Genomic DNA, 57,370 nt, shown 5'->3' with positions numbered 1-57,370 from the left:
TATATAAAGATCTTATTGATAAGAATATTTTTTATTAGTACAATCTAATTGTAAAAGTAAAAAAACTAAAAATATAGTTATGTCATTTTTATAAATAACAGTATATATAAATCTTAAAGTATATAAAATTGATAAATAGTTTTTGACTAAAATAAATACCTCTACAAATTATATCTATAATTTTTAGTTTTAAAAATATATTATTTATTGGAGGTAAGTAATGAGAAAGCTAACAAAGGCTATGGCAATTGCAATTTCATCTACGTTTATACTAGGTGCAAGTACTATGAATTATACTGGAAATGCAGGTGGAAATGATGTAGATAGAATACTCTGGGAACATGGTGGTGACTTAGAGGCACAATTTGGACAAGATAAAAATATAGGTACTGCAGGTTTACTTGCGGGTAAAGATGGCGAATATATAATAGCTGGTGGAGGAGCAAATTTCCCAGATAAACCAGTTTTAGATGGAGGGGCTAAAAAGCTTTATCCAGATGTGTATGTACTAAAGGAAGAAGATGGAAGACTGAAGCAAGTTAGCCATGAAAAACTAAATTATGAAATTGGATATGGGAGCTCAATTACTGATAAAGAAGGGGTTTACTATATAGGTGGAAGTAGTAATGAAAAAGAAGCTGATAATGTAACTTTATTTACAGTTAATAAAAAAGGAAAACTTAAAGAAAAGCACATAGGAGATTTACCATTTACACTTAGCGATGGAATAGCAGTTAAAAAAGATAGATATATATATGTTGGTTTAGGAAAGCAAAATGGAACACCTAGTAATAAGATGTATAGATTTGACATAAAAAAAGGTGAGACTAAAGAGTTAGCACCTATGCCAGGAGAAGCAACTAGAAACCAAGCTGTAGCTCAAATATTAGGTGATGATATATATGTATTTAGTGGTGGAGATAAAGTAGCATATACAGATGGATATAAATATAACATAAAAAATAATAAATGGGAAAAGATTTCTGATATTAAAATAAATGATAATAAAATATCTTTATTAGGAGCAAGCTCAGTGAAACTTAATGAAGAAGAAATGTTAGTTATAGGTGGATTTAATAAAGAAATATATGATGATGCAGTTTATAATTTAGATAACTTAAAAGGAGAAGAATTACAAGCCTTTAGACAAAAATATTTTGGTGCAGATCCTCAGGAATTTAATTGGAATGAAAATATATTAATATATAATGCAGAAGAAGATAGCTGGAAAACTGTAGGAGAAATTCCATTTAATGCACCTTGTGGAGCAGGTCTAATACTTAATGGAAATAAGATATATTCAATAAATGGAGAAGTAAAACCAGGTGTTAGAACAGAAAGAACTTTTGTAGGAACAATAATTAATGAGTAGCTATCAAGGTATAAATTTAAGTAAAGACTTTTAAGATAGGGGGAAGATTTATGATATTTGGCAATATAGAGCATATAAAAAATTATCCTAATTTAAGTAAAGACCTACTTAGGTGTTTTGAATATGCTAATGAAAATGATTTAAAAAGCTATGAAAAAGGGACATACACTATAGATGGAAAAGATATATTTGTAAATATAGTAGAATATGAAACTTATGAGAAAGAAGAAAGATTTTGGGAAGCTCATAAAAAGTACATAGATATTCATTTAATGATAGATGGATGCGAAAGAATTGACTTAAATTTCATAGAACAATTAACTCAAAAAGATTATGAAGAAGAATCGGACTTTTTACCTCTAGAAGGTGAAAATAATGGATATGTAGAATTAAGAAAAGGAAATTTCTTGATTTGCTATCCAGAAGATGCTCACATGACAGCTATAAAAGTAAATGAAAAAGAATATGTAAAGAAAGCTATATTTAAAATTATAATAAGATAAATATAAGAGAGGGTATATGCCCTCTCTTATTAAAGTATAAAAATTAAATTTTTATTATTGGTAAATTTAATTATTTAAACTTGTTAAATACATTTTTTTATATGATATAATTTATACAGTAGTATTAATAAAGGAGTGATTTTTATGACACTAATGGCAGAAATGACATGGTATGAGTTTAATGAAAGAAAAGACAAAGATGTAGTAATATTACCTATAGGGTCTGTTGAACAACATGGACCACACTTACCATTATCTACAGATACTATAATATCTGAGGGATTCTCTAAATTATTAGGAGAAAAAACAAATTCTATAGTAATGCCTTCTATAAATTATGGATATAAATCTCAACCGGCATCAGGTGGAGGTCCATTATTTCCAGGTACTATAGATTTAAATGGAACTACTTTAATAGAGTTAGTAAAAGATATTTTAGAAGAGTTAATAAGAGATGGTGTAAGAAAAATAGCTATAGTAAACTCTCATTTTGAAAATCAAGCATTTTTACTAGAAGCCATAGATTTAGTAAGCAAATTTATGCCAAATGATACTAAAATAATAATGATGAGCTGGTGGGACTTAATAAGCCAAGATACTATTGATAAAGTATTTGATGAAATAGAGTTTCCAGGGTGGGCATTAGAACATGCAGCTATAACAGAGACTTCATTAATACTTAAATTTGCTCCACAACTAGTTCATATGGATAGATTAATAGATGAAAAAATAGAAGAAGTACCAACTTATCATGTATATCCAATACCAAAGGATTTAGTTCCAAAATCAGGATTATTAGCCATAGGAAGAACTAGTTCTAAAGAAAAAGGAGAACTAATAGTAAATGAAGCTTTAGACAAAATGGTTAGTATAGTAAACAAAGAATTTATAAAATAAACAAGAATATTTTGCTATAAAAATACATTAAAAACCTATGGCTATAAATAACTAGCAATAGGTTTTTAATGTATTTACTATTATTTTAATTTATTAATATTAAAGTTTTGGAGGAAATTAAAATGAAAATTGCAATAATTGGTTATAGTGGAAGTGGAAAATCTACACTTGCTAGGAAGCTTGCAAAATATTATAAGGCACCTGTTTTATTTCTCGACACAGTTAATTTTTTGCCAAATTGGATTGAACGTGATAGAGATGAGGGGCGTTTAATAGTATGTGACTTTATGAAAAATGATTCTTGGATAATAGATGGAAATTATAGTGATTTTTTTCAAAAAGAAAGATTAGAACAAGCTGATAAAATAATTTTTTTGAAATTTCCACGTAGAATTTGTATTTATAGAGCATTAAAGAGGTATTTTAGATACAAAAACACAACTCGTGAAGATATGGCTAAAGGATGTATAGAGAAAATCGATTTAGAATTTATTTGGTGGATTCTTTATGAAGGTCGCACTAAAAAAATACGCAATCATTATAAACAAATAGAAAAAAATTTTAAGAATAAAATAGTAGTTTTGAAAAAAGCAAAAGAAGTTAATTTGTTTCTACAGAAAATAACAAATTCATAGTATATAGTAAATAAAAAAATTAATTACTATGTACTATGAAATATATAGTTAATATTTTTATTGTCTTGATATGTAATGTAAAATTTATCCTAAGGCAACAAATATAGTACCAATAGCTATAAATAAAACGCCTATTATACCTTTTACACTTATTTGTTCTTTAAATATTAAAATAGAAAAAATTACAGTTAAAACTACAGATAACTTATCAATAGGAGCTACTTGCCAAGTTTTTCCCGTCTTTAGTGCTATATTTAAAAATAACCAAGACAAAGCACCAGATACGCCAGCAAATATTAAGAATAGTAAGTCTTTTTTATGACTTAAAAGAGAAGATAGATTAGAAAAATCCCCTTTTATAAAAGATACTAATACTAAAAATACTCCCATTATAACTGCTCTAACACTAGTAGCTAGTGAAGGAGACAAGTTAGTTACTCCTACCTTAGAAAAAACTGTTACAAAACTTGCACTGATAGCCGCTAAAAGTGCATAAAATAACCAATTACTCATAAAACCTCCTTGCGAGCTAATATTAAATGTTAATTAAAAATAAATGAAAATAAATATCAATCAACTAAAATAATACTTTATAAACCTTATATAGTCAATAAATATTTAAATGTAATAAAAAATAAAAAAATACTATATCTTGTTTGAAAACATACTAATTTAAACTTGTTTGTTGTATAATTTAATAATAAACAATCAACAAAAGGAGAGTCAAAATTTATGAGGGATTTTAAACTGAAAAATCAATTTATACTAGCAACTTATATAATTATATTATCCTTTTTATTATTAAATATAAAAACTGTAGGAAATGTTTTAAACACTACATTATCTATATTAAAACCTTTTATAATAGGATTAGCTATAGCATTTTTACTAAATGTACCTATGAAATCTTTTGAAAATAGATTAATAGGAAAAATTGTTAAAAAATATAATATAAAGAATTCAAAAATTATTATAAGGATAATATCATTAATATTAACACTTATAACAATAGGGCTATTATTAAGTGCATTTATAAACTTAGTAATACCACAATTAGTAAAAAGTACTTCAAGTTTAATAAGTAGTATTCCGCAGGATATAGACTCATTACAGTCTTATATAACAACTTATATGTCTCATATAAATATATCAGATAATTTACATCACAGTTTATTATCAGGAGTTGATAAGATGTCAGACTTTATGATAAAAACTTTAAATTATTTTATATCTAATATAGTTGGAATTACTTTTTCAATAACATCTATAATAACTAACTTATTATTAGGTTTTGTTATAGCCATATATATGTTACTTAGCAAAGATAAGCTTATAGTTCAATTTAAAAAGGTGATATATGGTCTTTTAAGTGAAAATATTGCAGATAAAATAATGAGCATTATTAAATTAGGCGATGTTAAATTTTCAAAATTTATAGTAGGACAATGTACAGATGGTATAGTTATGGGAAGTTTATGTTTTATAGGTATGACCATATTTAATATGCCTTATGCTATATTAATAAGTACATTAATAGGAATTACAGATTTAATACCGATATTTGGTACATTTTTAGGAGCAGCTCTTTCTGCTTTGATATTATTTATGATAAAACCTGTAACAGCACTTTACTTTATAATAATGATAGTTATAATTCAGCAAGTAGAAGGGAATTTTATATATCCATTTATAGTAGGAAATTCCATAGGATTATCATCATTTTGGATATTAGTTCCTATAATAATAGGTTCATCAATGTTTGGAGTATTAGGGATCCTAATAGGAGTACCTCTTTTTAGTATGATATATACTTTATGTGGTGGGTATATAAATAACAGGATAAAATCAAAAAATATAAATATACAAAAATAATTTGATACTTGTATTTATTTTATATAAACAATTAAAATAATATAAAAAGGGACTAAAGTTGGCTTTAGTCCCTTTTTATATTATTAATTAGTCTAATATACTATATAAAACACTATTTACAATAGATAACAATATAGATGCACCTATTGCACTTAAAGTACTATTTATATAAACTCCATTAACAAATGAGAATGCTAGCTTTAAAACTAATCCATTTATAATTAGTGAAAATAACCCTAAAGTTAAAACTGTTATAGGGAATGAAAAGAACTTAAGTATAGGCTTTATAGTTAAATTAAGTAATCCAAATATTAATGTAAGTATTATTAATGACTTAAAAGAACTTATATATACGCTATTTAAAAGTAAAGATACTATATATAAGGATATAGCATTAACGACTATAAATAATGATGCTTTTCTCATAGTAAATCTCCTTTCAAAATATTACAAATTTATACAAATATTAAATCATATATACAATAATATTTCAAGTTAGTATAATATTTAAGATAATTAGATCATATACTTTAAATATGGTTTTGTTTTTAATTTTGTCTATATATTAAATTTATATACACTACACTTATTAAAGTAAAAATATAATTAAATTAATTTACCAAAAAAGGATGATATTATGTATAATTCAAGATATGAAGAATTAAACAATATTATGAAAATTATTACACCTATAGAAAATGAAATAAATAATATTACAAAGTATATATATACCAAAGATAAAACAAAATCAATATATATTATAGATTATATACAAAAAGAGATAAATAAATTAAAAAACAATGTAAAAGAGCTAGAAAATCCATTTGTACTTTGTATAGTGGGTTGTGGGAACTACGGAAAATCAACTCTTATAAACTCATTAATAAAAAGGGAGGTAGTAGCTACAAAAGATATACCAAGTACTTGGAAGGTTGATGTTTTTTTAAAGAGTAATTTAGAAAAAATAGAGATAATATATGACAACGAAGAAAAAATTTTAAAAAGTATACAAGGTGGATATAGATTACTGAAAGATGAAGAAGATAAGTACAAAAAATCTAAAGAAAAAATATATAGATTAGTTCAAGAGCTTAAAAAAGAAAATACAAAAACAAAAAAAGAACTTAAAGAATACAAAAGAGAATTAGAAGAGAAATATTTATATAAACCTCAAATATGTAAGGTTAAATATTACTTAAAAGAAGGAAATTTAATAAATGATTTTACTATAGTAGATACACCGGGACTTAACCAAAGTCTATTAAATACTGATAAAAAAGTAGAGAGATATTATGAGATAGCAGATGGAATTATATGGGTAATAGATGCTCAAAATATAGTATCTAGTGAAAATACAAAGCTTATAAATGAAATTAATGATATAGATAAAAATTACACTAACAAAAATATAATAGCTGTTGTAAATAAGATTGATATAATAAAAGAAAAAGATCTAGATAAAGTTAAAGATAAATGTGAAGAATTATTTAAAGATAAGTTTAAAGACATTGTATACATATCAGCTAAGGATGCTATAAAAGGAATATTAAATGAAGATTATTATTATATACAGAAAAGCAATATAGAAAAATTATATAAAAGTATAGATGTTAATTTTAAAAAACTTTGTGAAAATAAGCAAATAGAATCCAAATACAAAAATTTATATATAACTAAAAGTAATATACTACAATCTATATACTCACATAAGAGAGAATTATACAAAGACTTATCTATATATAATGAAATAGATTATGAATTAAAATACACCTTAGATAATATAAAAAAGGATGCTCTAAGTTATATAAAAGATATAGATATAGAAACAAAGGACCATATAATAAGTTTGCAAAATAAATGCAATAATGATTTTAGTAATATATATGATATAATTTATAAAAAATCAAATTTCAATAAAGACTCCATTTATCAAAAAATAGATACTAATATAAATTTAGATAAAATCCAGGTACCAATTCAAAAACAATTAAAAGATAAAGCAAAAGAAGATAAACTAGAAAATTTATTTAATAAATTTTTAGTTAAAGCATTTAATGAAGACGTAAATTATAAACCAAATTACCTATCTATAAATAAAGAACTCATAACAAAAGACATAGAAAAAATATTAAAAGATAATATAAATACTATAATTTCAAACATAGAATATATAAAAAATCATAGTTTTGAAAAAGTATATATAGACTATAAGTATATAAATATTTATATAGACTTCCTAAACAATATAGAAAGAATTTTAAATACTTTGGGGTGATATTTTGGAAAATAATAAAGGTATATGTATAGTTAAAGAAGAAATATTAAATTCACCAATAAGAAAAAAGTTAATTGAAGATTTAAATTTACCATATAAAAATACAATAAAAGAACCATTACAAGAAGTGGTTGAACTTATTAAATCTATAGAAAGTAATAAGGAAGAACCATTAAAAATTGTTGTGTTAGGAGAAGTTAAATCAGGAAAATCAAGCTTAGTAAATTCATTAATAGGAGGGGATATAAGTGAAGTAGATGTACTTGAAGCTACTTCTAGTATAATAGAAATAGTATATAGTAACATGCCATATACTAAAACATATAAAGACATAACAAAGGTGGGTCTTAATATAGATTATTTAAAAAAGATAAATATAGTAGACACACCAGGGTTAAAGAGCATAACTGTAAACAATGAAGAAAAAACTTTAAACTATATAAAAAATGCTGATTTGATATTATTTGTAATAGATGCAACTCACCTAGGACAAGAAGATGTAATAGAAGCGCTTGATTTGATAAGTGAGTATAAAAATAAAATTATAGGTATAGTAAATAAGTGTGATTTATTAAGTTCTGATAAAGAAGAAATTATAGATTATATAAAAGATGAATATGGAATATATATAGATGAATTTTTTATGATATCTTCATATCTTGAATACCAAGAGAAGGTATTACCTAAGGTAAAAACAAAAAGTACTGATTTAGTATTATCAAACTATAATGATTTAAAATACGAATTTAATAGATTAAATGATTATATAAATTATCTAATAAAAAATTCTCAAGAAGAAAAAAATAGTAGTATAAAATCATCTTTAGATAGAATAATACACAAAGATATAGTTTGTCATAATGATTATCTAAAGACTTTATATGTTTTAGATGATGAACTATTAAGATACAATAAATTACTTCAAAACAAAAGAGACTATATAAGTTCAAAGATGGATTTTGAGATAAAGGATTGGGTAGATAGAATATTTTTTAGTGATGAAATACAAAAAATTAAATTAAATATAGATTTAGCTAAGTTATACATAAATGAAGGATATATAAATGAATTAGTAAACAAGAAAAAAATAGAATTGGATAATTTATTTTTTAATGAGTGGAGTCAGTGTTTAAAAGAAATAAGCAATGAAATGGATGATGATATAAAAAGATATATAAATGATATAACATATAAAAATGAATGCATAGATACCCAAAGCTTTAAATTAGAAAAAAACCAAGCAACAGTAAATGAATTATTAGCAGTAGTAGGAACAGGTGCAGTGCTTGGGGCAACTTCGGGTACAGTTGTTTCAATGTATAGTGCAATACTTGGAGCATCGGCAACTTCAACTACTATATCAGCAGCACTAATGACTTATTGTCCACCGCTATTAATAGCAGGGACTATAAGTGGAGCAGTAGGGAAAGTTATATATGATAAAGTACGAGATGATAAAAAGAGCAAGGAATTGCTAAATGATATAGATACTTTTATAGAAAATCTAAAGTATAAAATAAGTGAGAATCTAAAAGATATATATGAAAATTATAGTATAGAGATAAACTATACAACACTAGAAATACTAAAAAATATAAAAGGTATACAAACTAACAAACACGAAATAGAAGATACAATTAAAGAAATAAATATATATATAGATAAATTAAAAACATATATACATTAATGAAAATTCAGTACAATAAACACAAAAAATGTCATTTTATCATACATTGAAGTATAACTTTTAATTAAGGGAGCAAATAGTATGATTACTATAAGTTTATGTATGATAGTAAAAAATGAAGAAAATATTTTAAAAAGATGTTTAGATAGTATTTATGATATAGTAGATGAAATAATAATAGTAGATACAGGGTCAGTAGATAAAACAAAGGAAGTTTGCAGAAATTATACTAACAATATATATGATTTTAAGTGGATTGATGATTTTTCAAAGGCTAGAAATTTTTCCTTTGATAAAGCAACCAAAGATTATATACTTTGGTTAGATGCAGACGAGTATTTAGATGAGAAAAATAGAAAAAGACTTATAAACTTGAAAGAAAATTTAAATGAAAGTATAAGTGTTATATCTACAGAGACTCATATGTGTATAGATGAAAATAATAATCCTAAAATAGTAGCTAGAAGAAATAGAATAATCAAAAGAAATGAAGGTTTTAAGTGGGTAGGATATGTTCATGAATATATATCTATAGAGGGTATAAATGAAAGTAATGTATATGATAGTGATATTTGTATAATACATGATAAGGTAAAAAATATAGATGATAGAAATCTTAAAATATACGAAAAAAAACTAAAAGATGGCAAAATATTAAGCAATAGAGATTTGTATTATTATGGAAGAGAATTATATTGTAATTTAAAATATGAAAAATCTATAGAAATATTAAAAGAATTTATAAAGGTAAGTAAATTTAAGGAAGAAACGGTAGATGCATTATGCAAAATAGGAGAATGTTATATAAAACAAAAAGAATACAAACTAGCAAGGATATATTTATATAAAGCCTTTGAAGAAGATATACCAAGAGCTGATATAATGTATAATATAGCTTATTCATTTGAAGAGGAGGAAAAATATTTACAAGCTATAAGTTGGTATAAAATAATACTTAATACTGATATATCTTGTGATACTAACCAATGCATTAATATGAGTTACTTAAGATTTAAACCTCATTTAAATCTTTGTTGCTGTTATTATGAATTGAAAGATTTACCAAGGGCTTATTATCACCATCAAAAATGTATGGAATTAAATCCAAATGATGAATGTGTAAAATGTAATGAAAAGTACTTTAATTCTATAATAAAAGAAAGATAAGGTGGGGAGACCCACCTTAAATTATATATCATAAAAAAATCATATGTAAAATATACTGTATTAAACAATAGATAAGGAGGATATGATGAGATTAGATAAAATTTTAGAGAATGTAGATACTTTAAATATATATGGAGACACAAATATTGATATAGATAATATATATTATGATTCAAGAGAAGTAACAAAAAACAGCATGTTCATATGTATAAAAGGATATAATACTAATGGACATTTATATATAGAAAATGCTATAAAATCTGGAGCTAAGGCATTTTTAATAGAAGAAGATATAAATATAGATAATATGGAGAAGTATACAATTATAAAAGTAAGTAATACTAAAGAGGCCATGGCAAAAATTGCATCTAATTTTTATAATGAGCCAAGTACAAAATTAGATGTAATAGGAATAACAGGAACAAATGGGAAAACTAGTGTATCAACTCTTTTAAAGGAGATATTAAATAAAGTTAATAAATGTGGTCTTATAGGAACTATCGAAATAGACAACTCAAAGGAAAAAATAATACCTAAAAATACAACTCCAGAAAGTTTAGACCTTCAAAAAAGTTTCAATGATATGTTAAAAAATAACTGTAAATATTGCGCCATGGAAGTATCTTCTCATGCACTTAGCTTAGGTAGAGTGAAAGATACTAGTTTTTTTATGGGATTATTTACAAATTTAACTGAAGAACATTTAGATTTTCATAAAAATATAGAGGATTATAGAAACTCTAAAGAAAAGCTATTTTATATGACAACAAAAGCAAATATAATAAATATAGATGATGAACATGGTAAGATTATATTAAATAATATTAAAAACTTAGATATACCTGTATACACTTATGCTATAAATGAACATGCTGATTTTATGGCAAGTGATATTATATTAGAAAAAGATCATATAGAATATAAAGTAAAAACTCCAACTTATGAAGATTATATCTATGTAAATATACCAGGAAAGTTTAGTGTATATAATACATTAGGAATAATAAGTATTTGCTACATATTAGATATAGATATAAACATAGTTAAAGAAGTATTTAGAAATACTAAAGGTATTAAGGGTAGATTTGAAAGCATAAAAAATAATAAAAAACTAAATGTTATAGTAGACTATGCACATACTCCAGACGCTTTAGAAAATATATTAAAAGCTTCAAAAGAATTTACAAAAGGCAAGGTAATAACAGTGTTTGGATGCGGAGGAGATAGAGATAGACTAAAAAGACCTATAATGGGAAAAATAGCACAAGAATACTCTGATGTAGCTATAATAACATCAGATAATCCAAGATGTGAAGATCCCCATAAAATAATTAATGATATATTAAAAGGTATTAATATAAAAAAGGATAATTATATAATTATAGAAGATAGAAAAGAAGCAATATATAAGGCAATAGATATGGCAAATGATAAAGACTTAGTTATAATAGCGGGAAAAGGACATGAAGATTATCAAATAATAGGTAAGAAAAAGCATCCTTTTGATGATACAAAAGTAGCACTTGAAGCTATAAATTTAAAGTAGGCAACAAATAAACTCATATATATTAATAAAAGGAGCTGTGAATATTCACAGTTTCTTTTATATTATAATAAAGCATGCTTTATTATTTTTTTTAGAAGTATTATAATAGACGGATAAACTAAATAAAAATTAAAAGGTAGGTAATTTGATGAATGAAACTAAAAAGTTAACAGAGTCAGCAATACTATCCGCACTATTTGTTATAAGTACCTTACTATTTGTAGGAATTGGTTTTGGATATGCACTTTACATAGATTTTATAGTTCCTGTATTTTTTTCAATAGTAGTACTTAGATGTGATTTTAAGTATTCAGTACTTTCTGGGATAACATCACTTTTAATAGTATGGTTGATACTTGGGAATATAGGTATAGCTATATGGTGTAGCCAAAGTGTAATACTTGGAATACTTTGTGGCTACTTTATAAGTAAGGATACATCTATTATGGATGATATGGTATATACTTCTTTTATAGGCGTTATACTTATGGTATTTGTAGATATATATGCATCTAAACTAATAGGATACAGCTTTATGAAAGAGTTTCAAGGATATATAAATATGCTAAAATCGGGAGAATATGTACAAGTTATTTATTATATACTTATAGCTGCATTTCCTTTTGGAACTGTATTCTCTATATATATTTTATCCTTATTTATGTGCAAGAAATTAAATATGCTAAAAGGAAATATAAATAAAAAATTTGAAATTATAGCTAACTTTAGAAGACTTTCAAGATTTGTATGTTGTTCTAAAAATGTATTTTATGTATTATCAGTATATATTTTTATAGTAGAAACTTTTAAAGCGTTTAATATAAACATAGATAATGCATATCTAAAAACTATAATAATAAGTATAGAGTATCTATCATTTTACTTTGTGATAAAAGATGGATATACAGCAATACAAAATTATTTATTAGCTAAAAACAAGAGAGTAGCTCATATAAGAATATTATCTATTTTAATGTTAATAGCATTAGTATTAATATTTAAGATAACTACATTTATTATAATCATAATTAATATAATATTAGATATAAAGATAAATATAAGAAATCAACAAATAGGAATATTAAATAATATATTAAGTAGAGGGTGAAAATGTGGTTAAGGATGTAAGTTTTATCAAAAAATGTCCCTTTTCACATAGAGGACTTCATAACAATATATATCCAGAAAACTCTATGGGGGCTTTTATAAATTCTATAAAACATAACTATGGTATAGAATTAGATGTACAACTTACAAAAGATAAAAAGGCAGTAGTATTTCATGATGAGTTTTTAGAAAGAATGACAGGATATAAAGGTACTATAAATAATATGACTTATAATGAAATAAGCAAACTAAGGCTATTAAACACTGATGAAAAGATACCTCTTTTAGTGGACGTATTAGATATTGTAAATAACAGGGTACCAGTCTTAATAGAATTAAAGGCTCTTGGAGATGCTATAGATATGAGTAGTGAGGTTTATAAGATAGTAAAAAATTATGAAGGTAAGTTTGCTATACAGTCTTTTAATCCAAGGGTACTTCTATGGTACAAAGAAAATGCAAATAATATAATAAGAGGGCAAATATCATTTGATTACAAAGATACAATAATAAAATGGTACAAAAAACTATTTTTAAGGGGCATGATACTAAATTTCAAAACAAAGCCAGATTTTGTATCTTATGATATAAAAAGTATTCAAAGTAAAAGGGTTCAGTTAATTAGGAATAAGATGCCAGTTATAACTTGGACTATACTTAATTGTAATCAATATAAAAAAGCATCCAAATATGCAGATAATATAATATTTGAAGGTATAGATCCAAATAAATGTTAAAAAGTATTGACAAAATATAATTTTAAGAATATATTATAGACATAAATGAAAAAATATTAATATAAAGCTATGATAAGAATTAGTAGGATTAATGTATTCTAACAGAGAGTTTCCGGTAGGTGAGAGGAGCAAGAAAAGTTAATTTGAATACATCTTGGAGCAGTTTTCCTGAAAGATAACAACCATTAGGGAAAAACGGAGTAGCATACGTTATAATGCTAGGGTATAATTTTGTACCTAATAAGGTTAATACTGTGAAGTATTAATAAATTAAGGTGGTAACACGTAAGCACAAGCTTTCGTCCTTTTATAAGGATGAAGGCTTTTTTTAATACAAAAAGTTTTATATCCTTAAAAAATGATTTGCTAAAAAATAAGACTTAAGCAAATTTATAAATATAAAATAACAGGAGGGTAAATATGTTTAATTTAGATGAACAAGTAAAAATTATATTAAAAGGTGTAGAAGATTTAATAGATGAAAAGGACTTAAGAGAAAAATTAACTAATGCTCACAAAGAGGGAAGACAGTTAGTTGTTAAGTTAGGTCTTGACCCATCAGCACCAGATATACACTTAGGGCATACTGTTGTTCTTAGAAAAATGAAGCAATTACAAGACTTAGGACACAAGGTAGTAATAATAATAGGAGACTTTACAGGAAAGATAGGAGATCCAACTGGAAAATCTCAAGCTAGAAAGGCATTAACTACAGAGCAAGTTTTAGAAAATGCAAAAACTTACCAAGAACAAATATTTAAAGTTTTAGATAAAGAAAAGACAGAAGTAAGATTTAACAGTGAATGGCTAGGAAAGTTAAACTTTGAAGATGTTGTTAAATTAGCTGCAACTATAACTGTTGCTAGAATGTTAGAAAGAGAAGACTTTAAAAAGAGATATGAAAGCCATACTCCAATATCAGTACACGAATTCTTCTACCCATTAATGCAAGGATATGATTCAGTTGCTATAAAAGCTGATATAGAATTAGGTGGAACTGACCAAAGATTTAACTTACTTATGGGTAGAGCACTACAAAAAGAATTTGGTCAAGATTCTCAAGTAGTTATAATGATGCCTATAATAGAAGGACTAGATGGCGTTAATAAAATGAGTAAGAGTTTAGGAAACTACATAGGAGTAGATGAAGAAGCTGGTGTAATGTATCAAAAAGCTATGGAAATACCAGATTCATTAATAGTTAAATACTACAACTTAGTAACTGATGTTCACCCTGATGTAGTAGCTGAAATAGAAAAAGATTTAAAAGAAGATAGAAAAAATCCAAGAGATATAAAAATGGAACTTGCTAAAGAAATAGTAAGATTATACCACGGAGAAGAAAAAGCAAACTTCGCTGAAGAAAGATTTAAATCAGTATTCCAAAAAGGACAAATACCTGTTGATATATTAACAGTAGAAGCAGATGCTAATGATTTTGATTTAGCTCAAATAATAGTTGATAACAAGTTAACTCCAAGTAAAAGTGAATTAAGAAGATTAGTTAAGCAAGGTGGAGTTAAAGTAAATAGTGAAAAAATAGCTGATTTACAAGAAGTAGTAGCTGAGGGTGAATTAGTAGTTCAAATAGGTAAGAAGAAGTTTATAAAAGTAGTTGTAAAATAATATAATTAAAAGAGATATAAGAAACTAACTTATATCTCTTTTTGGATTAATATCCTAATATACCTCACATTATACTAAATGATAAAATATATTATACTAAAGATTAATAGATGATATAACAAGTACTAATTAGAATAAAGCAGTTGTAAAAAATAATGATAAATGTTATATTTTATCTATTAAAGACGAAAAAGAGATGAGGAGCTATATGTATTTACCAAGTAAAATAACTAAAATATTATCTAATATGAATAGGTCTTATATCATATACTATAGTAAAGGAAAAATAACATCTGTAGTAGTTGACAATAAAAATATAACTATAAGTGCTAGTACAAAAGGATATTTAATAGATATAAAAGGTTCTAAAGTTATATTAAATGATCTAAAATCAATCAAACCTTTACTTATGAAGTTTAGCACAAGTCAAGTTGATAAAAGCAAAAGTTTTAAGATATCAGAGAATTTAGTTGAGTTATTTGCTGAAAATGAAAAGACATTTGCTGTTGAGTATTTAAATGGAAATGTAATATCTATTATAATGGATAAACCAAGTGTAAAGATAGAAAAAACTGCAACTGGATATTTTTTAGAGATAAATTATAAAGAAATAGCAGTAGATAGCTTAACAGATGTTAAAAGGTTTTTATCTAAAATGAATATAATAAATGAAAATCAAAAAGAATCTAACAAAAATCAAGAAGAAGATCTATATAAACAATTAAAGCTAGATATATAAAATAAATTTTTGATATATACAAAAATCATATTTCATATATCTTTAATATGAATATAATATTTTTGGAAGTGGATATGACTAGAAATACACATGTATTCATGAGGAGAAGGGAAATTTTATAAAAATGTTTTCCTGGGAAATTTTTAATACTTAAATTTTATATAGTTTATAAACTATGTAAGAAAGGATATAATTATGGATGATTATAAAAAATCAATATCTAGAGAAAATATTATAATGCTTTTAATGGCAGGTGGAATTATAGTTTTTAATTTTATAGGGTTTATAATATCATACTTTGTATGGAAAGATTATAGTAAAGACTCAGACTTTATAGCTAGAAATGGTAGAAGACTTTTGAATTTTCACATATCATTTTTTATATATGAAATAATATCTGGATTATTAGTATTTTTGCTAGTTGGAATGGTATTATTACCACTAGTATCAATAGCCTATTTAGTACTTAACATAATAGCTATGATAAGATATGGATCATATAGAGATTATGATTTCCCATTTACACTTAACATTATAAAATAAAATAAAAAGAACTACATTTAATATATTATGTAGTTCTTTTTTTATGTACTAATTAAATTATATATAAAAATAAAATTATTTGAAAATTATGAATAAAAGAAATGTTAATGTATTTACAAAATATGTCTAGTATATTAATGTTAATAGTGAGTTATATCAAAAAAAAGGGGGAAAAAGATGAAAAAAACATATATTTCACAAATAGGATTACTAATAGTTGCTATGATTTGGGGAAGTGGATTTGTAGGAACACAATTGGCGCTAGATGGGGGACTTACGCCACTGCAAATAATAACACTTAGATTTTTTATAGGAGCGCTTTTGATAAATTTAATCTTTTTTAAACAGATAAAAGAAAATGTGAGCAAAGATGCAATAAAGTATGGTTGTATATTAGGATTTTTTCTATTTACAGCCTTTGTTGTCCAAACTATAGGGTTAGTTTATACAACACCATCAAAAAATGCATTTATAACTGCTACTAATGTAATTATAGTTCCGTTTATAGGATTTTTAATGTATAAACAAAAACTTGATAAAATGGGTATAATAAGTAGTATATTAACAGTTATAGGAATAGGTATACTATCGCTTGAATCAGATTTTTCTATTAATTTTGGAGACTTTTTAACTTTAGTATGTGCTTTTGGATTTGCATTTCATATATTCTTTACAAGTAAATATGCTGTAAGGTATAATCCAATAGTACTTACAGCTATACAATTTAGTGTGGCATTTATACTTTCATTATTTACACAAATACTTATGGGAGAGGGAAGTATAAATGCTGGTATAGATGGATATCTAGGTGTATTATATCTAGGAGTATTTAGTACTACTGTTTGTTTTTTGGTGCAAACTATATGTCAAAAAAGTGTTGAAGGAAATAAGGCTGCTATAATACTTTCAACAGAAGCAGTATTTGGAACAATTTTCTCTGTAATTATATTAAAAGAACTAGTAACATTAAGAATGATTTTAGGAAGTTTTATAATATTTGTAGCCATCATAATGGCTGAAACTAAACTATCTTTTTTAAAGAAAAAAGACATATACATAGAAGAAGCATGTATAGAATCTAACGAAGATACAAGTAAATCTTAATATACATTATATAAAATTAATAATTTAATATAAAAATGGGAAAATAAGGTTGTAATTATGACTGTATAGATGGTAAACTTATATTTGTAAAAAATTTAAATTTATTGTTTAGGGGATGCTACACCGGGTATATATAAAATATGATCGATAAGATATTAAATATCTTGTTTATAAATAATAAGAATTTATTATTTAGTTAATGTATTTTAGGGTATATAGTATAGTAGTTAAATAATGAATTTAAATTAAATTAATATATAAATTGGAGGAGTATAATCATGAAAAAATTTGTTTGTACAGTATGTGGATACATACATGAAGGAGAAACTGCACCAGAAAAATGTCCAGTATGTGGAGTTGGAGCTGATAAGTTCGAAGAAATGAAGGGTGAAATGGTTTGGGCTGACGAACACAGAATAGGTGTTGCTAAAGGTGTAGACGAAGAAATATTAGAAGGTTTAAGAGCTAACTTTACTGGAGAATGTACAGAAGTTGGAATGTACTTAGCAATGAGTCGTCAAGCTGATAGAGAAGGATACCCAGAAGTTGCAGAAGCTTACAAGAGAATAGCATTTGAAGAAGCAGAACATGCTGCAAAATTTGCTGAATTATTAGGGGAAGTTGTTGTAGCTGATACTAAAGCTAACTTAACTGCAAGAGTAGAAGCTGAATATGGAGCAACTGAAGGAAAATTAAAAATAGCTAAGAGAGCTAAAGAATTAGGATTAGATGCTATACATGATACAGTTCATGAAATGTGTAAAGATGAAGCTAGACATGGTAAAGCATTCTTAGGATTATTAGAAAGACATTTTGGAAAGCAAAACTAATTATAGTTTAAATAAAGGGGTCATCTCATATGAGATGGCCTTTTTTAATTTTTATAATAATATGTGATATACTAATTAAGTAGATAAATAAAACTATAATAAGAGTGAATATGGTGAAGAGATGATAAAAAGCAGTTATATAGATAATATAAATATATTTAAAAATTTAAAAGATGAAACAAAAGAAGAACTTAAGAAATATAGCAACACAATAAAATTAGAAAAAAATGAAGTTTTATTTGAGGAAAAAGAAAAAATAAATAATATATACTTTGTTATAGATGGAAAAGTATCTATATTTAAAATAAATGAAAATGGCGATAGAAAAGTAATATTTATATTAAATGAAGGCGAAATGATTAATGAAATAACTACAGATAAAAAAAGAGAATCATCAGTATTTTGTGAAGTCTTTGAGAACGCCACTATACTAAAATATAATATAAATGATTTTATAAAGGTTATGGAGAAAGATTTTTACTTAACTAAAAATATAATAAATTACATGGAAAGAAGAAATAGAAGATTATATAGACAACTAAAAAATTCAATTTCTATAAAAATGGATAAAAAGTTAGCAGCTAAATTATATAGAATAAGCAAAGAATTTGGAACAAATAAAGGAGAATGGACATTAATAGATGTAAATATAAGCATAACTTATTTATCAGATATGCTAGGATGTAAAAGAGAAACTTTATCAAGGGCAATGAAAACACTTCAAAATGAAGGATTAGTTAAATTAGAAAATAAAAAAATATTTGTTAAAGAAAAAGGATTATCAGAGTACTTTAAGAAATAGTAAAACATTAAAGTTTTGCTATTTCTTTTTATTTTTATAAAAACGTGATATTAATCACGGAAAATAATTATAATAAATGTTAAAATTTTATCAATAGAAAAGGGAAAAGGTGATTGTTGTGAAGATAAAATTAAGCAAAGAAAATTTTAATGAAAAATTGAAAACACTTAGTAATGAATATAAAATATTAGCACCAGTATCATTAGAATATATGGGAACTTTCTCAGATACAGACGTTGTAAGATATAAAGAAGTAAGTTCTTTAGATGAAATGGAACTAAATAGAAAATCAAACTTTTCTGCCAAGGAAATAGTATTTCCTATAACACAAATATTATTTTATTTTACAGAAAATGAATTTAAGGAAAGCGATATTGATGATAAAAAATTATTAATCTTTTTAAGAGCATGTGATATAAATGCAATGAAAAGACTAGATGAGATATATTTAAAAAATGGAATTGATGAAGATTATTATTACAAAAAATTAAGAGAGAAAGTAAAATTTGTTCTTGTTGGATGTAGAGAAAGTTTTAGAAATTGTTTCTGTATAAGTATGGATTCAAATAAAACGGATAATTATTCTATGGGAATTAAAATAGACGATAATGAAGTTTTCCTAGAAATAAAAGATAAGGATTTAAAAATATTTAATGGAGAAAAATGTGAATTTGAAATAGATTTTGTAAAGGAAAACTTATTTAATATAGAAGTGCCACAAATAGATAAAATAAACTCTAAAGAAATATCTAAACATGAAATGTGGCAAGAGTATAACTCAAGATGTATAGCTTGTGGAAGATGCAACTTTGTATGTCCAACATGTTCTTGTTTTACTATGCAAGATGTTTTTTACAAAGAAAATGAAAAAGTAGGTGAAAGAAGAAGAATATGGGCAGGATGTCAAGTTGACGGCTTTACAAGTATGGCTGGAGGGCATGAATTTAGAAAAACTAAGGGTGAAAGAATGAGATTTAAAACAATGCATAAAATATATGATTTCAATAAGAGATTTGGCTACAACATGTGTGTAGGGTGTGGAAGATGTGATGATGCTTGCCCTCAATATATATCATTTTCAAAATGTATAGAAAAAGTAAATGAAATAAGTAAGGAGAGAGAGTAATATGAATTCGTATATTCCAGTAGGAGCTAAGATAATAGATATAGTTAAACATACAGATATAGAGTGGACTTTTAGAGTAGAATGTAGTACTAAAGATGTACTTCCAGGAAAATTTTATGAGATATCAATATCTAAGTATGGAGAAAGTCCAATATCTGTAAGTGGGTATGGTGATAATTATATAGATTTTACAATAAGAAGTGTAGGAAAAGTAACTAATGAAATATTTAATTATAAAATAGGAGATAAATTCTTCATAAGAGGACCATATGGAAATGGTTTTGACATAAGTATATATGAAAATAGAGAAATAATAGTAGTTGCAGGAGGAAGTGGAATTGCACCAGTTAGAGGAATTGTAGAATATTTTTATAATAATCCTCAAAAATTCAAAAGCTTTAAATTAATAGCTGGATTTAGATCACCACAAGATATATTATTTAAAGATGATTTAAAAAGATGGGATGAAAAATTAGATGTAATAGTTACTGTGGATAAAGGTGAAAACGATTATAAAGGTAATGTTGGTTTAGTTACAAAATATATACCAGATTTAGAAATAAAAGATGTAAATAATACATCAGCAATAGTAGTAGGTCCTCCTATGATGATGCATTTTACAGTAGGCGAATTTTTAAAAAGAGATTTGGCAGAAAATAATATATGGGTTTCTTATGAAAGAAAAATGTGTTGTGGAGTAGGTAAGTGTGGTCATTGTAAAATGGATGATACTTATATTTGCATAGATGGGCCTGTATTTGATTATTCTTATGCTAAAAATCTTATAGATTAGGAGGGAATGTTATGATAAGAGATTTAAATACTAAAAAGACAATGAAAAATGCTTATAGAATAACTAAAAATAGATACGAAACAGCATTAAGAGTTAGAATTCCTGGAGGATGTGTTGACTCTGAAAGTTTAATGATAGTATCAAAGATAGCAAATGAGTATGGAAATGGTCAAATACATATGACTACTAGACAAGGGTTTGAAATACTTGGTATAAAAATGGAAGATATGGAAAAGGTCAATAAGCTTGTCCAATCAATTATAGAAAAAATGGAAATAAATCAAGAAGAAAAGGATAAAGGATATTCTGCTGCAGGAACTAGAAATATAGCATCATGTATAGGTAATAAAGTTTGTCCGAAAGCGCAATACAATACAACTGAGTTTGCAAAGAAAATAGAAAAAGCAGTATTTCCAAATGATTTACATGTAAAAATAGCTTTGACAGGATGTCCAAATGACTGTATAAAAGCAAGAACTCATGATTTTGGAATAATAGGAATGACTTTACCGCACTACGAAAGAGATAGATGCGTATCTTGTGGGGCTTGTGTTAAAAAGTGTAAGCAGTTATCAACAGGTGCATTACATGCAGAAAACTATAGGGTAATAAGAGACCACAGTAAATGTATAGGATGTGGAGAATGTGTACTTAATTGTCCTACAAATGCATGGAGTAGAGATCCTAAGAAATATTATAGATTAGCTATAATGGGAAGAAGCGGTAAGAAGAATCCAAGGTTAGCAGAAGATTTTTCAATATGGGCAGATGAAGAAAATATAATTAAGATAATACTAAATACTTATAAGTATGTAGAAAAATATATAGATAAAAGTTTACCAAAAGAACATATTGGATATATTGTTGATAGAACTGGATTTATGGAGTTTAAAAAATGGGCACTAGAAGGTGTTGAATTTGATGATATTACGATTGTTAAGGATAATGTATATTGGAGCGGAATTAAATATTAAATAGACTAATAAAGAGGCTAAAATAAATTAATTACAATATTGTTAATATAGTATAAAATATATCCAGTATTTGTTAGAATATAATAAACTAACAATATAATTGGAGGGGAAGGCATATGATTTCAAGAGCTGAATTAAAAAATAGTGCTAAAATGCAATTAAAGGGTCATTGGGGATTAGCGATATTAACATGTTTAATATATACTATAATAGTAGAAGGAACAAGTGTTGAAATAGGAACAAGTTCATCTTGGCTAAATGAAAATATAGCTATTACCTTGAATATAATAGGATTAATATTTGCAGGTCCAATACAATTAGGATTTAGTAGATTTATATTAAACTTAGCAACAGATAATGAAAAAGCTAAATTTACAGATTTATTCTCTGGATTTAATGTTTTTATAAAATCTTTTGTAATAAATTTAATAATAACTATAGCTTCAGTAATAGGAACATTTTTATTTGTAATACCAGGTATTATAGTGATGTTAATGTTCTCACAAGCATATTATATATTAGCAGAAAATCCAGAGTTATCAATAATGGATTGTTTAAAGAAAAGTGCAAATATGATGAAAGGCTTTAAGTGGGAATTGTTTATATTAGAACTAAGTTTTCTAGGTTGGGCTATATTATGTGTATTTACTTTAGGAATAGGGTTCTTATGGTATACACCATATTATTATACTACATTAGGGAATTTTTATTTAAATTTAAAATCTATTTCTAACGAAGATATCTTGTAAAAATAATACAATATTTATATATAAATAAAAAAATGTATACTTGTCAGAACTGGCAAGTATACATTTTTTTATTAAAAATATTATTATATTAATCTAATATATATTAATAAAAACTATCACCATTTATCCTAAAAATAAATACTATATAATTAGAAAGGGGGATTAGTAAAATGAATTTAAAAAGAATTGACGAAAATAAAGATTTACAAAGTTTAAGAGATAAATGTAAAAGATTTTTAAATTACCACGTTGTATTAATGATGGAAGATGGACAAGTATTTGATGGAATTATTGAGAGTGTAGATGAAGATGGTGTTACTGTATTAGTTGGGGAAGATGTAATTGTAGATGAAGATAATAATCAACTAAGACGTGGCAGACAATTTGGAAGACCTAGAAGATTTAGACGTTTTAGACGTAGAAGATTCCCACTTAATCTTTTACTTGCCCTATCATTATTACAATTTCCTTTTTAAAAATTAATCTTTAACTTAAAATAGGAGCTATCTCCAAGTAGAAATTTGCTCCTATTACTTATTCTTAAAATAAATTTACAATATATATAAATATAATTTTTTAACCTTTTTGGTCACTACTAACTTGAGGAGCAGATGCAAATACTCTAGAAGCAAGTCTACTAAATGGTAAGCTTTGAATCCAAACATATCCAGGACCTGTAAGAGTTGCAAAAAATAACCCTTCACCGCCAAACAAGCTATTTTTTATACCACCTATAAATTCTATATCATATTTTATATCTTTTGTCATAGCTACTAAGCATCCAGTATCAACTTTTAATTTTTCACCAGGCATTAATTCTTTTTTTATAATAGTACCGCCAGCATGAATAAAGCAAAGACCATCTCCTTCTAATTTTTGAAGGATAAATCCCTCACCTCCAAAAAATCCAACACCAAGTTTTTTTCTAAAATCTATTCCAATACTTACTCCCTTAGCAGCGCATAAAAATGAATCTTTTTGACATATTAGCTTACCGTTCATTTCAGATAAGTCAATTGGTATTATTTTACCAGGATATGGTGATGCAAAAGATACTTTTTTTCTATTGTTAGAAGTATTAGTAAATGACGTCATAAAAAGACTTTCACCAGTTAAAACTCTTTTAGCAGCACCAAATAGCTTAGAACCACCTTTTTTACTGCCATCTCCAAATATAGTTTCCATAGAAATGTGTTCATCCATCATCATCATAGAACCAGCTTCAGCTACTACACTTTCACCTTTATCTAACTCAATTTCAACAAATTGCATGTCATGTCCATGTAGTTTATAATCTATTTCATGAGAATTCATAAAATATCCCTCCTTATGTATTTAATTATAATCTAATTATATATAAAGTATTATAAAAATTTAAAAGATATAGTTATTTTATAGAAAACTTTTTATACATTATATAAAAATAATAGCTAAAAATAGGCATAAATATGAGAATTTCAAGAAAGATTTTTTCATTGTGATATAATTATGTAAAGATATAGGATAACAATTTTATCAAGGGGGAAACAAATGGGGAATGTATCAATTAGGGAATGTAATGATTATGGCTATGAAAGTGTAAAACATGCAATAAGTAAAAATTTAGAAGATTTAGGTGGGTTAGAAAAGTATATAAAACCAAATAGCAAAGTACTAATAAAGCCAAATTTGCTAATGAAAAAAAGTCCTAAAGAAGCAACAACTACTCATCCAATGGTAGTTAAAGTTGTGTGTGAAATGTTACTTAATTTAAATTGTAAAATAATAATAGGAGATAGCCCAGGTGGTCCGTATACAGTACCTTCATTAAAAAGTATATATAAGTCAACTGGTATGAAAGATATAGCGGATGAACTAGGTGTAGAACTAAATTATGATATAAGTGAAATTAAGGTAGAAAATAAAAATGCTAAAGCTTTAAAATACATGAATATTATAACTCCAATAACTAAAGTAGATCATATAATAAATATATGTAAATTAAAAACTCATGGAATGGCAACATTTACAGGTGGAGTTAAAAATTTATATGGCTCTATAGCAGGACTTCAAAAAGCAGAAATACATTATAGATTTCCAAATGAAGAAATATTTTGTGAAGATGTATTATTAGATATATGTTCTTATGTAAACCCAAGTTTGACTATTATGGATGGAATTGTAGGCATGGAAGGAGAAGGGCCTTCAGCTGGAACACCAAGAAAAATTGGCATAACATTAGCATCGCCTAGTCCTTATATGATAGATATAGTAGCATGTAAAGTTATAAATCTAGACATAAATAAAGTATCTACTATAAGAGGGAGTATAAAAAGAGAACATATAAAAAAAGACTTAAGTGATATATCTATAGTGGGTGATAACATAGAAAGATTTATAATAAAAGATTTTAAGATACCTAAAACTAGTAAAGATTTTAGGCTGTTATCATCAACTATGCCTAAATTTATACACGAGCCACTTACAAGGATGATAACTCCAAAGCCTTTTATATCACATAAAGATTGTATAAAATGTAAAAAATGTATAGAAGTATGTCCAGCTAAGGTTATTACTTTAAATGATAAGATAGAAATAGATTTAAATAAATGTATAAGATGTTTTTGTTGTCATGAATTATGTCCTAAAAAAGCTATAGATATAAAAAGAAGTATAATATTTAAATTAATAAAGTAGATTATATAAATATTCGTATAATAATTATTATTTAATATTTAATTTAAAATTTTTTACTATAATATATAAGTTTTATAGAAATATATATTTAAAAGTGAACTATAAATAATAATTTTAGTACAAAATTCGCAAAACTGTTTAAAATATACATAACTTAATGTATAATATAGTAAATTTAGTTATACATTAATCAGCTAAAGGGGAGATAAATATGATACTTATAAGAAATGGAAGACTAATAGACCCAAAAACAAAAAGAGATGAAGTAGTAGATATACTTATAAAAGATAATAAAATAGAAAAAATAGGGAATATAGATGAAAATGATGTTGATAGAATAATAGATGCTAAAGGATGTATAGTATCACCTGGGCTTATAGATGTACACGTTCATTTTAGAGATCCAGGATTTACTCATAAAGAAGATATATTAACAGGTTCAGCTTCAGCAGCTAAGGGAGGATTTACAACAGTTGTATGTATGGCAAATACTAATCCTATAGTTGATAATGAAGAAACTTTAGATTATATAAATGAAAAAGCTAAACTATCATCAATAAATGTATTACAAGCAAGTGCAATAACTAAAGGATTTAAAGGTAAAGAAATAGTTGATATGGATAAAATGATTAAAGCTGGTGCTGTAGGCTTTACTGATGATGGACTACCTATAATGGATAGTGATATTATACTTAAGGCTATGAACATGGCGAAGGAGAGAAACGTTCCTCTTAGTTTTCATGAAGAGGACCCATCACTTATAACTTGTGCTGGTATAAATAATGGTAAAATATCTAAACAAATGGGAATATTGGGTGCGCCAAATGTTGCTGAAGATGTTATGGTTAGTCGTGATTGTATGTTAGCTTTAAAAAGTGGGGCAAAAGTTAATATACAACATATAAGTTCTAAAAATTCAGTAGAAATGGTAAGATTTATAAAAAAGTTAGGTGCTAATGTATACGCAGAAGCAACACCACATCATTTTACACTAACTGAAGATGATGTATTAACTTATGGTACTAATGCTAAAATGAATCCACCACTTAGAACATTAGAAGATAAGATGGCAATAATTGAAGGTTTAAAGGACGATACAATTGAAATAATAGCAACAGATCATGCACCTCATACATATGAAGAGAAAAATGTAGAATTTACGAAAGCACCAAGTGGTATAATAGGTCTTGAAACTGCACTTTCTCTTGGTATAACTAGCTTAGTTAAAAACAATCATTTAGATATGATGAAGTTAATAGAGAAAATGACTATAAATCCAGCTAGATTATACAATCTAGAAAGTGGGAGCATAGAAGAAGGGAAAGTTGCTGATATAGTTATATTTTATGAAAACGAAGAGTTTGTAGTAGATAAATTTGTATCAAAATGTGAAAATACTCCATTTAAAGGACATAAATTATTTGGTAAAGTAAAATATACTATATGTGGCGGTAAGGTAGTATTTGAAGATAAAAAATAAAATTATAAAGGGCTATATTAAAATATAGCCCTTTATAATTTTATTAATAAATTTAGTAAATCTTAAATTTTAATATAACTTTAAATAAATCTCCATCTATATCAAGCTTAAGACTACCACCTTGAAGATCCACTAAATTGCTACAAATAGATAATCCTAATCCACTTCCAGAAGTATTTCTAGAAACATCACCACGGACAAATCGCTCTAATAGTTCATCGGAAGAAATATTTAATCTATGATTAGATATATTTTTCATAGTAATAAATATATAGTCATCTTTAACATTAATATCTATATATACACGAGTATTAGCTAAAGAATATTTAGTAATATTAGTTATAAGATTTTCAAAAACCCTAAACATTCTTTTACCATCTATATTGGTAAATACAGGATAATCAGGCGTATCTATTATAAAATCTAGCTTAGAAGACTCTATTTTATCTTCTAATTCAACGATACTTTGAATTAGAAGTTCCTTTATATCAGTTTTTTTTAGATTAATTTCTATATCACCACTACTTATTTTAGATGCTTCAAATATGTCCTCAACTAAATCTTTAAGTCTAGTAGCTTTTTTATCTAGGATATTTATATAATCTTTAGTAGTTTTAGAATCTAATTCGTTATTTTTAAGTATATCTATATAGCTAACTATAGAAGTAAGTGGTGTTTTTAAGTCATGACTTACATTAGTTATAAGCTCTGTTTTCATTTTTTCACTTTTTAGTTGCTCATTAAGAGACTTTTCAAGTCCTAAGCTTATATTATTTATACTGCTTGCAATAGATGATATTTCATCATTACCAATTACCTTTAATTTATGGCTTAAGTCACCATTTTCTATAGTTTTTATATTTTTAGATATATATTCAATATATTTTGTTTTTTTAGTTAATAATTTGTATATATAAGAGTAAGGTATAATACTAAATAGAGAAAATAGCATAGCATAAATCATTGCAAAAATAGAAAAATAGCTTATAACTGATAAAAATATAAACATAATTATAAACTGTATTATTATAGATATTACTAATATACTAGCTATTTTATTGTTTATCGTTTTTTTATTTTGTTTATCTAAAAAATCCTTAATCATAGAAAGTACTATTAATCTAGATAATAAATTATTAGATGATAATTTAAAACTTTTATAAGCTATATAAGTAGTTGTAAGGATTAAAAAATCACATACTATAAGTGAATTATCAAAAAAATCTGGTGCAGATGACCAAGTATGAAATCTTATAAAGAATATAAAACCTATTATAAATAAAAATACTTCAATAGAAACATTTGAAGTTAGATTTATAAAAGAGTCAAATATTTTTATATTAGATTTTTTAGTTATGTTATAAACTACAATACAACCTATAGATATAGCTAAAGAAACTATAGTAACTATCACTTCAATACTTAAAATACTCCGATTATCTAAATGTATTACATTTCCAAAGAATATATATCTTGCTATTGGAGAATATTCATATATGTTATGAAAGCTAAATGCTAGATTAAATAGTGATTCAAAACATATAGACATAGATAAAAATAAAATTAGTAAAGAAGCTACCTTTAATTTTGAGTCTTCTATATTAATAGATTTATTTAATGTCTTCAATTTTATATCCAATTCCCCACACCACCTTTAAATATTTTGGTTCTTTAGGATTTATCTCTATTTTTTCTCTTATCCTTCTAACATGAACAGCAACGGTTTTTTCACAGTTATAAGCTATATCATCCCAAGCATTTTCATATATTTCTGTAGATGAAAATACGATTCCCTTATTTAAAAGTAAAAATTCAAGTATCCTGTACTCAATAGGAGTTACTTTAATAACTTCTCCATCTAAGCTAACTACCTTAGTATCTTTATTTAAACTAAGACCACCACTTTTCAATACGTTAGAATCGTTAATATTCTTATTACTAGAGTTATTATTTAAGTTAATAAATCTTCTTAATTGAGATTTAATACGAGCAATGAGTTCTAGTGGATTAAATGGCTTTGTAACATAATCATCAGCCCCTATATTGAGACCTAAAATTTTATCAATATCTTGATTTTTAGCAGATAAAAGTATTATAGGAATATTATTATTTTCTCTTATTTTTAAAGTCGCTTTAAGACCATCAAGATTTGGCATCATCACATCCATAATAACTAAATCTACATTATTATCTATTAAAGTTTCAATAGCATCAATTCCATCATAAGCTTTTAATACATTAAAACCCTCAGGTTTTAAATAAAATTCTATCGCATCAACTATTTCTTTATCATCATCAACTATTAATATATTTTCATTCATTTTATCACTCCCTTAAAACAATTATATCATACAACTAAAAAACATATTTTAACAATAAATTATAGATTTATTAAGAATTTATAAACCAATGTATTAATTATTACAAAATTATTAAGAAATTTATACTATTAACACAAGCATAGTAAACATATAAATATCTATGATATACTATAATTAGAAAGCATAATGAGGGGGATGTTATGAAAAAAAGGGTTATATTAGGAGTAGTAGCAGGAGTATTAGCACTAACTAGCATAGGATTTGGGAAAAAGGAAAATATTGAGGTAAATGTACTTGGAACAACAGATTTACATGGGATAGTAAGTAAGGATTTAGAAAAATATGTAAATGAACAAAGAAAAAAGGATGAAAATTTGATATTAGTAGATAGTGGAGATTTTTTTGATATGCAAACTCCAGAAATGAACTCATGGTTTAAAAAAAATAGTGTAATAGTTGAAGAAAATGGGTTTCCTATTCTACGATTTAAAGATGGTGAAATAGAAGGAGTTGCTCCAATAGTAACTAATATGGGAAAATTAAAATATGATGCTGTGATTCTTGGAAATCATGAGTTTGTATCCAATAATAAAAGTCGTTTAGATACATTAATAAATGATTTTAAAGATAATAATATGGAAATATTATCTGCAAACACATATAAAAGTAATAATGAAAACTATACAAAGCCATACATAATAAAAAATATTAATACAAAATATGGAGACTTAAAAATAGGAATATTAGGACTAACCATAAAAGAAGTAGGAGAATCAAAAGAATGGGATGGAGAAAAATTGGTTCCTACTAAATCAAGAGAATTAAAAGATCAAGATGGATATGAGGGTAAATTATATATGAATGATTTAGTAGAAGATGCTAAAAAATGGGTACCTAAAATGAAAAAAGATGGGGCTGATATAATAATAAGTGTGGTTCATAGTGGGGAAGAACCTAAAAAGCCCAAAAATCCAGGAAATAAAATAAAAGAATTAGCAAGAGAAACTAGTGATATAGATGTTATATTTGCAGGGCATACTCATAAGACAATAGATGAAAATAAATACACTAACAAAGATGGTAAAGAAGTAATAGTAACTCAAGGTGGAAAACATTCAGAGGCAATAGCTCATTCTAAACTCCAATTAGAGAAAGTAAAAGATGGTTGGAAAGTAATAGAAAAAAGTAGTGAAGTTATATCTTTCAAATAAAAAATAATTTGGATTAATAAGGTTAAGTATTGATTATTTTAATAAACTTAATTTCATATAAAGTAAAAATATATTCAATTTATATAATAAGAAAAACTGTATTGTAATTAAAATATTAAAAGAAGTGAACTATTATAATAATTCACTTCTTTTAATATTTTTATATTTTCAATTTCTTATATTTGGTCTATAAAAAATCTTTTATACCAAACTAAGAAAGTATATATAGTATATATTTTACGAGCATTATTAGTTTTGCCATTAAAGTGGTCATCTAAAAGTTTCACTATTTCATTAGTATCAAAAAATTCATTAGCATAATCACTTGTAAAACTTTCCTTTATTGTATTATAATATCTTTCCTCTTTAAACCAATGTCTTATAGGTACAGGGAATCCTTTTTTCTCTCTTTTAGCCCAAGCATCAGGAAGCTTATTTTTAGCAGCTTCTCTTAAAGCAAGTTTTGTAGTACCATTATTAACTCTATATTTTGGAGGGATAGTTTCTCCTACTTTCATAACTTCAACATCTAAAAATGGAACTCTTAGTTCTAGAGAATGAGCCATACTCATTTTATCAGCTTTAAGTAATATATCTCCTGCTAACCATAATTTTAAGTCAAGATATTGTTTTTTAGTTAAGTCATCCATATGTGAAACTTTATCATATATAGGTTTAGTTATATCTTTTATAGAAGGAGCATTTTTATAGTTTGGCTTTAATATAGAATTAGCCTCTTTTTCTTCAAATATAAAAGCTTGTCCTATAAAGTAATCTTCAACTTTAGAACCACCTCTAATTATTGTTGTTCTACCTTTAAAATAAGGTAGTTTTTTTGCAGTAATTGCTAATGGTTTTCTTATGAAAGAAGGAAGTTTTTTATATTTTTTTAATCTATCATCATCATCATACCATTCATATCCTCCAAAAATTTCATCAGCACCTTCGCCAGATAATACAACAGTAACATGTTCTCTAGCAAGTTTTGATAAGAAGTATAGTGGTATGCATGATGGATTTGATTGAGGTTCATCCATATGATACAAAATAGTTGATAAGTTTTCAAAACATTCTTCTGAAGTTAGTAGCTTTTGTATATTTTTAATTTCTAACATGTCAGATAGATCTTTAGCTAGTCCAGACTCATTAAAATTGTCTTCTTCAAAACCAACAGAGAAAGTTTTAGCAGGCATTAAAGATGCAGTTATATAACTAGAATCAACACCACCAGATAAAAAACTACCAACAGGTACTTCACTGTTTTTATGAATATCAACAGATTCAGCTACAACATTTTCTATTCTTTTAATACTTTCATCAAGTGAAATTTCTTCATTTTTAAATTCTACATCAAAGTACTCTCTTATTTTCAATTCACCATTTTTATAAATCATATAATGTCCTGGCTTTAATTTATAAACTCCTTTAAAGAAAGTTTCATCAAGTACTGAGTATTGAAAAGTTAAATAAGGTTTTAGAGCCTCTTTATTGACTTCTTTTTTGAAATCCTTATAAGCTAAAAAACTTTTAATCTCTGAACCAAATAATAATTTATCATTATCGATTCTAGAGTAGTAAAAAGGTTTTATACCAAAAGGGTCCCTTGCAGCAAAAAGGGTTTTAGCTTTTTTATCCCATATAGAAAAAGCAAACATACCTCTTAGTTTTTTTACCATAAATTTTCCGAACTCTTCATATGCATGTATTAAAACTTCACTATCCGTTTGAGTTTTAAATATATGACCTTTTTCAATTAGTTCATCACGTAATTCTTTATAATTATAAATTTCACCATTAAATACTAATACTAAACTATTATCTTCATTATATAAAGGTTGCAACCCATTATCAACTCCGATTATACTAAGTCTTCTAAATCCAAGGGCTATATCTTCGTTAATAAAAGTTCCCATTTCATCAGGACCCCTGTGAACAATAGCTTCTAGCATATTATTTAATATATTTTCTTTATCTGAATTTTTATCAATAAATCCTACAAATCCGCACATAAACCTTACACCTCTAATTATTATCTATATTAAACTAATTTTTTATATCTTTTTAACATATATAAATTTTACAAAACTTATATAGCAATGGTGTGTCAATGATGTGTCAGTTTTGTGTCAAAATTTATCATTTAAGGTAAAAATAAGTTGTTAAAATATAGTAAGATATATATATACAAAAAATATAACCATAAATCCTATTCATGTTACAAAATTGTTTCATTCATGTAACATACATAATATATAAATAGTTTATAGTTAAATATATAATAGGTAGGTAGAATTATTTAAAAGAAAGAAGTGAAGTATCTATGGAAAAAATACTAATAGTTGAAGATGAAGAAAATATATCAGATTTACTGGCATATTCTTTGGGAAAAGAAGGATACAAAACAGAAGTAGCAGAAAATGGGAAAAAGGCTTTTGAGCTTATAGAAAGTTTTAATCCAGATTTAATAATGCTAGATTTAATGCTTCCAGATATAAGTGGATTAGATATATGTAAAAAAGTTACAACTACATATTCAACGCCTATTATAATGTTGACGGCAAAATCAGATACAATAGATAAAATACTAGGGATAGAATTAGGTGCTGATGATTATATAACAAAGCCCTTCAATGTAAGAGAGGTTATAGCAAGAGTAAAGTCTATATTTAGGAGAATAGATTTGCTATCAAAATCTATTAAAAGCGAAGAAGATAAAATAAAGCTACAAAATGGATTAGAAATAAATAAAAGTGAGATGAGAGTAAAAAATGATAAAGATGAAGCAATTCATTTAACTAGTAAAGAATATGAGTTACTACTTTATTTTATAAATAATAAAAATAAAGTATTGACGAGAAATCAGCTCTTAGAAAATATATGGGGGATAAACTTTGAATGTGAAACAAGAACAGTAGATACTCATGTTCAAAGGCTTAGAAAAAAATTAAAAGAATATAACTGTATTGAAACTGTAATAGGAACAGGATACAAACTAAATGATAAGAGTAGGTAAATATGAAAAAATCTATAACTAATAAAATAATGCTATTTTTCTTAGGAATAATATTTTTTGTAATATATTCCATAGTAACATATAGCAATTCAGTACTCAAAAATAACAATGAATTTATAATTGATAAAGAGATAAAAGAAAAATCTAAAAGCATTGACTTATACCTAAAAGAGTATTTTGAATTTAATAGACTAAACCTTAATAATATATCTTTTAGAGCGGCTTCTAGTAACATATCAAAGGATTTAAGCTACAGACTAGAAAGTATGGTATATATATATGATAGTGAAGGTAAGCTAGTATATCCAAGAACCAAAAATTCTCAAAAGTTAGAGAAAACGCAAGATTTAGATGAGGCTATAGATCAAAAGGTATCTTACACTATAAAGCATAGTAATTCTAAAACCAATGTATATTCATCATATCCAATACTACATGATGATAAGTTAATAGGAATTATAAGGTATAAAAGTGATTACACATATTTATATAATCAAAGTAAATCTTTTATAGAAAAGATAGCTTATTTTTCTATAGGCGTATTTTTTATAAGTATACTAATAGCATACATTATATCTAAAAAGATAACTAAGCCTATAATAACTTTAGCTAATAAAACTAAAGAGATAGCAAGTGGTAATTTTGATATAGATATAGATATTAATTCAGATGATGAATTAGGTCGTTTAAGCTTAGATTTTGAAACCATGGCAAAAAAAATAAAACATCAAATTAAGATAATAGAAAAAGATAGAGATGATTTAATTGAATTATCAAAAAAACAAAAGAGATTTTTTGATAATGTAACCCATGAACTTAAAACACCAATGACCACTATAATAGGATATAGTGAAGTTTTAAAGGATAATCAGTTTACAGATGAAAAATTTTTTAATAAAGGTATAGATAGAATTATATCAGAGGCTAATAGGTTAAATAGAATGATAGTTCAATTAATAGAAATATCTAGAAATTCTAAAAAAGATTTTGACTATGAACTTAAAAAAATAAATGTATCAAAAATCATAATAAGTATTTGTGAGGACATGATACACAAGTCTCAAAAATACAATATGAAAATAGATGTAGATGTTAAGGAAAATTTAAAAATAATTGGAAATGAAGATAAGATAAAGGAAATATTAATAAATCTATTAGATAATGCTATTAAATATGGAAAAATAAATACAACCATATATGTAAAAGCAGAGGTTAATGACGGATATATAAATATAAAAGTAGTTGATAGTGGTGAAGGAATTTGTGAGAGTGAACTAGAAAATATATTATCACCATTTTATAGAGTATCTAAAAGTGATACTAGAGAGATTGGTAGTACAGGTTTAGGTCTTGCTATTGTAAAATCTATAGTTGAAAGTTATAACGGCATTATTGAAATACAAAGCGAAGTAAACAAAGGAACCATGGTTTTAGTTAAATTGCCTGCAATAAGTTAAGGAGGAGACATGAAAAATTTTAATATCTTTAAAAAAGAGAGAAGTAATTTAATAGTTTTGTTTTGTATTGTAGGTATACTTTCTATGATAATATACTTTGGTATAAATAAAGATAAGGAATACACTAAAAATGTAAATTTAAGTTCTAGTAAATATATATATAATGAGAATAAATTAAAAAAAAAGGATGAACCTATAAAGCTTAACTCAGTAATATCTTTAAGTAGAAATGTATTATCCATGAAGATTTTAGATAATAATATATTACTATTTGAATCAGAAAAGGGCAAAACTGATATAGTATCTATAGATATTAAAAGCAAAGAAAAAAAATTAATAAATAGCAGTAGTGCTGGAAAAGTTATGTACTATGGTTATAGAAGTATATCTCCAAATGGAGAAGTACTTCTATGCATACAAGATTATAAAAATAAACCAGTAACTAGTATATTAAACTTAAAAGAAAATAGTTCTAAGATATTAGAAAGTAGGCCTATTACAATATTAAGCTGGGTTTTAGATAGTAGTGGATTTATATATACTATAGATAATAGCTTAATTTATTATGATATAATCAATGGAACTAAAAGAGAGATATATAAATTTAAAGATGATGAGTTTATACATAAAGTCGAATTTTCTAGTGATGGAACAAAGTTATATATGTTTATGGAAAAGCTATTGAAAAATAATCATACAAAAAGTATTTTGCTAGAATATGATTTAAAAATGAATAAGTCAACTATTAAAATAAATAGCAATAATATTATAGATATGGAAGTATTCAATAATGGAAGTATATTAACTTTAGAACATAGAGATGGAATAAATAGAATATATATAAATACTAAAAATAAATCTGAAGAACTAGATATAAAAAATGTAGAATCAATTTATTTAAATAACAATAGAAGTAAACTTGTGATAATAACTACAAATAACAATTATGAGATGGAAATAGGAATATATGATGTTAAAAATAGAAGTGAAAATACTAAATTAAGTAAGGTAGGAAATATAAGTGGAATAACAAGGATAGGTTCTATAAGTATAAATAATGAAAATCAACTTGCTTATTTAGTTAGGGATAAACTACAAGATTTAAGACTATATATTTATGATATATAAATAAAACTAAAAATAAATTATATAAAATTAAAAAAATATTATAGAAATAAGCTACATAGTTAACTAAAATTATATTATAAAGAAAGCTTAAGGGGAAGATAATATGAAATCCATAAAAATATGTATAGGAAGTGCTTGCCACTTAAAAGGATCATATGAAGTTATAGAGGCATTTAAAAAACTAATAAAGGAAAATAACTTAGAACAAGAGATAGAATTATGTGCATCTTTTTGTATAGGAAATTGTAAAGAAGCAGTATCAGTTATGAGATGGGACGGAGTAGTATTTTCTGTTGATAAAGAAAATGCAAAAGATATATTTGAGCGTGAGTTTAAGATATAAAATTAACTATCAGGGGGAATAGACTATGTGGTTTATGAGCTTTTCCAAAGCAAATTGTAAAAATTGCTATGCATGTATAAGAACTTGCTTTGTACATGCTATAAAAGTAAAAGAAGAACAAGCACATATTATAAAGGAGAGATGTATAATATGTGGCAAATGTTTTAAAGCTTGTCCACAAAATGCCAAGCTTATAAAATCAGAAGTATCTATGATAAAGCACTACAATAAAATGGGGAAAACTGTAGTTGCATCACTTGCACCAAGCTTTAGCGCAATATATGGCAAAAATAGCTTAAAAATTCCAACAGCACTAAAAAAGTTAGGATTTAATTATGTAAAAGAAGCTGTAGAGGTTACTGATTTAGTATTAGATGAATACATAAAATATGCAAATAAAGAAAATGATGATGTGTATATAACAAGCTTTTGCCCATCTATAAATAATCTAATCCAAAAACACTATCCTGAACTAACTAAAAATATAATACCTGTAACATCACCGTCAATACTACATGGAAGAATACTAAAAGAAAAATATCCAGATTCTAAAGTGGTTTTTATAGGACCATGCTTATCTAAAAAAACTGACGCACACGATGAAAAATCTATAAATTCTGTTATAACTTTTGAAGAATTAGATAAGTGGTTTAAAGAGGAGAATATAGATTTAGAAAGTCTAGAGGATGGAGAATTTAAATATATAGAAAAAGAAAAAAGAATGTTGCCTATAATAGGAAGCATAACAGATAAAATAAAAAGTCAAAAACCAAAAAGAACTATAATACAAGTGGATGGAGTTAGAGAGTGTATAGAGGTTTTAGATGAAATAAAAAAAGGAAAATTTAAAAATACTTTATTTGAAATGACTGCTTGTAGACATGGTTGTATTGGTGGATCTGGTATGCCTGAGGACAATAATAGTGTTTATGAAAAAAAAGAAAATATAAAAGAATTTTCAAAATACTTAGATGAAAATAATAGCCTAATAATTGAAAACGACACTTCAAAAAATAAAAACATAAATATATCAATTTATAAAGAATTCCCAGCAAAAGATTATAAATTAAAACAACCAAGTGAAAATGAACTTAAGGAAATATTAAAAGATATGGGAAAATACGATAAAAGTGATGAGCTAAACTGCGGTGGATGTGGATATCATTCTTGTAGGGAAAAAGCAATAGCAGTATATAATAATATGGCTGAAATAAATATGTGTTTACCATTTATGAGGGAAAAAGCAGAAAATCTAACTAGTACTATATTTGAGATGACACCAAATATGATAGCCGTAGTAAATAAAGAATTAGAAATAGCTAGATTAAATCCAGCGGCAGAACATTTTTTTAATATGTCTAGCAATAAAGCTAAGAATATTCCTATAGGAATGTTTCTAGAAGAAGAAAAATTTAAAAATGTAAAAACAAGTAAGAAAAATATATACAAAGAAAGGATAATACTAAAAGAAAGTAACTCAACTATAATTCAAAGTATAATATGGTTAGATAAAAATCAGGTATTGCTTTGGATAGGAGACGATATAACAGAGGATGAAAAACTAAAAAATAAAATAAAAAGTATGAAAATAGATGCTGTTAATATGGCTCAAGATGTTATAGACAAACAAATGATAGTAGCACAAGAAATAGCAAGTCTTCTTGGAGAAACAACGGCTCAAACTAAGGTTACACTAACAAATCTTAAACAACTTATAAAAGAAGAGGAGAATTTATAATGGATTTTTTTATAGATTTTGCTAGTAGTAGCTTAAATAAATATGGTGAAGAATTATGTGGCGATAAAGTTGAGTTTTATAATGATGAAGAGATGTTTATCGCAGTGCTATCAGATGGACTTGGAAGTGGAGTTAAAGCAAATATATTAGCAACTTTAACATCTAAAATAGCTATAACTATGCTAAAAGAAGGAGTTAAAATAGAAGAGGTTGTAGATACAATAGTAAAAACCTTACCAGTATGCTCAGAGCGTAATTTGGCATATTCAACTTTTACAATAGTTAAAATAGCAAAAGATAATATTGCCTATATTGCAGAGTTTGACAATCCTAGTATATTTTTTTTAAGTGATAGAGAAATCAAAAAAATAGAATGGAGTACTATTGATATAGGTGGACGCAAGGTAAAAGAAAGTCAGTTTAAAGTTCATGAAAAAGATACTTTAGTATTTGTCAGCGATGGAGTCATACATGCTGGAGTTGGAACTATCCTAAATTTAGGGTGGCAGTGGGAAAATGTAGATGAATACTTAAAGAAAAATATAAATAAATCTATGTCGGCTAAACAAGTAACTGATTTATTATTAGGCGCTTGCGATCAACTATATATGCAAAAGCCAGGGGATGACACAACGGTAGCTACTATAAAGGCCATAAGGCGTAAAAATGCAGTATTATTTTCAGGTCCTCCAATAGATAATGCTATAGATAGTAAAATAGTAGATACTATAATGAAGACTCATGGCAAAAAGATAGTATGTGGTGGTACTACTGCAAATATAGTAGCAAGAGAACTAGGTGTAGAACTAAAAACTAGTTTTGATATTTTTGATAAAAATATACCACCTATAGGTTATATAAAGGGGATTGACTTGGTAACAGAAGGTGTATTAACTATTAAGGAAACACTAAAAAAGCTTAAAAGAATAAAATATGAAACTAATTTAAACTTTTTATATAAAGAAGATGGTGCATCAAAATTAGCTAGAATGCTTTATGAGGATTGTACACATATAACTTTAATAGTTGGAAGGGCAATAAATCCAGCACACCAAAATCCTGATTTCCCAAATGAGCTAAGTATAAAGCTATATCTTATGAATGAACTTAAAAAAGAGCTAATAGCTTTAGGGAAAATAGTAGATATAAAATTTTACTAAAGGCACAGTTATGTGCCTTTAATTTATTATACAAGTATTTTAACATTTCATAATATAAGCGCATATAACATAAGTATTAGCCATTAAAAATTTTATAAAAATTTACGTACTTGAAATTAAAGTTTTATAGTAGTATAATTACTCCTTGATTATAAGAAAAGTAATTATAATTTTAATTAAAAAATGATTACTGATTAAAAATTTATATTGGTATAATAGCTTAAAAAATATGAAATGAGGGATGAATTTGGAAACAAATATTACTAAAAGATTAATGATTAATAAGTTAATTTTACTTATTATCATAATAGCATTTGTAAATATGTTCTCTTTTTTATTTGGAACGGAAAACACCCTAACAGGGGTAACAGTAATAACAGGTGCATTAATGTTTAAGGATATAGATTTAGGATACAATGTTAAAGAATCTGTATTTATAACTATAGGATTATTTACTTTTATAGGAATAGTTACATATTTAACTAGTCAAGTTGGAATATTACTTGGAATATTAATAAACCTTATATCAGTATTTATGGTAATCTATATAACATCAGAAAATTTACAAACAAAAGTATTTTTACCATTTATTTTACTTTATGTATTCTTAGATGGAACACCTATTGATGAAACACAAGCTATTATGAGGGTAGTAGCATCTTTTATAGGTGGAGTTATAATGGCTTTAACACTTTATATAAGTCATTATAAAAAACAAATATCAAAAAAATCTATAAAAGAAGATTTATGTAAAGAAAATATAGATTTTTCTAGTGAAAGGTTTAGATTTGCAGTAAAAATGGCAATAGGTATAAGTATAGCAATACTTATAGGGAGGGTTTTAAATACTCAAAAGGCTATGTGGATTACTATAGCAGTAATGTCACTAACTCAACCACAACATGAAGATTCAAAACAGCGTATGAAAGAAAGACTTATAAGTACAATATTAGGAGCTATAGCTTTTGTTATATTATTTAAAGTATTGGTGCCAGAAAAATACTTTACTTTTGTAACCCTTAGCTTAGGATATATATATACATTCATATACGAATATAAAATAAAGATGTTTTTCGTAGCTATAAATGCTTTAGTGGCATCTATGTTTATATTTAATACGCCAACATCTATAGTATTAAGAATTGGATTTTTAACTATAGGAATATGTGTTGTATATATTATAAGTAAAGGTGAAGAGGTTATATCTAAAATAAAAGACAAAGAGCAATCAGCTATATTTGAATAATATAATAAAAATAATATCAATACTATATACAGAAAAGTTTAATCTGAATATAGTATTTTTAATTGGAATGAAATTATAAATTCTCTATTTTATGAAAGATTTGAGTAACAAATACAATTGAATTGAGAAAGAAGGTATATAAATTACAATAATTTATATACCTTCTTTATATTTAAAATCTTTTAGTTCTATAAAATCTGTATAAAAAATCTTTTTCTAAGGTTTTACTTAGAGTTGCACTTTCTTGAAAATTAATAAACCTTATTTCTAAAGAAGACCTATTAGTAGGAATAACTTTATGAATTAATTTTAGATTAACTATGTAACTTTTATGTGATTTGAAAAAATTTGGAGGTATTCTTTTTTCTAAATCATCAAAGTTCTCATAAAATTTTATAATATCGTGGTCTTTAGTATATAAGTTTATAGCTCTAGAGTTCTTTTCAAACATAACTATATCATCAAAATTTAGCATATGTATTTGCTTTCTTATTTTATATACAAATAAGGTATCATCTATAAAATTTGTTTTAGCTAACTTATGAGAATTTATATGGTCAATAGCTATATTTACAGAATCAATTATTTTATCCCTAGTAAATGGCTTGACTATAAAATCAACAGGATGAACTTTAAAGCTTTCTAAGCTATAATCTGAAAAGCCAGTAACAAAAATTATATGAATATCTTTGTCAATAGAAGTTATTTCTTTAGCAGTTTCAATTCCATTTTTATAAGGCATATCAATATCAATTATAAGTAAATCTATTTTTTCAGATTTAATAAACTCTATAGCCTCAATTCCATTTTTAACTTTTTTTATATAATCTACATATCCAGATTCTTTTAATATATTTTCTATATCATCTCTTATAGCTTTATCATCATCACATATTAAAACTTTTATCATATAAATCTCCTAGTTAATTATATTTGGGTATTAGTATAGTAAATTCTGTTAAAAAATCATCACTATTTGCAAATATATAATACCCATATTTATCTAATATATTTTTTACTAAATAAAGACCATAACCTCTATCTGTACCATCTTTAGTAGAGTAGCCTTCTAAAAATATTGCATCAGTGTTATATATTTTAGGGCCGTTGTTTTTTATAGATATAACATATTGAAATTCATCTTCATAGACAAATAGTTTGATGTATTTATTATCTTTAGATATTGTAGATAATGAATCAATTGCATTATCTATTATATTAAGAAGTACAGAGCTCATTTCATTAGGCTCTATAATTAGATTGTCTATAAAATCTTGTATATAAACATCAAAAGTTATATTTTTCATAAGACATTCTTCATATTTTAATGAAGCTATAGCATCAAGGTAAGATACTTTACCATATCTTGAAGTTTTACTTCTAAAGTTATTAGATATATTTGTTATATATTCTTTAGCATCATTAGTAAGCCCAGTATTTAATAAAGAGTATACTACTTGAAGATGCTTTAGATAATCATGTTTTTGACTTCGAAGTTTTGCAATAATATTATCTTTATGCTCTATTTTATTATTTGAAGCATTTAGATTTTTTTCTTTAATAATATTATCATCTACTAACTTGATAAATTTATTTCCAATATATATACAAATAATTATTAAAACAAAAGATAATGAAGTTTTAATAATGCCCCTTAAAAAATAATCATTTATAACCTCAAACAATATGTGTTTATATAAAATATTAAATAATAAAAATGTTATAAATGATACAAAAAATGATAACAAAGACTTTTTATTTAAAGAAAGTTTCCTATAAAATTCATATCTATTAAATAAAAGGCTAGTACCTATAAACAAAAGAAGTATGTATACAGGTAAGATATAAATATTATTCATAATTCCCCCTAAGTTTTCGATTCTTTAATTAAATTATAACATTTATAAAAAAATATGTAAAAAGTGGAAATTTGCAAACAAAGGTTTTAAACTTGAATATAGATATATGAATTTGTACACAAAACCATTAAAAACTTGAAAAAATGCAGTTTGATACATTTTTTTAAAGAAGCTATAATCAAATTAATCAAAAGGAAGGAAGTGGTGAATATGAAAAATGATTTGGAGATAGTTTTTAAATATATAAAAAGCTACAAATCAAGGTCATTGGCTATAGTACTTAGTGTAGTACTTGCTAGTGCATTAATAGTAGGCGTTGGGACATTATCAAGAAGCGCACAACAAGCAGACTTGGATAGATTAAAAAGAGAAACTGGAAAGTATCATGCATATTTTAAAGATATAAACAAAGACCAACTTAAAACTGTTAAAAATGGAAGAGACATAAAAGATTTAGGCATAACATCTTATTATGCATCTAGTGATGTTGGTGAAAAACTACCTATAAATATACTTTATTCAGATAAAAATTATTTAAATAGTGATACTGAACTTTTAAAAGGAAGATTTCCAAAGGGAAATAATGAAGTAGTAGTAGAAGAGTGGATTTTAAATAGTATGGGGCTTGAGCCCAAACTAAATCAAGAAATAACTTTTAAATTATACAATAAAGAAAAACCTGAAACTTTTAAGGTAGTTGGAATACTTAAAGATAGGTATAAAGATAAAAGTGTTGGAAGATGTGAAATGTTTTTAGGTTTAGATGAAAATAAACTTAATAACTTTACAGCTCATGTAGAATTTAATGAAAATAGTGATATAAGTAAAAACATATCAAATATAATAAAAGAAGCTAAAATAGATAAAGAAAAACAAGCTGGGATAAACTCTATGCTTGTAGATTCTGCAAGAAATAATGGAAGATTAGATTCAGAAAGCAAAAATACATCTATAGTACTTAGTTTATTTGCAGGACTTGTAATATATAGTATATACACTACATCAATATATCAAAGAATAAGAGAGTATGGAGTATTAAGAGCAATAGGAGCTACTAATTTAAAAGTATTTTTACTTATGTTATATGAGCTTTTAATATTAAGTGTAGTATCAATTCCTATAGGCATAATACTTGGAATTGGTGGAGCACAATTATTTAATAAATTTGCAGGGAATATAGAGTTTGAAGGACCAGTAAAGGAAACACCATTTGTTATACCAACACAAGTTATTTTACTATCTATAGTATGCATACTTTTAGTAATGTTTGTTATAAGTATACTAACTTATATAAAAATAAGAAGAATATCACCAATTGAAGCTATAAGAAGAAATTTTAATAAAGATAAAATCAAAAGAAGTAATTTTATAATATCAAGACTAAGTAAGAATATATCACCTACTAAAAATATATCTTTAAAAAATATATTTAGAAATAAAAAAGCATTTATAATGATTATGTTTTCTATGAGTATAGGTGGGATAATGATTATAAAAACTGATTATAGCTTAACGGGAAGCAAGGAAAGAAATGAAAATAATTACAAAAAATTATATTGGCAAGGAGATTTTATGCTAAGTGTCAATGGAAGTATTGATGAAGAAAATGGTTTAAAAGATGAAGATGTAAAAGACATAAAAAATATAAATGGTATTGATAAAGTTCAAACTGCTAAAATATTAAATAGTAGAATGCCAATTAAAAGAGACGATATTTTAAATATGAAATTTTATGAAAGCCAATCTAAGGGTGGTTATGTTGGAAAAGTACTAAATGGACTTTTAATAGAAGATAAAGAAAACAATGGATACCTATTAAAACAAAAATTAAAAGGCTATAATGATGAAATGCTAGATGAATTAAATAATCACATAGTAAGTGGTGAGATAAATAAAGAAAAAATGAAAAAAGAAAATTTAGCAGTAGTATATATTCCACATGCTTATGAACCTTATAAAGATTACAAGGATTATTATGATGTAGGAGATAGTACTTATGGAAAACCAATAGTTGATATAAAAGTAGGGGATACTGTAAAAGTAAAATATCCAAAAGGTAAAATAGATACACAAAAATATTGGCAAGGTAAAGATAACTATGAATATGATGAATATGAATTTAAAGTAGGAGCAATAGTTGATTATCCTTATGCAGATGATAGTATGTATAGTGGAGAAAATGGAGTAGACGTTATAATTAGTGATAATCAATTTAAAAATATAACTAATTTAGATAATTATGATTTAGTATATGCAACAATAAAAGATGGAGCAGACCATGAATCTATAAATAAACAATTAGGTAAAATAGGTAGTAAAGTGCCAGGAACTACTACTATAGACATGATTAAAGATAAAGAAGATGATGCTAAGATGAATGAGAAATTCTTAATATATAACTATGGTATAGTTGCTGTTCTATTTGTAATAAGTATGTTTAATATAATAAACAACGTAAGTTATAACCTAACATCAAGAACTAGCGAATTTGGAATGTTAAGAGCAGTTGGAATAAGTGATAAAGATTTTAAAAACATGATAGTATACGAAGGAATACTTTATGGTTTATTCTCAAGTGCTATAGTAATAGTGTTAGGTATACTACTTCAAATCAGAATGTATAAAAGACTTGGATTTGAAATTATAGGCATAGAGTTTGCTATTGACTATAAACTTTATCTACTTATAATAGCAGTTAATATAGTAATAGGATTACTTGCTACATATTTACCAGCAAGAAAAATAAAAGAAACTAATATAGTAGATGCTATAAATATTATAGAATAGAGGGATTTATTATGGTTATACTTGAAACTATTAATTTAGGTAAAATATATGGAAAAAAAGAAACAACTGTACATGCATTAAATGATGCTAATTTAAAGATAAACAAAGGGGAATTTGTTGCAATAGTAGGACCTAGTGGAAGCGGAAAAAGTACATTCCTACATTTAGTAGGAGGACTGGAAAGACCAAGTAGTGGAACTATAAAAGTAGATGGGAAAGATATATGTTGCTTAAGTGATAAGGAACTAGCAAAATATAGAAGACAAAAAGTTGGATTTGTATTTCAACAATACAATTTAATACCTGTACTTAACGTAGCTGAAAATATAGAATTGCCAGTAAAATTAGATAATAGAAAAGTTGATAAAGAATATATAAATGACTTAATGGATTTACTAGGAATTAGTGATAGAAAAACACATCTTCCTAATCAGTTATCAGGTGGACAACAACAGAGAGTAGCAATAGCTCGTGCACTATCATCAAAACCTAGTATAATACTTGCAGATGAACCAACAGGAAACTTAGATACTAAAACTACTGAGGAGGTTATGGAACTTCTTAAGACATCTATAAAAAAATATAATCAAACTCTTATAATGATAACTCATAATGAAAATATAGCTAAAAAAGCAGATAGAATAATATCTATAGTAGATGGTAATCTAAGTTTATCTGATAAAGAGTGTATATAATAAAAAATAACATAAGCCTAATATTAGGCTTATGTTATTTTTTTGACTTAAAACACTATTACATTACAAATTTGTAAGTATAATGTAATCTAAATCGATGGTACGTATTAACAAAAAATAATAAAATAATATCACAAATCAATACAGGAGGACATAAATGAAATTATTTAGTAATTTTACATTAAAAATTATGGCTATTATATTTGTGGCTATGGATCATATTTATACTTATATGAATGGAGCATTAAACAATCAAGTACCTATATGGTTTGGATATTTAGGAAAGTTAGCTGCACCGATATTTTTCTATTTAATAGTTGAAGGTTTTTATCATACAAGAAGTAAAAGCAAATATATACAAAGACTTTTCTCAATGGCTGTATTAATGATAGGGGTAGATATAGTGTTTAAGATACCAAATAATATATTTTTATCATTAGGATTTGCAGTTTGTATGTTAAGCATGATAGAATATGCAAAATCAAGTACGGATAAATTTAGTATTCTAAATTGGAAAATTTTATTAGCTATTTTATTTGGAATAGCAGGATTTTTTACAGAAGCATCTTTATATGGAGTAGGTATGGTATTAATATTCTACTTATTAAGAGAAAAAAAGGTTTGTATGGTCTTAGCTTACATTGTGTTTAGTTTACTTGGACTAGTAACTATGATTGGACCTGATTTTATAGATGCTGCATTTTTATGGGATTACCAATGGATGATGGTATTTGCAATAATTCCAATACTTATGTACAATGGAAAATTAGGAATATCTAATAAGTTTATAAAATGGATGTTTTATTGGTTCTATCCAGTTCACTTAATTGTAATAGTATCATTAGCAAAGATAATAAGCATGTAATAATAAAAAAGGGAGTGTCTTTTAAAGACGCTCCTTTTTTATTATTTAAACATCGTTATTATTTAGTTAGTATGAAATATACGTTAAATTAAAGTATTTATTTATATATAGCTTTAATAGGATCTAATCTAGATGCTTTAAAAGCTGGTACTATACCAAAAATAACTCCTGTTACAATAGTAGCAATAAAGGCATAGAATAAGCTATTTATATTAACTATAGCTTTAAATGGTAGGTAACTAGATGCATAGTTTACAACTATAAATCCTATTATTATACCAAGTATACCACCTAAAACTGTTATAAATACAGATTCTGTTAAAAACTGTAACATTATATCTCGAGGTTTAGCTCCTATAGCACGTCTTATACCGATTTCTCTTTGACGTTCCATTACTGATATATACATAATATTCATAACCCCAACACCACCAACAAACATAGAAATAGCAGTGATTACAGTTATAAACATATTTATATTATTTACCATAGATTCAAGTGCTTTAGTTTGTTCACTAGGATCATGAACTTGATAAGTTCCTTCTATATCCGGATGAAGTTCATGAAGTTTTTGTGTTACTCTAGAAGCTGTTTCAAATAAATCATATCCATTAGATACAACTAAATCTAATTGGTATATATCAGTTGGATACATATTTTGATTCATTAGCACATCTAAAGCTTTTTTTGGCATATATGAAGTTAGATAATCCATATCTCCATAATACATAGATTCAAAAGAATTAGATTTTTCCTTTTCTTTTTTAACAACGGAACTTTCGTCTATAACGCCTATTACTTCATATATATTTCCATTTATACTTATACCTTTACCTAAAGCATCTTCAGGAGTTCCAAATAGATCAGTTGCATTTTGTAGAGTTATTATAATAACTTTTCTATTTTCGTCTTCATAAGAAAAACTTCTTCCATATAGAGGATTTAAAGTAGTATCATCTTTTAATGGTGAAACATCAACATATGTAGCTTTTTTATCAAAATAAGCTTCAGAATAAAACATAGAATTCATAGCAAAATCATCTTTAGCAGGTCCAATTTTTTCAACACCTTCTAAAAATGATAACTCTTCTAAATCTTTAAGTTTAAATGGAGATAAAAAGCTTGTCATACCTGACATATTAGAGTTAGTAGGTTCAAAGTATATTTGAGTTTTGTTAGGATTAACTTTGCTAACTGATTTTAGAACTTCTTTTTTAACACCATTACCAATAGAACTTACAAGTATTACAGAGGTAATACCTATTATTATCCAAACTAGAGTTATAAAGACTCTAAGTTTATGTCCTTTTAAATTAGTTAATGCATTTTTCATCATATTCATAGGTTATACCTCCGATGATAATACACCATCTTTAAGTCTTATGACTTTAGTGGCATATTTTATTAAATCACTATCATGAGTAACCATTATTATAGTTTTACCTTCTTCATTTAACTTTTTTAAAACGTTCATTATATCATTACTAGTTTCACTATCAAGTGCTCCTGTTGGTTCATCTGCAAATATTAATGATGGATTGTTAACAAGTGCACGAGCAATAGCTACTCTTTGTTGCTGTCCACCAGACAATTGAAGAGGTCTAGATTTTGCTTTATCACCAAGACCAACTGAATCTAATTTTTCTAGTATTATCTCTTGTCTTTGAGCCTTATTTAAGTGATTGCTATAAAGTAATGGAAGTTCTACATTTTGATAAATATCTAAACTCTCTATTAGATTAAACTGTTGGAATATAAATCCAATATTTTTATTTCTAAAGTCAGATTTTTGATTTTCACTAAGATTAGTAACATCTTTATCAAAAAAGAAATACTTACCCTCATCAAATTTATCTAAAAGACCTAGGGAATTAAGTAAGGTAGTTTTACCACTACCTGACTTACCCATTATCATTACAAATTCTCCTTCTTCTATTTCAAGATTTAGAGATTTTAGAACATGAAGTCTATCTTTTCCAACTTTATAATATTTTTCTATATTTTCTAGTCTAATTACATTACTCAAATTAATTCTCAGCTCCTTCAGTAGTAGTTTCAGTAGAATCATCTACATTTGAAGGTGTATTATTAGCACCTGCATTATCTGTGTTTACTGGGTCGCCTTCTTTCATTTCAGGTGATATATATCTAATAACTATATCATTTGGTTCAAGACCAGAACTGATTACACTAAATTCTTCATTTTTGTCATGTATTTCGACTATTTGTTTTTTTAGTATTCCATCTAAATCTTTAAATACATAAGCTGTACCGTCTTCTTTATTTTCTAATATTGCAGTTGTTGGTACCTTAACTAATGAATTATTAACTTTTACAGAACCTTGAACATGGAATCCATTAACTAAACCTTCTTGATTTTCAAAAGATACATTAACATCATAGTAAGACATATTTCCTTGATTGCCCATATTCATTTCATTAGTATTAGTAGTTGGTCTATCTGATATAAAGCTAATTCTACCACTTAAATTTTTGTTATTTGAAAATACTAATACATCTACAGGATCATCCATTTGAAGTTTGACTAAATCTTGTTCACTTACTTGACCTTGCATATAAAATGTTGAACTTATAAGTGTCATAAATGATGAAGTTTGACCTTGCATATTATTATTTTCAGATTCATTATTATTTAGATAAACTTTACCAGCAAAAGGTGCATAAGTATTTACATAAGCTTTTTTATCTAGTGCTGATATTTGTGCATTTATTTTGTTTATTTCTGTTTTTATAGTAGGGTCATTTTCTGTATTTGCTTTTTTAAGTTCATTAACTTGAGCTTTAAGACCATCTATTTCATCTAGTATATTTTGATTTTTAGTTGTAAATAATAAATCCCCTTGTTTTACAATCTTACCATTTGTAACATTTAACTTACTTATTTCACCCTCAGTAGAAGGATTAAAGTCTTTTGTTTGAGTAGGTACTATAACCCCATTTATAAATACCTTTTCACTATCTGCTATAGTGTAAGTTTCTATTTGAGCATTTAACTCATTTACTTCATTATTTATTTTATTATTCCTATAAATAAAATAACCGCTTCCAAGTGCTATTATTACTACTGCACTTACCCCAATCATAACTTTTTTGTTTTTAAATTTCTCTAAAAAAGACATATTTTCCTCCTCATGTAAAAAAATCCATTCATTAGTAGATTATAATTGAAAATGGCTATATAAGTCAAAGTAAAATGGAAAATATACAAATTTGTAATTAAATGGGAAATGTTTTCTTAATAAAAAATAAAAAAAATTAAAAAATATGATAATAAATTAAAAATTTGGGTATATAAATTTATATTAGATATGTCGAAAAATGGCAAATCTAATATATAAAAACCATAGTTTAAAGTTTAAAGCACTATATGACAACCTTATAAATATTAGAGGGTTGTCATATAAGATGATTAAATTTTTTTAGACAATAAAATAAAGTAGCAGAGGGGAAAAATCATGAAACATTTATTTACAGAAAAAGTTGTACCAGTAGAATTAGACAATCCAGCTATACAAATTGATTACGATAAGTGCATAAAGTGCGGATTATGTAAACGTACTTGTGATAATGATATAGCTGTTGCTGGAAGATTTAACCTAGAGGAAACAGGTGATGTAGCTATATGTATACATTGTGGACAATGTGCAGTAGCATGTCCAGTAGGAGCTATAACTCAAGTAGAAGACTATCAAAAAGTTAAAGAAGCTATAAATGATCCTGAAAAAATAGTAATATTTAATACAGCTCCAGCAGTTAGAGTTGCACTTGGAGAAGAGTTTGGATATGAAGTAGGTTCATATGTTGAAGATAAAATGGTAGCTGCACTTAGAAAATTAGGTGGAGAGTATGTATTTGATGTAACTTTTGGTGCGGATATGACAATAATGGAAGAAGCAAATGAGTTAGTTGACAGAATCATCAATAAAAGTGAGAACTTACCTCAATTTACAAGTTGTTGTCCATCTTGGGTTAAGTATGTAGAAACTTTCTACCCAGAGTTTATACCAAATCTATCTACAACTAAAAGTCCAATAGGTATACAAGGAGCTGCTATAAAAACATACTTTGCTAAAGAAGCAAATATAGATCCAGCTAAAATAGTAAATGTAACAATAACACCATGTACATCTAAAAAATATGAAATAAGTAGACCTGAAATGAATTCTTCTAGCAAATACAATAATATAGAAGGATTAAGAGACAATGATTACATATTAACTACTAAAGAGCTAGCTAAGTGGATAAGAGAAGAAGATATAGATTTTGAAGCTTTAGAAGGTTCTAACTTTGATGACCTAATGGGACAAGGTAGTGGAGCTGGTATTATATTTGGTAATAGTGGTGGAGTTATGGAAGCTGCAGTAAGAACAGCTTATCATGTATTAACAGGAGAGAGACCAACTAAAGAATTATTAGATTTTAAGCCAGTTAGAGGTCTTGAAGGAGTTAAAGAAGCTACACTTCAAATAGAAGATAAAGTTATAAAAGTTGCTGCTGTTCAAACTACAAATAATGCGGAAGCTTTAATGGAAAAAATAAAAAGTGGTGAAGTAGATTATCAATTTGTAGAGGTAATGACATGTAAAGGTGGATGTATAGGTGGGGCTGGACAACCTAAACAACCTAAAAAGAGAGTAACTAATGAAATAAGATTAAAGCGTATAGAAGGATTATACAATAAAGATGCTCATATAAATGTAAAATGTAGCTATGAAAACCCAGAAGTTATAAAAGCTTATGATGAATTCTTTGAAAAACCATTATCTCATGTATCTCATGAACTTTTACATACAGAATTTGATTCTAAATATTATATGTTAGGTCGTGGAGATGTTAAAGTTGATAATGCTAAAAGTGAAGAAAAAAGCATTGGATAAAAAGTTATTTATATGAATAATTTAGTACAAAGGAATATTTAATATAATATGTCTCAAAATACATGAGTTTTATAGTTAATTCATAAAACTTATGCATTTTGAGACTCTGATAAATTGATTAAAAAATTTTTTGAAAATTAATTAAAATAATAAAATTTTAATTTGAATATATTAAATGAAATTTTAATAGTGCTTAAAACTTATTTTAAGTAGTATTGAGATTTTATTTTAACTCAATTAAAGAGGTGATATTAATGAATGTTATAGATATAATAAATAAACTATATAGTGAAAATGACGCAAGTAAAGAAGAATTACTTTATCTACTTGATAATATAAATGAAGAAGAAAAAAATCTTCTCATAGAAAAAGCACATGAAACGAGAATGAGAACTTATTCAAATAAAGTTTATTTAAGAGGGCTTATAGAACTTACAAGCTTTTGTAAGAAGGATTGCTTGTATTGTGGGCTTAGAAGGAGTAATAAAAGTGCCGAGAGATATAGACTAAATATTGATGAAGTTTTAGAATGCGTTAGAAAAGGAGATAAGCTAGGATATAAAACTTTTGTACTTCAGGGTGGTGAAGATGCATATTATACTGATGATGTTATGGTAGAAATTATAACTGCTATAAAAAATGAATTTCCAAATAATGCTTTAACTTTATCTTTAGGTGAGAGAAGCTATGAATCTTATGAAAAAATGTTTAAAGCAGGCGCGGATAGATATTTATTAAGACATGAAAGTGCATCTAAGAAGCTATATGAATCTATTCATCCAGGAGAACCTTATGAAGTTAGATTTAATTGCTTAAAAAACCTAAAGGAAATAGGATATCAAGCAGGAGCAGGATTTATGGTAGGAATACCAAATCAAACTAATGAAGATTTAGCTAATGATTTAAGATTTGTAAAGGAGTTTGAACCTGCAATGTGTGGAATAGGACCTTTTATTCCTCATAAAGATACTCCACTTAAAGACTATCCTCATGGGAGCTTAGAAAAAACTGTAATATGTTTAGCTATAGTTAGATTATTACTTCCAAAAGTATTACTTCCTGCAACGACTGCCTTATCAAGTATTGATAAAAATGGAAGAAATGCAGGCCTTAAAGCTGGTGGAAATGTTATAATGCCAAATTTATCACCTATGAGTGTTAGAAAAAAATATTCTCTATACAATAATAAAGCATACATATTAGATGAAGATGCAGAATATAGAAGATTAACTGAAGAAAAGATAAAAGAAGCTGGATTTGAAGTTGAAATAACTAGAGGAGATAATCCTGATTTTAGAGGTTAATATGAAAATAGTATAAGTTTTAAAAGCACAAATTAATAAATGTTACTTAAATTTAACTAAAGGAGATGTTTTAAATGTTTATAGATCATGAATATATATACAAAATATTAGAGGAAACTAAAAATCCTTCAAATGAAGAGATAAAAGAAGTATTAAATAAAGCTAAAAAAAGAGAAGGATTATCTTATAAAGATATAGCAATACTTCTTCAAGCTGAAGATGAGAAAGATTTAGAAGAGATATATTCATTAGCAGGGCAAATTAAAAAAGACATCTATGGAAAAAGAATAGTAGTATTTGCACCACTTTATGTAAGTGATTACTGTGTAAATAACTGTGTGTACTGTGGTTATCAAAGAGATAATAAGTTTAATAGAAGAAGACTTACAATGGATGAAGTAGCAGAAGAAGTAAGAATACTTGAACAAATGGGACATAAAAGGTTAGCATTAGAACTTGGAGAGGACCCTGTTAATGCACCTATAGATTATGTATTAGAATGTTTAGATACAATATATAAAACTCAAAATGCAAATGGAGAAATAAGAAGGGTTAATGTAAATATAGCAGCGACTACTGTAGAAAATTATAAAGCTCTTCACGAGAAAGGGATAGGAACGTATATATTATTCCAAGAAACTTATCATAAGCCAACATATGATTTAATGCATCCTAAGTCTATAAAAGGAGATTATAATTATCATTTAACAGCTTTTGATAGAGCTATGCAGGCAGGAATAGATGATGTAGGAGCTGGAGTATTATTTGGACTAGCAGACCCTAGATTTGAAGTTTTAGGACTTATGATGCATAATGCTCACTTAGAAGAAAAATATGGTGTAGGATTCCATACTATATCAGTACCAAGACTTCAAGAAGCTAAGGGGGTTACGTTAGAAAATTATCCACATTTACTTAGTGATAAAATGTTTAAAAAGATAGTAGCAATACTTAGAATTGCAGTACCATTTACAGGACTTATACTTTCAACAAGAGAAACTCCAGCTATGAGAAAAGAACTATTAAAATATGGAGTAAGTCAAATATCTGCAGGTTCTTCAACTGGTGTTGGTGGATATAAGGAAAGAGAAGAAGGAAAAGAAACTAAACAGTTTAAGACAAATGATGAGAGAAGTCCTATAGAAATACTAAAAGAATTATTAGATGATGGATATATACCAAGTTACTGTACAGCATGTTATAGAAAAGGTAGAACTGGAGATAGATTTATGCAACTTGCCAAGTCTGGTAATATAAAATATGTATGTGAACCTAATGCACTTATGACACTTCATGAGTTTACATTAGACTATGGAGATAAAGAGCTATATGATAAAGCACAAGAAATAATAAACACTGAAGTCGAAAGTATAGAAAGAGAAGATATTAAATCTTATACAAAGGAAAGTTTAGGGAAAATGAAGTCTGGAGAAAGAGATTTCTATCTTTAGGAGGTAATTATGAACAATACTCCAAATGCAAATAGAAAACATATTGGGATATATGGTAATACTAATAGTGGTAAATCCTCTTTAATGAATAAAATATTAGGTCAAGAAATATCACTAGTATCTAGTGTGGAAGGAACAACAACAGACCCTGTTCAAAAGGCTATGGAGTTAATTCCTTTTGGTCCAGTATTATTAATAGATACAGCAGGTCTTGAAGATAAAAGTGAATTAGGCAAAATGAGGATTAAAAAAAGCTATGATTATTTAAAAAGGCTAGATTTTGCTATGTATGTAGTAGACGGTAAAAATCCCGATATAAGTACATATAAGACTTGGAAGAGGGAAGCTAATAAATATAATATACCTCATATAGTAGTTGTAAATAAATTAGATAAGCTAAAAAACAATGAGATAGATAATATAAATAAAGAATTCAAAAATCCAATATATGTATCAGCTAAAGAAAATACTAATATAGATTCTTTAAAAGAAACTATTATAAAAAAATTAGAAACTGAAGAAGAAGATAGGCCAATAGTAGGAGACTTACTAGATTATGGTTCTAAAGTTGTATTAGTAGTACCAATAGATTCAGAAGCTCCTAAAGGTAGGATAATACTTCCACAAGTCCAAGTGATAAGAGATTGTTTAGATCATGGCATAAAGACTTATGTGGTAAGAGACACTGAACTAGTTGACGCAATAAAAGATTTAAAAGATATAGATTTAGTTATAACTGACTCACAAGCATTTAAAGAAGTAGATGCTATGATACCAAAGGATATGAAGCTTACAAGTTTTTCAATACTATTTGCTAGACAAAAAGGAGAGCTTAAAGATTTTATAAATGGAGCTAGAAAACTTAAAGACTTAAAACCAGGTCAAAAAGTATTAATGTGTGAAAGTTGTACCCACAATATAAGTCATGAGGATATTGGTAGAGTTAAAATACCTAAAATTCTAGAAAAAATAGCAGGTGGTAAGCTAGATTTTGATTTTAAGGTAGGTTATGACTTTGCTAATGACATAGAAAATTATGATTTAGTAATACACTGTGGGGCTTGTATGGTTAATAGAAAAAGTGTAATAAACAAAATAAATCTATGCAAAGAAAAAAATATACCTATAACTAACTATGGCTTAGTTATAGCTTACTTTACTGGGATACTAGATAGAAGTATTGAGATATTTAAATAAAATAAGGAGGAACGATTCGTTCCTCCTTATTTTATAAATTATACAAAGTACTAATCATTTTTTATAAATACCAATAAATTAAAAAATTATTTTTATTTAACAGATACATCTACTTTATCATCAATATAGTCTTTAATAAATTTATAAGGAACTATTTTATTAAATTGAGGGTAGGAGGAGATGAATCTAACATATACGGGAGCTTCATACAAGCTAGGGTTAGCTTCTAGAAGACTTTTATCTCCATTAGCTACAGCGCTTATAGACATAGGAAGAAGCTCTAAAAACTTTTCATATCGATACTTAGCTACATCGTAAGGGTAATCACCAACAAATACTGCAAAAGTTATTTGATACCTATCACCATATATAAAATACCATTGACTATATATTAAGTTTGTACTAGTAGTATATAAATCTAGATTATAAAAGTATGGTGAAATAGATAAATTAACTTCTCTTGGATTATCTAGGTGAAGTATATTATACCTTCTAAATCTAATAGGTGACGTAGCTGTATATGGTGGTTCTATAACTACATTAACCTTAGACAAATTTAAATTTCTCAATATTATCACATCCTAATTTAGTTGTACTATATTATATTTTTTAAGACAACTTTTGTGATATATATAACCAATCATGATTTATATTAATAAAAAATCTTATAAATTTTTATAAAATGTAACATACGTTACAGAAAAAATAACCAATAAGGAGTATTCTAAAGATAAGAAAACACAACAGTGATGGAGGAATAATTATGGAAAATAAAATGTTCTGTTTCCAATGTCAAGAAACAGCAGGATGTACAGGATGTACAAAATTTGGGGTATGTGGAAAATCACCAGATCTAGCAAGAATGCAAGATTTATTAATATATGTAACTAAAGGATTATCAGAGGTTACAACTAGACTTAGAAATGAAGGAAAAAAAGTAGCAGATGAAGTTAATAATTTAGTAACTATAAACTTATTTACAACAATAACTAATGCTAACTTTGATGATTTAGTATTCTATGAAAGAGTTGCAAAAACTTTATCAACTAAAGAAGAATTATTAGCTACATTAGAAAATAAAGTAAACTTATCAGAAGCAGCTTTATGGAATGCATCAACTAAAGAAGAAATGGATGAAAAATCAAGCAAAGTAGGAGTATTAGCTACTGAAAATGAAGATATAAGAAGTTTAAGAGAACTTATAATATATGGATTAAAAGGAATGTCTGCATATATGAAACATGCTAATGCACTAGGTTATGATAGTGAAGAAGTAAATGCATTTATGCAAAGTACATTAGCTAAGACTTTAGATAACACTTTAACAGCAGATGATTTAGTTGCATTAACACTAGAAACAGGTAAGGTTGGGGTAGATGCAATGGCTTTACTTGATAGTGCAAATACTGGAACTTATGGACATCCAGAAATAACTAAAGTTAATATAGGTGTTAGAA

Annotated in this window: 51 protein-coding genes, 1 pseudogene and 1 other annotated feature; of the genes and pseudogenes, 40 read left to right on the top strand and 12 right to left on the bottom strand. The window is 26.1% G+C overall.

The window, feature by feature from the left end:
• The first annotated feature begins 220 nt into the window (after window positions 1–220).
• From I4U66_RS12635 to I4U66_RS12620, 4 genes are all read left to right on the top strand, one after another.
• Window positions 221–1,372 carry a cyclically-permuted mutarotase family protein gene (locus I4U66_RS12635; protein WP_195929077.1) on the top strand — a complete coding sequence of 384 codons (1,152 nt, stop codon included), beginning with the start codon at window positions 221–223 and terminating at the stop codon, window positions 1,370–1,372.
• A gap of 50 nt (window positions 1,373–1,422) precedes the next feature.
• Window positions 1,423–1,875 carry a YhcH/YjgK/YiaL family protein gene (locus tag I4U66_RS12630; protein WP_092926298.1) on the top strand — a complete coding sequence of 151 codons (453 nt, stop codon included), beginning with the start codon at window positions 1,423–1,425 and terminating at the stop codon, window positions 1,873–1,875.
• 144 nt (window positions 1,876–2,019) lie between these two features.
• Complete coding sequence (locus I4U66_RS12625) at window positions 2,020–2,772, top strand: creatininase (protein WP_202819468.1); 753 nt, start codon at window positions 2,020–2,022, stop codon at window positions 2,770–2,772.
• 122 nt (window positions 2,773–2,894) lie between these two features.
• Window positions 2,895–3,407 carry a DNA topology modulation protein gene (locus tag I4U66_RS12620; protein ID WP_092926296.1) on the top strand — a complete coding sequence of 171 codons (513 nt, stop codon included), beginning with the start codon at window positions 2,895–2,897 and terminating at the stop codon, window positions 3,405–3,407.
• A gap of 84 nt (window positions 3,408–3,491) precedes the next feature.
• On the opposite strand, the gene I4U66_RS12615 is transcribed toward I4U66_RS12620, so the two are convergent.
• Window positions 3,492–3,920, bottom strand: a complete 429-nt coding sequence (locus tag I4U66_RS12615) for an EamA family transporter (RefSeq protein ID WP_092926294.1) — start codon at window positions 3,918–3,920, stop codon at window positions 3,492–3,494.
• A 219-nt stretch (window positions 3,921–4,139) separates the two neighbouring features.
• Here I4U66_RS12615 and I4U66_RS12610 point away from each other — a divergent pair, with 219 nt between their 5' ends.
• Window positions 4,140–5,279: an AI-2E family transporter gene (locus I4U66_RS12610; RefSeq protein WP_092926292.1), complete on the top strand. Its 1,140-nt coding sequence runs from the start codon at window positions 4,140–4,142 to the stop codon at window positions 5,277–5,279.
• Between the two features lie 87 nt (window positions 5,280–5,366).
• Here I4U66_RS12610 and I4U66_RS12605 read toward each other — a convergent pair whose 3' ends face one another.
• Window positions 5,367–5,705, bottom strand: coding sequence for a phage holin family protein (locus tag I4U66_RS12605; RefSeq protein ID WP_092926290.1), 339 nt, complete (start codon window positions 5,703–5,705; stop codon window positions 5,367–5,369).
• 211 nt (window positions 5,706–5,916) lie between these two features.
• Here I4U66_RS12605 and I4U66_RS12600 point away from each other — a divergent pair, with 211 nt between their 5' ends.
• From I4U66_RS12600 to I4U66_RS12520, 17 genes are all read left to right on the top strand, one after another.
• Entirely contained in the window at window positions 5,917–7,554 is a 1,638-nt protein-coding gene (locus I4U66_RS12600; RefSeq protein ID WP_092926288.1) for a dynamin family protein, read from the top strand.
• A 4-nt stretch (window positions 7,555–7,558) separates the two neighbouring features.
• A complete protein-coding gene (locus I4U66_RS12595; protein WP_195929075.1) occupies window positions 7,559–9,241 on the top strand; it encodes a dynamin family protein in 1,683 nt (560 codons plus the stop codon).
• A gap of 81 nt (window positions 9,242–9,322) precedes the next feature.
• Window positions 9,323–10,408, top strand: a complete 1,086-nt coding sequence (locus I4U66_RS12590) for a glycosyltransferase (RefSeq protein WP_195237076.1) — start codon at window positions 9,323–9,325, stop codon at window positions 10,406–10,408.
• 85 nt (window positions 10,409–10,493) lie between these two features.
• A complete protein-coding gene (locus I4U66_RS12585) occupies window positions 10,494–11,954 on the top strand; it encodes a UDP-N-acetylmuramoyl-L-alanyl-D-glutamate--2,6-diaminopimelate ligase (RefSeq protein ID WP_195929073.1) in 1,461 nt (486 codons plus the stop codon).
• Window positions 11,955–12,102: 148 nt separating this feature from the next.
• Window positions 12,103–13,062, top strand: a complete 960-nt coding sequence (locus I4U66_RS12580) for a DUF2232 domain-containing protein (protein ID WP_195929071.1) — start codon at window positions 12,103–12,105, stop codon at window positions 13,060–13,062.
• A 4-nt stretch (window positions 13,063–13,066) separates the two neighbouring features.
• Window positions 13,067–13,798 carry a glycerophosphodiester phosphodiesterase family protein gene (locus I4U66_RS12575; protein ID WP_195929069.1) on the top strand — a complete coding sequence of 244 codons (732 nt, stop codon included), beginning with the start codon at window positions 13,067–13,069 and terminating at the stop codon, window positions 13,796–13,798.
• A 60-nt stretch (window positions 13,799–13,858) separates the two neighbouring features.
• Window positions 13,859–14,108: a binding site (T-box leader), on the top strand.
• 110 nt (window positions 14,109–14,218) lie between these two features.
• Window positions 14,219–15,424 (top strand): tyrosine--tRNA ligase, encoded by a 1,206-nt coding sequence (tyrS, locus tag I4U66_RS12570; protein ID WP_092926276.1) that lies wholly within the window; start codon window positions 14,219–14,221, stop codon window positions 15,422–15,424.
• 208 nt (window positions 15,425–15,632) lie between these two features.
• A complete protein-coding gene (locus tag I4U66_RS12565) occupies window positions 15,633–16,163 on the top strand; it encodes a hypothetical protein (protein WP_166505253.1) in 531 nt (176 codons plus the stop codon).
• Window positions 16,164–16,358: 195 nt separating this feature from the next.
• On the top strand, window positions 16,359–16,706 hold the full coding sequence (locus I4U66_RS12560) for a DUF4870 domain-containing protein (RefSeq protein WP_092926272.1): 348 nt from the start codon (window positions 16,359–16,361) through the stop codon (window positions 16,704–16,706).
• A 177-nt stretch (window positions 16,707–16,883) separates the two neighbouring features.
• Entirely contained in the window at window positions 16,884–17,810 is a 927-nt protein-coding gene (locus I4U66_RS12555; protein ID WP_092926270.1) for a DMT family transporter, read from the top strand.
• A gap of 278 nt (window positions 17,811–18,088) precedes the next feature.
• Window positions 18,089–18,640, top strand: a complete 552-nt coding sequence (locus I4U66_RS12550) for an NADH peroxidase (protein WP_092926268.1) — start codon at window positions 18,089–18,091, stop codon at window positions 18,638–18,640.
• A 121-nt stretch (window positions 18,641–18,761) separates the two neighbouring features.
• The gene (locus I4U66_RS12545; RefSeq protein WP_092926266.1) at window positions 18,762–19,442 is read left to right on the top strand and encodes a Crp/Fnr family transcriptional regulator; all 681 of its coding nucleotides are present in this window, start codon (window positions 18,762–18,764) and stop codon (window positions 19,440–19,442) included.
• 118 nt (window positions 19,443–19,560) lie between these two features.
• Window positions 19,561–20,568 (top strand): anaerobic sulfite reductase subunit AsrA, encoded by a 1,008-nt coding sequence (gene asrA, locus I4U66_RS12540; protein WP_195929067.1) that lies wholly within the window; start codon window positions 19,561–19,563, stop codon window positions 20,566–20,568.
• 1 nt (window position 20,569) lies between these two features.
• The gene (gene asrB / locus I4U66_RS12535) at window positions 20,570–21,361 is read left to right on the top strand and encodes an anaerobic sulfite reductase subunit AsrB (protein ID WP_195929065.1); all 792 of its coding nucleotides are present in this window, start codon (window positions 20,570–20,572) and stop codon (window positions 21,359–21,361) included.
• 11 nt (window positions 21,362–21,372) lie between these two features.
• On the top strand, window positions 21,373–22,335 hold the full coding sequence (asrC, locus tag I4U66_RS12530) for a sulfite reductase subunit C (protein ID WP_092926260.1): 963 nt from the start codon (window positions 21,373–21,375) through the stop codon (window positions 22,333–22,335).
• A gap of 116 nt (window positions 22,336–22,451) precedes the next feature.
• Window positions 22,452–23,084, top strand: a complete 633-nt coding sequence (locus I4U66_RS12525; protein WP_207743633.1) for a DUF975 family protein — start codon at window positions 22,452–22,454, stop codon at window positions 23,082–23,084.
• A gap of 170 nt (window positions 23,085–23,254) precedes the next feature.
• The gene (locus I4U66_RS12520) at window positions 23,255–23,560 is read left to right on the top strand and encodes a hypothetical protein (RefSeq protein ID WP_166505259.1); all 306 of its coding nucleotides are present in this window, start codon (window positions 23,255–23,257) and stop codon (window positions 23,558–23,560) included.
• Window positions 23,561–23,660: 100 nt separating this feature from the next.
• On the opposite strand, the gene I4U66_RS12515 is transcribed toward I4U66_RS12520, so the two are convergent.
• Window positions 23,661–24,398, bottom strand: coding sequence for a TIGR00266 family protein (locus I4U66_RS12515; protein ID WP_092926256.1), 738 nt, complete (start codon window positions 24,396–24,398; stop codon window positions 23,661–23,663).
• A gap of 216 nt (window positions 24,399–24,614) precedes the next feature.
• On the opposite strand from I4U66_RS12515, the gene I4U66_RS12510 reads away from it, so the two are divergent.
• Complete coding sequence (locus I4U66_RS12510) at window positions 24,615–25,760, top strand: DUF362 domain-containing protein (RefSeq protein WP_092926254.1); 1,146 nt, start codon at window positions 24,615–24,617, stop codon at window positions 25,758–25,760.
• 211 nt (window positions 25,761–25,971) lie between these two features.
• Window positions 25,972–27,240 (top strand): dihydroorotase, encoded by a 1,269-nt coding sequence (locus I4U66_RS12505; protein ID WP_092926252.1) that lies wholly within the window; start codon window positions 25,972–25,974, stop codon window positions 27,238–27,240.
• A gap of 52 nt (window positions 27,241–27,292) precedes the next feature.
• Here I4U66_RS12505 and I4U66_RS12500 read toward each other — a convergent pair whose 3' ends face one another.
• Together I4U66_RS12500 and I4U66_RS12495 are read right to left on the bottom strand one after the other, a co-directional pair.
• Window positions 27,293–28,879, bottom strand: coding sequence for a HAMP domain-containing sensor histidine kinase (locus I4U66_RS12500; RefSeq protein ID WP_240275925.1), 1,587 nt, complete (start codon window positions 28,877–28,879; stop codon window positions 27,293–27,295).
• Window positions 28,851–29,561 carry a response regulator transcription factor gene (locus I4U66_RS12495; RefSeq protein WP_092926250.1) on the bottom strand — a complete coding sequence of 237 codons (711 nt, stop codon included), beginning with the start codon at window positions 29,559–29,561 and terminating at the stop codon, window positions 28,851–28,853. The genes I4U66_RS12500 and I4U66_RS12495 overlap by 29 nt, the downstream gene beginning before the upstream one ends.
• 200 nt (window positions 29,562–29,761) lie before the next feature.
• On the opposite strand from I4U66_RS12495, the gene I4U66_RS12490 reads away from it, so the two are divergent.
• A complete protein-coding gene (locus I4U66_RS12490; RefSeq protein ID WP_166505262.1) occupies window positions 29,762–30,772 on the top strand; it encodes a metallophosphoesterase in 1,011 nt (336 codons plus the stop codon).
• Between the two features lie 176 nt (window positions 30,773–30,948).
• Here the strand turns inward: I4U66_RS12490 and asnB are convergent, their stop codons facing one another.
• A complete protein-coding gene (gene asnB / locus I4U66_RS12485) occupies window positions 30,949–32,781 on the bottom strand; it encodes an asparagine synthase (glutamine-hydrolyzing) (RefSeq protein WP_195929063.1) in 1,833 nt (610 codons plus the stop codon).
• Window positions 32,782–33,092: 311 nt separating this feature from the next.
• Between asnB and I4U66_RS12480 the strand changes: the two genes are divergently transcribed.
• From I4U66_RS12480 to I4U66_RS12450, 7 genes are all read left to right on the top strand, one after another.
• Window positions 33,093–33,785, top strand: a complete 693-nt coding sequence (locus I4U66_RS12480) for a response regulator transcription factor (protein WP_092926244.1) — start codon at window positions 33,093–33,095, stop codon at window positions 33,783–33,785.
• Window positions 33,786–33,787: 2 nt separating this feature from the next.
• On the top strand, window positions 33,788–35,242 hold the full coding sequence (locus I4U66_RS12475) for a HAMP domain-containing sensor histidine kinase (protein ID WP_092926242.1): 1,455 nt from the start codon (window positions 33,788–33,790) through the stop codon (window positions 35,240–35,242).
• Window positions 35,243–35,251: 9 nt separating this feature from the next.
• Window positions 35,252–36,370, top strand: coding sequence for a hypothetical protein (locus I4U66_RS12470; protein ID WP_195929061.1), 1,119 nt, complete (start codon window positions 35,252–35,254; stop codon window positions 36,368–36,370).
• 103 nt (window positions 36,371–36,473) lie between these two features.
• Window positions 36,474–36,713: a (2Fe-2S) ferredoxin domain-containing protein gene (locus tag I4U66_RS12465; RefSeq protein WP_166505265.1), complete on the top strand. Its 240-nt coding sequence runs from the start codon at window positions 36,474–36,476 to the stop codon at window positions 36,711–36,713.
• A 25-nt stretch (window positions 36,714–36,738) separates the two neighbouring features.
• The gene (locus tag I4U66_RS12460; RefSeq protein ID WP_195929059.1) at window positions 36,739–38,451 is read left to right on the top strand and encodes a [Fe-Fe] hydrogenase large subunit C-terminal domain-containing protein; all 1,713 of its coding nucleotides are present in this window, start codon (window positions 36,739–36,741) and stop codon (window positions 38,449–38,451) included.
• Window positions 38,451–39,611: a SpoIIE family protein phosphatase gene (locus I4U66_RS12455; protein WP_092926234.1), complete on the top strand. Its 1,161-nt coding sequence runs from the start codon at window positions 38,451–38,453 to the stop codon at window positions 39,609–39,611. Before I4U66_RS12460 ends, I4U66_RS12455 begins: the two co-directional genes overlap by 1 nt.
• A 247-nt stretch (window positions 39,612–39,858) precedes the next feature.
• Window positions 39,859–40,857 carry an FUSC family protein gene (locus I4U66_RS12450; protein ID WP_176698688.1) on the top strand — a complete coding sequence of 333 codons (999 nt, stop codon included), beginning with the start codon at window positions 39,859–39,861 and terminating at the stop codon, window positions 40,855–40,857.
• A 172-nt stretch (window positions 40,858–41,029) separates the two neighbouring features.
• Here I4U66_RS12450 and I4U66_RS12445 read toward each other — a convergent pair whose 3' ends face one another.
• Complete coding sequence (locus tag I4U66_RS12445) at window positions 41,030–41,767, bottom strand: LytR/AlgR family response regulator transcription factor (RefSeq protein WP_092926230.1); 738 nt, start codon at window positions 41,765–41,767, stop codon at window positions 41,030–41,032.
• A 13-nt stretch (window positions 41,768–41,780) separates the two neighbouring features.
• Window positions 41,781–42,716, bottom strand: coding sequence for a sensor histidine kinase (locus I4U66_RS12440; RefSeq protein WP_092926228.1), 936 nt, complete (start codon window positions 42,714–42,716; stop codon window positions 41,781–41,783).
• Window positions 42,717–42,926: 210 nt separating this feature from the next.
• Here I4U66_RS12440 and I4U66_RS12435 point away from each other — a divergent pair, with 210 nt between their 5' ends.
• The 3 genes from I4U66_RS12435 to I4U66_RS12425 all read left to right on the top strand — a co-directional run bounded on the left by I4U66_RS12435 (window position 42,927) and on the right by I4U66_RS12425 (window position 47,063).
• Window positions 42,927–45,503: an ABC transporter permease gene (locus I4U66_RS12435; RefSeq protein ID WP_195929057.1), complete on the top strand. Its 2,577-nt coding sequence runs from the start codon at window positions 42,927–42,929 to the stop codon at window positions 45,501–45,503.
• Window positions 45,504–45,514: 11 nt separating this feature from the next.
• Window positions 45,515–46,198 carry an ABC transporter ATP-binding protein gene (locus I4U66_RS12430; RefSeq protein ID WP_166505269.1) on the top strand — a complete coding sequence of 228 codons (684 nt, stop codon included), beginning with the start codon at window positions 45,515–45,517 and terminating at the stop codon, window positions 46,196–46,198.
• A gap of 157 nt (window positions 46,199–46,355) precedes the next feature.
• Window positions 46,356–47,063, top strand: coding sequence for a TraX family protein (locus I4U66_RS12425; RefSeq protein WP_195929055.1), 708 nt, complete (start codon window positions 46,356–46,358; stop codon window positions 47,061–47,063).
• Window positions 47,064–47,160: 97 nt separating this feature from the next.
• On the opposite strand, the gene I4U66_RS12420 is transcribed toward I4U66_RS12425, so the two are convergent.
• The 3 genes from I4U66_RS12420 to I4U66_RS12410 are packed head-to-tail and all read right to left on the bottom strand — an operon-like array spanning window position 47,161 to window position 50,203.
• Window positions 47,161–48,405 carry an ABC transporter permease gene (locus I4U66_RS12420; RefSeq protein WP_195929053.1) on the bottom strand — a complete coding sequence of 415 codons (1,245 nt, stop codon included), beginning with the start codon at window positions 48,403–48,405 and terminating at the stop codon, window positions 47,161–47,163.
• A gap of 3 nt (window positions 48,406–48,408) precedes the next feature.
• Window positions 48,409–49,089 carry an ABC transporter ATP-binding protein gene (locus tag I4U66_RS12415; protein WP_330405593.1) on the bottom strand — a complete coding sequence of 227 codons (681 nt, stop codon included), beginning with the start codon at window positions 49,087–49,089 and terminating at the stop codon, window positions 48,409–48,411.
• Window position 49,090: 1 nt separating this feature from the next.
• Window positions 49,091–50,203 (bottom strand): efflux RND transporter periplasmic adaptor subunit, encoded by a 1,113-nt coding sequence (locus I4U66_RS12410; RefSeq protein WP_166505273.1) that lies wholly within the window; start codon window positions 50,201–50,203, stop codon window positions 49,091–49,093.
• Window positions 50,204–50,539: 336 nt separating this feature from the next.
• Here I4U66_RS12410 and I4U66_RS12405 point away from each other — a divergent pair, with 336 nt between their 5' ends.
• From I4U66_RS12405 to hydF, 4 genes are all read left to right on the top strand, one after another.
• Window positions 50,540–51,961 carry a [FeFe] hydrogenase, group A gene (locus I4U66_RS12405; RefSeq protein ID WP_195929051.1) on the top strand — a complete coding sequence of 474 codons (1,422 nt, stop codon included), beginning with the start codon at window positions 50,540–50,542 and terminating at the stop codon, window positions 51,959–51,961.
• 254 nt (window positions 51,962–52,215) lie between these two features.
• Complete coding sequence (gene hydE, locus I4U66_RS12400; protein ID WP_092926212.1) at window positions 52,216–53,265, top strand: [FeFe] hydrogenase H-cluster radical SAM maturase HydE; 1,050 nt, start codon at window positions 52,216–52,218, stop codon at window positions 53,263–53,265.
• Between the two features lie 74 nt (window positions 53,266–53,339).
• Window positions 53,340–54,716, top strand: a complete 1,377-nt coding sequence (gene hydG / locus I4U66_RS12395; RefSeq protein WP_195929048.1) for a [FeFe] hydrogenase H-cluster radical SAM maturase HydG — start codon at window positions 53,340–53,342, stop codon at window positions 54,714–54,716.
• A gap of 9 nt (window positions 54,717–54,725) precedes the next feature.
• Window positions 54,726–55,913: a [FeFe] hydrogenase H-cluster maturation GTPase HydF gene (gene hydF / locus I4U66_RS12390; protein WP_166505274.1), complete on the top strand. Its 1,188-nt coding sequence runs from the start codon at window positions 54,726–54,728 to the stop codon at window positions 55,911–55,913.
• A 92-nt stretch (window positions 55,914–56,005) separates the two neighbouring features.
• Here the strand turns inward: hydF and I4U66_RS12385 are convergent, their stop codons facing one another.
• Entirely contained in the window at window positions 56,006–56,482 is a 477-nt protein-coding gene (locus tag I4U66_RS12385; RefSeq protein ID WP_195929046.1) for a staygreen family protein, read from the bottom strand.
• Window positions 56,483–56,676: 194 nt separating this feature from the next.
• Between I4U66_RS12385 and I4U66_RS12380 the strand changes: the two are divergent.
• Window positions 56,677–57,370 (top strand): annotated as a pseudogene (locus I4U66_RS12380) (hydroxylamine reductase); the annotation flags it as partial.

Source organism: Romboutsia sp. D33t1_170424_H2 (genome assembly GCF_015669105.1).
GTDB lineage: Bacteria > Bacillota > Clostridia > Peptostreptococcales > Peptostreptococcaceae > Romboutsia_C > Romboutsia_C hominis.
The sequence above is the reverse complement of the archived record's forward strand: the minus strand, read 5'-3'. Positions and strand labels throughout refer to the sequence as shown.

Bases quoted from the DNA above. Each gene is read 5' to 3' on its own strand.
- I4U66_RS12635 (WP_195929077.1), top strand. From the start codon at position 221: ATGAGAAAGCTAACAAAGGCTATGGCAATTGCAATTTCATCTACGTTT.
- I4U66_RS12630 (WP_092926298.1), top strand. From the start codon at position 1,423: ATGATATTTGGCAATATAGAGCATATAAAAAATTATCCTAATTTAAGT.
- I4U66_RS12625 (WP_202819468.1), top strand. From the start codon at position 2,020: ATGACACTAATGGCAGAAATGACATGGTATGAGTTTAATGAAAGAAAA.
- I4U66_RS12620 (WP_092926296.1), top strand. From the start codon at position 2,895: ATGAAAATTGCAATAATTGGTTATAGTGGAAGTGGAAAATCTACACTT.
- I4U66_RS12615 (WP_092926294.1), bottom strand. From the start codon at position 3,920: ATGAGTAATTGGTTATTTTATGCACTTTTAGCGGCTATCAGTGCAAGT.
- I4U66_RS12610 (WP_092926292.1), top strand. From the start codon at position 4,140: ATGAGGGATTTTAAACTGAAAAATCAATTTATACTAGCAACTTATATA.
- I4U66_RS12605 (WP_092926290.1), bottom strand. From the start codon at position 5,705: ATGAGAAAAGCATCATTATTTATAGTCGTTAATGCTATATCCTTATAT.
- I4U66_RS12600 (WP_092926288.1), top strand. From the start codon at position 5,917: ATGTATAATTCAAGATATGAAGAATTAAACAATATTATGAAAATTATT.
- I4U66_RS12590 (WP_195237076.1), top strand. From the start codon at position 9,323: ATGATTACTATAAGTTTATGTATGATAGTAAAAAATGAAGAAAATATT.
- I4U66_RS12585 (WP_195929073.1), top strand. From the start codon at position 10,494: ATGAGATTAGATAAAATTTTAGAGAATGTAGATACTTTAAATATATAT.
- I4U66_RS12580 (WP_195929071.1), top strand. From the start codon at position 12,103: ATGAATGAAACTAAAAAGTTAACAGAGTCAGCAATACTATCCGCACTA.
- tyrS (WP_092926276.1), top strand. From the start codon at position 14,219: ATGTTTAATTTAGATGAACAAGTAAAAATTATATTAAAAGGTGTAGAA.
- I4U66_RS12565 (WP_166505253.1), top strand. From the start codon at position 15,633: ATGTATTTACCAAGTAAAATAACTAAAATATTATCTAATATGAATAGG.
- I4U66_RS12560 (WP_092926272.1), top strand. From the start codon at position 16,359: ATGGATGATTATAAAAAATCAATATCTAGAGAAAATATTATAATGCTT.
- I4U66_RS12555 (WP_092926270.1), top strand. From the start codon at position 16,884: ATGAAAAAAACATATATTTCACAAATAGGATTACTAATAGTTGCTATG.
- I4U66_RS12550 (WP_092926268.1), top strand. From the start codon at position 18,089: ATGAAAAAATTTGTTTGTACAGTATGTGGATACATACATGAAGGAGAA.
- I4U66_RS12545 (WP_092926266.1), top strand. From the start codon at position 18,762: ATGATAAAAAGCAGTTATATAGATAATATAAATATATTTAAAAATTTA.
- asrB (WP_195929065.1), top strand. From the start codon at position 20,570: ATGAATTCGTATATTCCAGTAGGAGCTAAGATAATAGATATAGTTAAA.
- asrC (WP_092926260.1), top strand. From the start codon at position 21,373: ATGATAAGAGATTTAAATACTAAAAAGACAATGAAAAATGCTTATAGA.
- I4U66_RS12525 (WP_207743633.1), top strand. From the start codon at position 22,452: ATGATTTCAAGAGCTGAATTAAAAAATAGTGCTAAAATGCAATTAAAG.
- I4U66_RS12520 (WP_166505259.1), top strand. From the start codon at position 23,255: ATGAATTTAAAAAGAATTGACGAAAATAAAGATTTACAAAGTTTAAGA.
- I4U66_RS12515 (WP_092926256.1), bottom strand. From the start codon at position 24,398: ATGAATTCTCATGAAATAGATTATAAACTACATGGACATGACATGCAA.
- I4U66_RS12510 (WP_092926254.1), top strand. From the start codon at position 24,615: ATGGGGAATGTATCAATTAGGGAATGTAATGATTATGGCTATGAAAGT.
- I4U66_RS12505 (WP_092926252.1), top strand. From the start codon at position 25,972: ATGATACTTATAAGAAATGGAAGACTAATAGACCCAAAAACAAAAAGA.
- I4U66_RS12495 (WP_092926250.1), bottom strand. From the start codon at position 29,561: ATGAATGAAAATATATTAATAGTTGATGATGATAAAGAAATAGTTGAT.
- I4U66_RS12490 (WP_166505262.1), top strand. From the start codon at position 29,762: ATGAAAAAAAGGGTTATATTAGGAGTAGTAGCAGGAGTATTAGCACTA.
- asnB (WP_195929063.1), bottom strand. From the start codon at position 32,781: ATGTGCGGATTTGTAGGATTTATTGATAAAAATTCAGATAAAGAAAAT.
- I4U66_RS12480 (WP_092926244.1), top strand. From the start codon at position 33,093: ATGGAAAAAATACTAATAGTTGAAGATGAAGAAAATATATCAGATTTA.
- I4U66_RS12475 (WP_092926242.1), top strand. From the start codon at position 33,788: ATGAAAAAATCTATAACTAATAAAATAATGCTATTTTTCTTAGGAATA.
- I4U66_RS12470 (WP_195929061.1), top strand. From the start codon at position 35,252: ATGAAAAATTTTAATATCTTTAAAAAAGAGAGAAGTAATTTAATAGTT.
- I4U66_RS12465 (WP_166505265.1), top strand. From the start codon at position 36,474: ATGAAATCCATAAAAATATGTATAGGAAGTGCTTGCCACTTAAAAGGA.
- I4U66_RS12460 (WP_195929059.1), top strand. From the start codon at position 36,739: ATGTGGTTTATGAGCTTTTCCAAAGCAAATTGTAAAAATTGCTATGCA.
- I4U66_RS12455 (WP_092926234.1), top strand. From the start codon at position 38,451: ATGGATTTTTTTATAGATTTTGCTAGTAGTAGCTTAAATAAATATGGT.
- I4U66_RS12445 (WP_092926230.1), bottom strand. From the start codon at position 41,767: ATGATAAAAGTTTTAATATGTGATGATGATAAAGCTATAAGAGATGAT.
- I4U66_RS12440 (WP_092926228.1), bottom strand. From the start codon at position 42,716: ATGAATAATATTTATATCTTACCTGTATACATACTTCTTTTGTTTATA.
- I4U66_RS12435 (WP_195929057.1), top strand. From the start codon at position 42,927: ATGAAAAATGATTTGGAGATAGTTTTTAAATATATAAAAAGCTACAAA.
- I4U66_RS12430 (WP_166505269.1), top strand. From the start codon at position 45,515: ATGGTTATACTTGAAACTATTAATTTAGGTAAAATATATGGAAAAAAA.
- I4U66_RS12425 (WP_195929055.1), top strand. From the start codon at position 46,356: ATGAAATTATTTAGTAATTTTACATTAAAAATTATGGCTATTATATTT.
- I4U66_RS12420 (WP_195929053.1), bottom strand. From the start codon at position 48,405: ATGAATATGATGAAAAATGCATTAACTAATTTAAAAGGACATAAACTT.
- I4U66_RS12410 (WP_166505273.1), bottom strand. From the start codon at position 50,203: ATGTCTTTTTTAGAGAAATTTAAAAACAAAAAAGTTATGATTGGGGTA.
- I4U66_RS12405 (WP_195929051.1), top strand. From the start codon at position 50,540: ATGAAACATTTATTTACAGAAAAAGTTGTACCAGTAGAATTAGACAAT.
- hydE (WP_092926212.1), top strand. From the start codon at position 52,216: ATGAATGTTATAGATATAATAAATAAACTATATAGTGAAAATGACGCA.
- hydG (WP_195929048.1), top strand. From the start codon at position 53,340: ATGTTTATAGATCATGAATATATATACAAAATATTAGAGGAAACTAAA.
- hydF (WP_166505274.1), top strand. From the start codon at position 54,726: ATGAACAATACTCCAAATGCAAATAGAAAACATATTGGGATATATGGT.